Here is a 48,315-nt window from a genome sequence, read left to right as displayed (position 1 = left end):
AGTTAGTTTGTCTAGCATCTAAAAATAAAAATTGACGTTCACGTTGTTTGTTTCGTTCAGTTTTCAAAGAACTACTTCATCGCTCAGAAGCGACTTTATTAATATAACATTTAGTTATATTTTCGTCAACAACTTTTTTCAATAAGTTGTTTTTCGTTTGTTTCTTTTGTTACCTCTCGTGGCAACGAATATAAATATACCAGTTTGATTATTAAAATGCAATAGTTTTTCTAATAAAATTTTTAACTTAGTAAAAAAGTATAAAAATAGCATGTTTCTTCTATATAAATATAATTTCTACACGCATTATCTACCCTATCAAGATCCACTGCCTTCATGTCACTCATAGTAAAATAAAAAAAGCTTTGGAGAAATCTCCAAAGCTTAGTCTTGTTTATGACGCATAGCAGGGAATAATAGTACATCACGAATAGATGGTGCATTTGTTAATAACATAACTAAACGATCAATACCGATTCCTAATCCGCCCGTAGGAGGCATGCCGTACTCAAGAGCTTCGATATAATCATCATCCATCATGTGAGCTTCGTCATTACCTTGCTCGCGCTCTTTTAATTGAGCTTCAAAACGTTCTTTTTGATCGATTGGATCATTTAACTCAGTGAATGCATTTGCATGTTCACGTGCAACGATAAATAACTCGAAACGATCTGTGAATCGTGGATCTTCGTCATTCTTTTTCGCAAGTGGCGAAATTTCTACCGGATGACCGTAAATAAATGTTGGTTGGATTAATTTATCTTCTACTTTTTGTTCGAAGAACTCATTAATAATATGACCAACTTCCATTGTATCTTTAATTTCTACATTATGTTCTTTCGCAAGTTCACGCGCTTCTTCTACACTCATTGGATTCCAGAAATCTGCCCCAGAGTGTTGCTTAATTGCATCTACCATATGAAGACGTGTCCATTCTGGCTCTAGATTAATTTCATAATCACCATACTGGATTGTTGTTGTACCCAATACTTTTTTCGCGATATGAGCAACCATATTTTCTGTTAGTTTCATAATATCATTATAATCAGCATACGCTTCATATAATTCAATCATCGTAAACTCAGGGTTATGACGAGTTGATACACCCTCATTACGGAATACACGGCCGATCTCATAAACCTTTTCTAATCCACCCACAATAAGACGTTTTAAATGAAGTTCAATTGCGATACGCATATATAATTCCATATCTAACGCATTATGGTGTGTAGTGAAAGGACGAGCAGACGCTCCACCTGCAATCGCGTGCATCATAGGCGTTTCTACTTCAAGATAACCGTTGTCATCTAAATATCTTCTCATTTCGCGAATGATTTTACTACGGGTAACGAACGTTTCACGGCTTTCCATACTTGTAATTAAGTCCAAGTAACGTTGACGATAGCGTTGTTCAACATCTTTTAATCCGTGGTATTTATCCGGTAATGGACGAAGAGATTTCGTTAAAAGTGTAAATCCTGTTGCTTTTACTGAAAGTTCTCCAACGTTTGTTTTGAACACTTTACCTTCAATACCTACTAAGTCACCTAAATCTGCTGTCGTAAATAACTCATACTCTTCATCTCCAACAGTATCTTTACGAACATAAATTTGAACTTGCCCCTGTAAATCTTGAATGTGCGCAAATCCCGCTTTTCCTTTACCGCGTTTTGTCATAATACGACCAGCGATAGAAACCGTGATTTCTTTCTCTTCTAATTCTTCTTTAGAGAATTCTCCATATAGACTTACTAAGTCAGTTGTTGAATTTGTGCGTTCAAATCGTTTACCGAACGGATCGATTCCTTGCTCACGTAAATTATGTAGCTTTTCACGACGAACAAGCAATTGGTCGTTTAATTCTTCGTGGTTCATGTTATCCATGATATTAATATCACTCCAGCTCTATTAATTTTTACAATATATACAGTATAGCATTTTCTACTCAACTAGAAAAACTGCCAGCAACTAACTGGCAGTTCTTCTTTCTTTCACGTAATTATAGGAAGTGTATAGAAGAATGTCAATCTTCTACGCCCCCTTATTAACCAACGTAAATCGTTTGTTGTTTCGCTTCTACTTCTTCTACAAATGCACCTAATACATTCGCAAGGTCTTCACGTGTGTTGCAAGTATTGATACCATTACGCACACTCGCATTACCACGAACACCTTTTAAATACCAAGCTGCATGCTTTCTCATCTCTCTTACGGCAACATTTTCGTTCTTTAAATCGATAAGACGATCTAGATGCAACATGCATACATCAATTTTCTCACGCACTGTTGGTTCTGGCATTAACTCACCTGTCTCCAAATACTTTACCGTACGATAAATCATCCACGGATCCCCAAGAGCAGCGCGACCAATCATAACACCATCTACACCAATTTCATCAAGCATACGCTTTGCATCTTGCGGTGTTTCGACATCACCATTTCCGATAACCGGAATATTTACAGCCTGCTTTACTTGTTTAATAATATTCCAATCCGCTTTACCTTCATACATTTGCACTCGTGTACGCCCATGAACCGCTACCGCTTGTCCACCAGCACGCTCAACAGCTCTAGCATTTTCTATTGCAAAAATATGATCTTCATCCCAACCAATACGCATTTTAACTGTAACTGGTTTTTCAACAGCATCTACAACCGCCGCTACCATCTCATATATTTTATTTGGGTCTAAAAGCCACTTTGCTCCTGCATCACACTTAGTGATTTTCGGTACTGGGCAACCCATATTAATATCAATAATGTCTGCTGTCGTATATTTATCTACGTATTTCGCAGCATCTACAAGAGTCTCTTTCTCTCCACCAAAAATTTGTAAACTTAATGGCTTTTCTCTCTCATCGATATATAGCATATCTAATGTTCTTTTGTTATTAAGTAATATTGCCTTATCACTTACCATTTCGGCACAAACTAAACCTGCACCAAATTCTTTTACTGTCAAACGGAATGCAGAGTTACACACTCCCGCCATCGGTGCTAATACAACCGGATTTTTCATCTCAATATTTGCAATCTTTAACACTCGATTTACTCCTTCCTTCATAGTCACTTCGGCATCAGTTCATCTATCGAGACCTTTAATGCTTTAGCAACTTCTACTACAAAATCTTGGGAAGGCGATCGATTCCCTCTCTCAACTTCACCTAAAACAGATACAGATACCCCTAATTCTTTAGCAAAACCTTCTTGTGTATAGCCTTTTAGCTTTCGAAAAGCACGAATGCGTCTTCCCCATTTTTCTGCTTCCATACCGTTACTCCCTCTCGCCTTTTCATTTCTTCTACTTGCGAACATGAAATGTCTTGTTTTATATCTTGATTAATTTCTAACAACGGAACGATAACAAAAGCTCTTTCGAACATCCGCGGATGCGGAACAATAAGATTCTCTGCTTCAATATTTTCTTGATTATATAGTAAAATGTCAAGGTCGATAGTCCTCGGGCCCCACCTGATTTCCCTTTTTCTTCCTAAATCATTCTCTACCTTTTGCGTTATTTTCAATAATTCTTGCGGCGATAAATTGGTAGAAATTTTTATAACTAAATTTAAAAAGCAACTTTGGTCAGTATAGCCAACTGGTTCCGTTTCATATACAGACGAAACATCATCAACTTGGATATAAGGGTTTTTATTTAAAAACTGAATCGCTTCAGTTAAATACGTATAACGCTCTCCAATATTTGAACCTAATGCAATGTACGCTATATTATTCATGGACGCTCTCTCGTAATTTCCACAGCTACAGCACGATAATGCCCCGGTATTGGCGGATCTGGTTTAATTACCTTAATTGTACACCGTGAAATACTTTCATATTGTTTCAATATATCTGTAGCGATATTTTCAGCGATACTCTCCACAAGCTTATACGTTCTATCTTCAACAACTTTTCTACATAGTTCGAAAAGCTCCCCGTAATTGACAGAATGCTCTAAGTCATCACTTTCTCCTGCGCGTTTTAAATCCAACTCCACCGTTAAATCTACTTTAAATCTCTGACCTAATTTATTCTCTTCTGGGAATACACCATGATAACCGTAAAATTCCATATCATGGATATAAATTTTATCCAATTACTTTGCCCCCTTACCAATCATCGCATCCATCATCTTAGCCATACGCGCCATTTCTTTCACATCATGAACACGGATAAACTCACAGCCCTTTTCAATACCAAGACAAACTGTAGCGCCCGTCCCTTCAAGACGCTCCTCCACTGGCAAATCTAATACATGGCCAATAAAGGACTTTCTTGAAGTACCTAAGAGGACTGGATAACCCAGTACATTTAACTGTTCTAAATTACGCATCGCTTCTAAATTTTGTTCAGGCGTTTTCGCAAAACCGATACCTGGGTCTAAAATAATATTCTCATCTCGCACACCAGCATCTTTAGCAATTTTAATGCTTTCATACAAATCAGCAATCATATCAGCCATTAAGTTACGGTAGTTCATATTATCTCGGTTATGCATTAAGATAATGGGCACATCATAATAGGCTGCAACTTCAGCAATCTTCGGTTCCGCCTTCGCTCCCCAAATATCATTAATAATATGAGCACCAGCTTCAATCGCTTGTTTTGCAACTTCAGCTTTATACGTATCAATTGAAATAGGTAATTTCACTTCTTTCGAAACGGCCTGAATCATCGGAACAACCCGCTTTATTTCTTCTTCTACCGAAACTTTAGCAAAACCCGGGCGGGTAGATTCACCACCGATATCAATAATATGAGCGCCTTCATTTTTCATTTCTTTCGCGTGACACACTGCAGCATCTACCTCGTTGTAACTCCCGCCATCAGAAAACGAATCTGGCGTTACATTTAAAATCCCCATAATTAATGTCTTTTCATTTAAGTTCAATGTATATTCGCCGCAGCGTAAATCATAATCCCACTTCAAATTACACATCTCCTCTTCGCAATTCATTTCTGCTCCACAATTTCTCTCTCTGCACTTCATAAAGATCCATAAATCTTTTTGTAACTATTCCCACTTTGCCCGGGAAATCTTCCCCCTCTATACGATAAAGAGGAACAATTTCTTGAATAGAGTTCGTTACGAACACTTCATCCGCTGAAAGCAATTCATCTTTCGTAAAGAAACTTTCCTTTACTTCTATACCCTGCTCTTCAGCAACCTTTATAATAAATGCACGAGTGATACCGTTTAAAATCCCTGTTTCTAATGAAGGAGTATACAAAGTACCTCCTTTAACAAAAAAGAGATTCGAAACAATCCCCTCTGCAACATAACCTGTTTCAGTAAGGAAAATCCCTTCCTTATTCACACCATTTCCAATTTCGCGTTTCCCTAAAATATTATTTAAATAATGATGGGACTTCAAGCGAAACGCACCCTCTGGTGTATTTCGTACTTGTTTTAAAATAACCCCTTCTTTCTCCACTACATCCCCCGGAATTGCTAAAGGTTTTATAAAAACAATAACAGATGGTTCTTCATACACATTCGTTTGCAATCCTATTTCATCTATACCCGCCGATACATTAAAGCGTATATACGCATGCTTCAATCCATTCTTAGCGAGTAGATTCTCCAAAATACGTATTATGTCATCTTTCGTCATTGTCCATTTGATTTGCAATGTATCCAGCGCATCCATTAAACGTTCATAATGATCATCCAACAAGAAAGGATGACCATTATAAATACGAAACGTTTCAAAAACTCCAAGCCCATATAAATAACCATGATCATAAGGAGAAATTTCCGCTTCACTCGCTTCTACATACGCGCCATTTACGTAAATTAACATAACGTCACACTTGGGCTATATTTACGAATAAAATTATGCAACAACTCTTTCCCATGAGAAGTCATAATAGATTCTGGATGGAATTGTACGCCTTCAATCGGCAACGTTTTATGACGAAGCGCCATAATCTCTCCCTCTTCCGTCCAAGATGTGATCTCTAAGCATTCTGGTAACGTCTCTTTCTTAACGATAAGGGAATGATAACGCGTTGCAGTAAACGGATTAGGAATATCCGAGAAAATCGTCTTTCCATCATGATGCATAGGCGACGTTTTCCCATGCATTAATCGTTCTGCACGAACAACCTCTCCACCAAACACTTGCGCAATTGATTGGTGCCCAAGACAAACTCCAAAAATCGGAATCTTTCCAGCGAAGTATTGAATAACCTCCATACTAATACCCGCTTCATTAGGACTACATGGACCTGGCGAAATCATTAAAAAGTCTGGCTTCATATTCTCAATATCCGAAATAGTCACCTCATCATTACGCTTAACAACAAGCTCTTGTCCAAGTTCTCCTAGAAACTGCACTAAATTAAATGTAAAAGAATCATAATTATCAATCATCAATATCATTTCTCTCACCTAACCGTTTCTTCGCTACTTTCTTTCGCACGCCATAAAGCGATTGCCTTTTTTAACGACTCTTTATATTCATTTTTTGGATTCGAATCAATTACAATTCCCGCTCCAGCTTGTACATGTGCTTGCCCATCTTTAGCAAGCAGCGTTCTAATTACAATATTCAATTCCGTATCTCCGGAATAACCAATCCAACCAATTGAACCTGTATAAATCCCTCGGCGAACAGGCTCTAATTCTTCAATAATCTCCATCGTACGTATTTTCGGGGCACCAGTAATTGTCCCGCCAGGAAATACGGCCTTTACTAAATCGAACGCATCCTTACCTTCTTCCACTTCACCGCGCACATTAGAAACAATATGCATAACGTGCGAGTACTTTTCAATTACCATAAATTCATCTACTTCAACCGTTCCATATTTACAAATCCGGCCTAAATCGTTTCGTTCTAAATCCACAAGCATTACATGCTCTGCTCTTTCCTTTTCGTTCTCAATTAATTCCCTTGCTAATTCTTCATCCTCTTGTTCATTTGCACCGCGGGATCTTGTACCAGCAATTGGTCTTGTACTTACTTCTGGCCCTTGTTTTTTAATTAGCAATTCAGGCGAAGCACTAACAATTTGAAAATCCCCAAGCTCCAAGTAGCCCATATATGGAGATGGATTAATTTCACGAAGACTTGTATAAATTTCTAGCGGATGTGTTTGCAACGTCCTTTCTTGTCTTGTCGACAAGTTTACTTGAAACACATCACCATTTCCAATATATTCTTGAATACGTTCAACGGCCTTCATAAAGCCCTCTTCCGTAAAAGCAACTGCTTCATTTTTCTTTCCAGGGCATTCAAACGGCATAGTCAATTCAGGTGCTTCTTTCACCCAAAGATCCTTCCATGCATTTAATCGTCCTTCTGCCTTTTCATGTTCATCTACATAATGCGTAATAATCCATAACACTTGTTCTTTTTGATCGTACACAAACACGTCATCAAATAATAAAAAGAATATATCCGGTATATTCAGATCATCCTCTGCAAGAGAAGGAAGTTTTTCGATATAACGGATACAATCATAACTAAAGTAACCAATTGCACCACCTTGAAAAGGCGGGTACTCCGGATTATAGTCCGTTTTCCATTTCTCCATATATTCTTGCATTAAATCTAATGGATTCCCTCGCTTTATTGTTTCCTTACCACTTTCCCTTATATGTAACGCCTCATTCTTCCCTTGAATTACCGCCACTGGGTCCAGCCCCACAATGTTATAACGACCACCACGTCCACTTTCTAACAAAATATGTTGTGGCTTATTTTTGGAAAGAAATTTATATTGCTTAAAGAAATCTAACTGATATGGAATAGAAAGCGCTAAAGATTTTCTTCGTTGCATATCAACACCCCGTCTTCTTTTATCCCACCCTCTTAGACTAACCAGCTCCAACTACATGAGTTATGTATACAGAGAATGATTATACTCAAGGGCTAGTGAAAATAAATTAATTATACTACCTCTTATTTTACATGAAGTTTTCTAGTCATTCACTCTTTTCCTTTTTCCAATCCAAAAAGAAAAAGCATCCTCTTTCAAGGATGCTTTTTCAATCGCATTCAATTATGATTCAAATTGATAAAGTGGTGTACTTAAATAACGTTCACCGTTACTCGGAATAATAACAAGTACCTTTTTCCCTTTACCTAATTTCTTCGCAACTTCTGTCGCTGCATAGATGACCGCTCCTGAAGAGATACCTACTAAAATACCTTCTTCTCGAGCAACTCTTCTTGCATATTCGAATGCTTGCTCTGTTTTCACTTGGATAATTTCATCATATACCGCTACATCCAATGTCTCTGGAACAAATCCCGCTCCAATTCCTTGGATTTTATGTGGTCCTGGTTTCCCACCAGATAATACTGGCGAATCTGCAGGTTCTACCGCATAAATTTTAATATCTTTATACGCTTCCTTCAGCACTTCGCCAGCGCCTGTAATTGTTCCACCCGTACCAATACCCGCGATAAACGCATCTAATTGATCACCCATCTGTTCAACAATTTCTGGACCTGTTGTTAAACGGTGGATTTCTGGATTCGCTTGATTTTGGAACTGTTGTGGTATAAAGTACCCATGTTCTTTTGCTAATTCAGTTGCCTTACGAATTGCTCCACCCATTCCTTCAGGTCCTGGAGTCAATACTAATTCGGCACCGTAAGCGCGTAATAAATTACGACGCTCAATACTCATTGTTTCTGGCATTACTAAAATTGCCTTATATCCTTTAGCAGCCGCTACCATCGCTAAGCCAATACCTGTGTTACCACTTGTCGGCTCAATGATTGTATCGCCCTCTTTTAATAATCCTTTATTTTCAGCATCTTCAATCATAGCTAACGCGATACGATCTTTAACACTGCTCCCCGGATTCATAAATTCTAATTTTAAGTATACATCTGCGCTGTCTGATTCTACGATGCGGTTCAACTTAACGATCGGCGTTTTCCCGATTAATTCTGAAACTGATTGTGCCACTCGCATTCCTGCCACTCCTAACACCGAGTATTTTTATTGGTTTTATCTATATTTAGATTTTGTCAGAAAATTCTCTGTTTGTCAATCTATTTGGGCAGCCGATTCTCCGCCTAAACTTCTTTATTACAGACTCTCAATCAGGCTTGTAATATCTTCTTTAGCGAATTTATATCGTTCATTACAGAAGTGACAGTGAACTTCCGTCTCTTCTTCTTCTTCACGAATTTGCTCTAACTCTGTTTTACCTAAACTAATTAACACACTCTCAATACGTTCGCGTGAGCACGTGCAATTAAATTGAACATCCATAGTTTCTAATACTTTTACTTTATCTTCTCCAAGGACTGCATATAGTAGCTCTTCTGGAGAAAGACCTTGTTCGATCAACGTTGATACAGGAGGGGTTTTTTGCAAACGATCTTCAATGAATGAAATTGTTTCTTCCTGTGCGCCCGGCATAATTTGAAGGATAAATCCACCCGCCGCCAATACGCTGTCATCTCCATTTACAAGAACACCGACACCAACAGAAGAAGGCGTCTGCTCAGAAACTGCGAAATAATATGTGAAATCTTCCCCTAGTTCTCCTGAAACGATAGGAGATTGACCGATAAACGGCTCACGCATACCAATATCTTTAATTACTGTTACAAATCCTTCTGTACCTACCGCTTGATATACACGTAATTTCCCTTGTTCTGTCCCTTCAAAATCAACATGTGGATTCGTTACATAACCACGTACATCTCCATTTGCATGGGCATCTACTAAGATAGGACCAATCGGACCGTTACCCTCTACCTTAATCGTTAGCTTCTGCTCGCCTTTTAGCATAGCACCCATCATTGTACCCGCAGTTAAAGAACGACCAAGTGCCGCTGAAGCTGTTCTCCATGTATCGTGACGTTTTTGCGCCTCACTTACTGTGTTTGTCGTACGTACACTATACGCACGCACTTCTCCATCAAACGCTAACGCTTTTACTAAATAATCTTTCATACTTATTTATTCACCTTTCTCATGTTGTAAATTTGCATTACGTTCATATAACATATACAAACCTTTTAACGTTAAAAATGGATCTACAATATCAATTACATTTGATTCCTCTGAAATTAATTTTGCTAATCCACCCGTTGCAATAACTTTCGGTTCTTGTTTAGCTTCTTCTTTCATACGCTTAACAATACCTTCCACTTGTCCAACGTATCCATAAAGAATACCTGATTGCATCGCACTTACTGTATTCTTCCCGATAACACTACTCGGTTTTGTAATTTCAATACGAGGAAGTTTTGCTGCTCTACTATATAACGCTTCTGCCGAAATCATAATTCCCGGTGTAATAACGCCACCCATATAATGCTTCTCTTCGTTAATATAACAATATGTAGTAGCCGTACCAAAATCAACAATAATAAGCGGACTTCCATATAAGTGGATTCCTGCTACTGCATTTACAATTCGGTCCGCGCCTACTTCACGTGGATTTTCATATTTAATATTCAAGCCAGTTTTTATCCCAGGCCCTACTACAAGCGGTTTAATTTTAAAATACTTTTCACACATACGCTCTAAAGCGAACATAATTGGCGGCACGACTGAAGACACAATAATACCTTTCACATCTTCAAACGAAAGACCCTCATGCTCAAGCAACTGCTTTACAAGCATCCCATACTCATCTTCTGTTTTATGACGATCTGTTTCCATGCGCCAATGCTGACGAAGTTTCCCCTCTTCAAACACACCTAATACCGCATTTGTGTTCCCTACATCCAATACAAAAATCATATTCTCACCACTTATCTTATTTAATCTATATTTGTGCAGTATGTATAAAACTTATAAAAACATCATATCACACATACTTATATAATCAGTTTTTCTATACTCATCATTGTACAAAAAGATTGCTCTCTATTTCAATTTTTAATAATAGTTTTATTTAAATTCTTTTGCCACTTACATTCATTCCACAAATAAAAAAGGAGTGACTATTGTCACTCCTTCATCTCTTACTTATCTTCTACGTCTTCATCATCTTTCTTCATGTTGATGTTTACCTTCACATCATCTGAAGATGTTGGACGCTCTGGCAGTCTGCCGTAATCATATAAATGATTGATTTGCTCTGCATCTAATGTTTCTACTTCAAGTAACGTTTTCGCAATAATATCTAGCTTATCACGTTTTTCAGTAAGAATTTGTTTCGCACGAGCGTAACAGTCTTTCATAATAGTTTGCATTTCCACATCGATTTCATGTGCAATTGCATCACTGTAGTTTTGCTCTGAGTGGAAGTCTCTTCCTAAGAATACCTGACCACCTTGTGAGCTACCGAATTGCATCGGGCCAAGTTTATCACTCATACCGAATTCTGTAACCATACGTCTTGCAATGCCAGTCGCACGTTGGAAGTCGTTGTGAGCACCTGTACTTACTTCACCAAATACAATCTCCTCAGCTACTCGACCACCAAGTAAACCAGTGATTTTATCAAGTAACTCTGGTTTTGTCATGAAGTAACGATCTTCTTTCGGAAGCATTACTGCATATCCACCAGCTTGACCACGAGGGACAATTGTTACTTTATGAACGATATCCGCTTCATCAAGGACAACACCAATTACAGTATGGCCAGCTTCATGGAATGCAACGATATTACGTTCTTTTTCAGAGATAACACGACTTTTCTTAGCAGGACCTGCAATAACGCGATCCGTTGCTTCATCGATGTCGCTCATATCAATTTTCTTCTTATCTTGACGCGCAGCTACTAGAGCAGCTTCGTTTAATAAGTTTTCAAGATCGGCACCAGAGAATCCTGGTGTACGAGTTGCAATTGCTCTTAAGTTGACATTCTCATCAAGCGGTTTATTACGAGCGTGTACTTTAAGTACAGCTTCACGACCATTTACATCTGGACGATCTACTGTAATTTGACGGTCAAAACGACCTGGACGTAATAATGCTGGATCAAGAATATCAGGACGGTTTGTCGCAGCGATGATAATAATACCTTCGTTTGCACCGAATCCATCCATTTCAACAAGCAATTGGTTCAACGTTTGTTCACGCTCATCATGACCACCGCCAAGACCCGCACCACGTTGACGTCCTACTGCATCAATTTCATCAATGAAAATGATACAAGGAGCATTTTTCTTTGCATTTTCAAATAAATCACGTACACGGGATGCACCGACACCGACGAACATCTCTACGAAGTCAGAACCACTAATAGAGAAGAACGGAACGCCTGCTTCACCTGCAACAGCACGTGCTAGTAAAGTTTTACCTGTACCTGGAGGTCCCACTAATAGAACACCCTTCGGAATACGGGCACCAACTTCAGCGAACTTACGAGGGTCTTTCAAGAATTCAACTACCTCAACAAGCTCTTGTTTCTCTTCATCAGCTCCAGCAACATCTCTGAAACGAATTTTTTTCTTTTCATCATTGTATAGCTTCGCCTTACTTTTCCCGAAGTTCATAACACGGCTACCGCCGCCCTGAGCTTGATTTAATAAGAAGAAGAATAAAATGAAGATAATGACAAACGGAATGATAGAAGTAAAGAATGTTACCCAAGCACTTGTTTCTTCTGCTGGTTGATACTTAACCTCGGCCCCTTGCGCTTTATCATTAATTTTCTTTTGTAATTCCTCAGTATTTGGTGCATAAGTAACAAATTGTTCTCCTTGGTTAGAAGTATTGAATTGTCCTTTTACTTCAAATACACCATTTTTCGGTTGAAGCTGCACATTGCGCACTTCACCTTTTTCAAGTTTAGTAATGAATTTATCGTAGCTAACTGATGTCGTTTTTTGCGTCGAACCATTAAAATAGCTTACGATCCCAATTACTACTAAGAATATCAGTAAATAAAAGATGGTATTACGGAAGATACGATTCATTCCTAACCTCCTCTCACGGCATAAACACTATAGTAAATCGTAACATAGAAAAACTTTCCTATACAATTGTCACGCCTGTATTTAATTAATTTGAGTAAACACTTGGTTTTAATACTCCCACATACGGAAGATTACGGTATTGCTCTTTATAATCTAATCCATACCCTACAACGAATTCATGAGGGACAGTAAATCCAACATAATCCGCTTTCAGATCAACCTTACGACCTGTTGGTTTATCTAATAATGTAACAATTTTTACAGATTTCGCTTTACGATATTTAAACAGGTCTACTAAATAGCTTAGTGTAAGACCGCTATCAATAATATCTTCAACGATTAAAATATCGCGACCTTCTACAGAAGTATCAAGATCTTTTAAGATTTTTACTTCGCCTGTTGAAACAGTAGAGTGACCGTAGCTAGATACAGCCATAAAATCCATTTCAAGATATGTATCTGTTCTCTTTAATAAATCTGCCATAAATGGCATTGCACCCTTTAGTACACCAATTGCAAGCGGTACTGTATTTTTGTAATCCTCTGCAATAACTGCACCTAATTCAAGCACCTTTTCCTGTATTTGTTCTTCAGAAATTAATACTTTTTCGATATCTTGATTCATCATTTCATTATCCTCCCGGAAGACTCCTTGCTTTTGTAGTGAATAATAATATATTTATCCTTCTTTGCTACCTCTTTCGAAATAGCAAATGCAGATCGTTTCAACAAGGGTACCCAAATAATATTTTCACTTGCGTCACAAACGATCGGCCATTCTTCTCTTTTTTCTTTCGGTACTTTCGATTCGATAAAAATAGCTTTTATCTTTTTTGTACCATCCATACCTTGTATTGACATGCGATCTCCATTTTCCCTAGAACGAATACGAAGTGGATACGATATATCATTATACTTAGCAACAAACACTGTTTCATTCATGTTACTTGGTATATCCTCGCTCACCTCTGTTACAAATTTATCTCCGTTCGGTAATGTAATTGTCCCGGGTACTGATAAATCTTGCAAAAAAGGAGAAACAATTTCTTGTTTAAATCCAAAGCTACATTCTTCGTATGTACGAATAATTTTCAAGCCACCTGGAAAATCCAATGAACCTGAAGGTTGTATCCGCTTAAAAAATTCAATCACCTTGTCAATATGTATAGAAGAAAGCGAAGATGGAATCTTATATTCATAAAGATAGTTTAATATTAGTTGAATCCCTCTCCTTTGTAAAGGCATAGACATGGATTCAAAGGCAGGAATTGATAAGCTAATTTGTTTATCGCTTTTTTTTGTAATTACTTTATTCATTTTCTCAAAAGCTAATTCCTGCAAATAAGCCTCATCCTCTTGCATCTGCACGCTAAATTTTTGGAATTTCTCATGCATTTGTGGATTTTCCTCTTTCAAATAAGGAAGGACATATTTACGTAATCGATTCCTTGTATATACTTCCTTTTTATTACTCGGATCTATACGCGGAATAACTTTTAACTTATTACAGTAATCAACAATTTCTTCCTTAGTTACCCCAAGTAACGGCCTAATTAAATATCCATTATGAAAAGGACGCTTCACTGCAATTCCTGCGTACCCTTTCGGAGTACTCCCTCGTACAAGACGCATTAAAATCGTCTCTACTTGATCATCTCCATGGTGACCAAGAGCTACATATCCCGCATCATATTTCTTCATTATTGTTTCCAAAAATGCATATCTGCATTCTCTAGCAGCAACTTGTGCATTCATTCCATATTGCTGTTGATATTGCGACACATTAATCCTTATCGTCTCACAAATAACTCCCAGCTCTTTGCAAAGACCCTGCACAAACTGTAGGTCCTCATGAGATTCATTACCTCTAAACATATGATCCACATGTGCTACTACAATTTCGAGTTGCTTTTCTGCTCTTTTTTCTAACAAATAATATAGAAGAGCTAAAGAGTCAGGACCGCCAGAAACCCCTACAACAATTGTTGAATGTTTCTTTAATACATCATGCTGCTTTACAAAGTCATCTACTTTTCCAACAAATGTATCTTTCAACTTCGTAATCACCTTTCATTAAACAAGAACAGCAACGTTAGTTACCTTGTCTATAATGGTACAACTTTTACAAACATTGTGCAAAAAAAAGATATACAAAAATTACATTTTTATCTTACATTCCTCCTGTAGATTCAACAAAGTAATTACATTACCTTTTTAATCAAAAAAACCTAGGTAAATACCTAGGTTTTTTTGATTATTTTATTGCGCCTGCATTCCCACTATCGGAATCGTAGCCCACTTCGGCATATTTTTCTTTACTTTCGCCACAACAATAGTCATATCATCATTTATATAGCCATCACCAGACCTAATTACTTCTTCCATAATAATATCAGCTATTTCTTGTGGATCCTCTGTTTGTAGTTCTTTAATTTTACGCTTTATCCATAACTCGTGATTCTCCACATGTTGCGCTCCCTCAAAAATGCCATCACTCATCATAATAAGAATATCACCCGTTTTTAATTGCTCACCAACCACATCAACTTCAACATCTTCAATAATTCCTATCGGTAAATTACTTGCCTCAATTTTCAAAATATTATTGCCGCGTTTAACAAAACTCGGCGTCGATCCAACCTTTAAAAACTTCGCACTCGCATCCCGTAAATCTACCATAGCCAAGTCAAGCGTGGTATACATCTCCTCTGTCGTTCTTAAAGAAAGAATTGAATTGATGGACTTAATCGCTATTTCCTCATCAATACCTGATTGAAGTATCTTTTGTAATAATTTTACCGTTTCCCTACTTTCCATATGAGCCCTTTGCCCATTTCCCATACCATCACTAATCGCAAGTGCATATTTCCCAACACTTAAATCCATCATCGCGTAAGAATCGCCTGAAACAAACCCACCACCTTTTGCAGCCGTAGCCAATCCTGTATCAAGAGAATAGGTCTTCGCTGAACCAAATGATATTAAACTGTGACCATTTGGATAAGAGGATTTCTCTTCATGCTTAACAACGATATTTTCTTTTAAAATATCCGAGAGCATCGGCGCAACCAACTTCTCACATTCTCCATGCTCATTAGATGCAGCTGGAATCAACATTTCAATATCAATACTTCCTCTGTCTAAACAATAAATATCAACATGCTCCACTTCGACACCAAAATCACGAAACGCTTGTAAAATTTGTTCTTCCTGTACTTGATGATTTTCTCGCTCTCTTTGTATTTCCTGTGCGAAATCCTCCATAACTTTTGATACACCTAATAATTGTTCCGCTACTATTCTGCGATTTTCTTTCATTTGTTTTCGTAATTTTTGCCCCTCATAAAAGTGATCTAATTCACCGGCTACTAAATCTGTTACTTTCTTACCTCTCACACAATGCTTGTCCCATTCACGAACTAACTTCCGATTATGTTGCAGTGTTCCTTCTTCCGTTTCACTCATTATTTGTTTCATATAATCGTACGTTTTATCAAAATTAACTACCCAACATTGATCCTTCTTAAAGCACGTTTGACATGTTTTTGCAGTAATTGTACTTAAAAATAAATCCGCTTCTGTTTCTTTATCTTCCTCTTCCACGTACCCATATACAGAAAAACTATTAGACAAAGCAGCAAATACATTAGCAAATTGATTGATTTTGTTCGCTGTAACATCGCGCATTCTTCGTAAATATTGTTGTTGATCTTGTGAGTGTTCTTGTGTACCTGGCATAAATTTAGCAATACGATCCATAACAAGCTTCGGTGTTAATAAAAAGAAAACAATTGCCACACCAGATTCAATTAAGGTTGTTACAATACTCGTTTGCTTGTCTACATATAGCGTAATTAAACTTGTACCAATTAATAATCCTAAACTAACTCCTATACGCTTTCCTTCTTTCAATAATCCCCCAAGCAATCCTGAAAAGGCAAGGAGGCTAAGTTGAGACAAACTAGACACATTCGCTAAACTTAATATCAATCCAGTGACGACTCCCACCGTGGACCCTGTAGCCGCACCAGCAATAAATGCAAATACTAATACTAAATATCTAGTGAAAATATGTTGAATAGAAGCATCATAAACGAACCAATCTGTTGTACCCGTTAAAACAGATGCTAGTAATATAATTAAACAAACAATTTCTTCTGTTTCTAACGCTTGTTGTTTCCCTTTCCTTTCCACCAAGAGTGGAACACTTTGCAGAAATATCATCGTTAATACGAAACTAAGCCCCGCTTCGATCGTACTAACGAGCAAGTCATACATGGTGACGGTTTGTTGCGCAAAATATACAACAACTAAATGTGCGGTTAATGCGGAGATAAATACTTGGAATGGTACAAGTCCAACAGTTTTACGTGTAAATCGACTAAAGAAGATATTATAAATGAAGAACGTAAAAATAGATGCAAAAGTAAAAAATAAATTATCTATCGAAACTGAAAGTGCTCCTCCCATCAGAGCTAAAAATGCGAGCGGCATTTTATCTCGCTTCATAACATAAACAGCAGCAAAAAACGGCAATGCAAAAGGTAAGATGTTCGTTAATATATATGCTCGTCCTAAAAGAAAACCAATAACAACAATTATGAATCCCCATCTAAAGAAAACTTGTTCAAATTTCATTCGCAACTTACTTGTCCACTTCATTGTTCCAAGCTGACTTTCATTCATCGCCAATGTACTTGTATTCATAGTATTCCTTCCTGCTTTAGGCATATTTTTAACACCACCTGCATAGTTTAATTACTGTCATTATAAAAGATGATTATTGGGATTTTTGTCAAAACAACAGTTTTCACTTTTATAATCGTTCGACGTTTTATTCGAAATAAGTCTACATATATACACAGTATTTAATTTATCCTTTTATAGAAGGTTGAATATTCAGAAAATATAGGGTGATTTTGTAGAAGTGTTGTATGTCTTAATTTACTTAACAAAAAAAGATCATGCAATTTGCATGATCTTTTTAGATGACCCGTACGGGATTCGAACCCGTGTTACCGCCGTGAAAGGGCGGTGTCTTAACCACTTGACCAACGGGCCGTTAAATTAAATATAGCGGCGGAGGGGATCGAACCCCCGACCTCACGGGTATGAACCGTACGCTCTAGCCAGCTGAGCTACACCGCCATGTCGTCGTATTTAACGGACAATTAGTATCTTACATCAGATACAATTTAAAGTCAACACATCTTGAAAACTTTTTTAAAAATACATTCTCTCATATAAAAAAGTACCCTGAGTAATGACCCTGGGTACCTCTCTATATGCTAAACATTAAACGTTCTTATTATCCGCGACGCGCGCCACGGCCACCACGTTTAGATTCTGTGTTACGCTTTAAAGAAGTTAAACGATCTTCACTATCTTTTAAAAAGCGTGCCATCTTTTGCTCAAATGTTTCTTTTGGAGCTCGGTCGTTACCGCCACCGCGGTTATCTCTGTTGAAAGAACGATTATTACGTTGTGGACGTCCAGAACGTTGTTGATCACCACCACGTTGTTGGTATTCACCACGTGGACGATCTCCTTCTGTTTTTTCGCGTTCTTTCGCTTTTTTAATAGATAGACCAATTTTTCCATCTTTTTCAACATTAATAACTTTTACTTCTACTTGGTCGCCCACTTTTAAGTGATCGTTAATATCTTTCACATAATTATCAGCAACTTCACTAATATGAACAAGACCCGTTAAGCCTTCTGGCAGCTCCACAAAAGCGCCAAAATTTGTAATACCTGTTACTTTACCCTGTAACTTGCTGCCTACCTCGATTGACATAAAAAAAATGCTCCTCCTTAGTGGTTAAAAAGTCAAATTTTACTTTATTATATATAATCCTAAAATATAGTGTCAATAAGACATACTCTACTTAGAAACAGGAAAAATTATCTCCCCTTTTCCGGAGAAGAAATAATCCCTTCTAGCAATCTTTAAAACGTACTCTTCATCATTTAACTTTTGAACTTCGTCTTTTAGACTTTTTTCTTTTTTCGTTAATGAATCCAGTTCTTTTTTCATGTCCTTAACTTTTGCTTCTTTTGCTTTAATGGAACTGTTTTGTTGATAAAACGTTACACTAATACTCGCAATAATTGTAAAAGCAAAGACAAGAAAAACCGCTAAACGGCGATAAAGTCGCTTCCTGTTCTCATCCGTTTGTATTATATGTTCTTTAACAGGATTTGGACTCTGTTTTTCGATTGTTCTTTGTCTCAGTTCCCTCATTTCCGAGGTCCCCCTAACTTCTTTTTTATACGCTCCCATAATTGGAAGATATGTCCCTTCAACTTTGCTATATATTGCAGGAACCCTACATGCTTCGTTATAAAAAGTTTAACACGATTAGGGAGAAGTTTCCATATGAGTGAAGCAATAAATCGAACAGGCCAGAAAAAAACTTTCCAAATGAAAAGTAATATCCAAATCGCCATTTTCCATAACACATGTCCAATTGAAAGCAGTACACGAAATAAGAATAATATAAATGCAATAAATAGCTGCGCTATAATAATAACAGGTTTTATCATGAGTAGCTGTATAATTCGAACAAAAAATTGTATTGTTTGTACAAAAATATAGATGAGAAAATTTAACATCTTCATGTATACTGCTTTCAATAAACTTTGATATGCCGCAAAACCGCATAGTAATGCCAAAAATACATATATACGTAATTCAGCTTCATTCACGAGCAGTAATACATAAAAAACGAATAAGGCTTGGACAATCCAAAATAGTATATCATGTATAAATACAAGCCAACGTTTACGCTCTTGGCGTTTTAAGAATCGTTGATACGTATCTAAAGATGCACCAATCCAAGCACCCATTCCAATCATTGAAAGCATTGTATACAACTGAATTGTTAGGCTCATTTAAACAACTTACTAAAGAAACCTTTAGTTTTCTCCCCTTGATTCTCATCGATATACAGCATCTCATGAATTTTCCCTTTAATCGATACAACACCCTTTTCTACATCTAAATTCTTCATTTGTAAATTTTGACCACGAATTGTTAAAAAGCCCATTACAGTCTCAAGTAAAAACTCTTCGCTATCAAAACTCTCCACTTGCTTTACACCAGTAATATCGATTACACGCCTGCCACGCATAATAATATCATGCTCTACAGAAACATTTTGTTGATTAGAAGACGTAGGTGAGTAACCATTATTCACGAAAATCCCTCCATAGCTTTATACTAGCTAATAGTAATGTATGAAGGGGTGATCCATTTTAGAACAAGCCTTCTTCTGCTTTTACTTTTTCTTCGCGAACTATACTATACATGTTTGCTGCATCTTCTTTTTTAGTCGTTTCTTTCAATTCATTTACTTTCACAGTTACTATTTTTTGACCAAAACGAATTGTTAATTCATCATCTACCTTTACATCTGAACTCGCTTTTGCCACTTGACCATTAATGGATATTCTTCCTTGATCAGATACTTCTTTTGCTAATGTTCTTCTTTTAATTAAACGTGACACTTTCAAAAACTTATCTAAACGCATATCAAGTCCCCCTATTAACGCTCTGTTTGTTTGGCCTCTTCCCATAAAACATCTAACTGTTCTAATGATAAATCTTGCATTTCTTTATTCATTTCTGCTACTTTTGCTTCCATGTATAAAAAACGACCGGTAAATTTCTCATTAGTTGAACGCAACGCTTCTTCTGGATCTATTTTATAATGACGAGCTATATTAACAAATGCAAATATTAAATCACCAAATTCACCTAGCATCTTTTCCTCATCCATGTTTACAACTTCTTGCTGGAATTCTTGCCATTCTTCTAAGGCTTTCTCTATCATCGGCTGCACGTCAACCCAATCAAATCCAACCTTTCCAGCTTTCTTCTGAATTTCATAAGCACGCATTAGCTGCGGTAAGCTTTTTGGAATACCCGTTAAAACAGATTCTTTCACGAATCCCTTTTCTTGTTTTTTAATCTCTTCCCAATTCGCGATTACTTCATCAGCATTATTTACATCCGTATTCCCAAACACATGTGGGTGACGACGAACCATTTTCTCAGATAAAGTTCGAATAATATCATCTATGGAGAACCAACCTTCATCCTCTCCAATTTGGGCATGAAGCATAACTTGTAATAATATATCACCCAGTTCTTCTACTAAATGATCATCATCCTCTTCATCAATGGCTTCTAGCACTTCATATGCCTCTTCAATTAAGTATTTCTTTAAAGATTGATGAGTTTGCTTTTTATCCCACGGGCAACCATTCGGTCCACGAAGATCAGCAATAATTGCTCTAAGCACATCAAACTGCTGATACAAGGATTCACGTTCCTTAACTGGCGGTACATATACACTCGTTAAATTATTTAATTCCGTTTCATGATCTAACATGTATAATGGCACTTTTTTTACTTGCTCAAATGAAGTTCCGGCAGCTGTTACGATATACACTTCGTAATCATCTGGCAACATCTCCATTAACGGCAGTTTCACATCTGAAGCAACAAACGCATCATACACTTGACAAAAGATTAAATGTTGACGTAATTCTAATTGTCCTCTTTCAAATGATGTAGCATCAATTAATTGAAATCCTTCAATCGGATCAATTTTTAGACTCGCAAACATCGGATCAAGGAAACTTTGTCCACCTTCAAGTCGCACTTCAATATTTGCTACCTCTCCTTTTTCCAAAAGTAGCTGAACTGTTCTTTCTGCTACAAGCGGATGACCAGGAACTGCATAAATAATTTCTGTACCTTTAGCTTGTTCTAACAACGTATTCGCGATTGTTTCATATACGATTTCAAATGTATCATGCGCTTCGTATACATCGTCGAAAGCTGTATATTTTATGCCTTCTTTCTCCAATTCTTCTATAACTGGGTGTTCCTTCGTTCTAACAAACATATGGTCCGCTTCTTTTATCTTTCGATATACACCCATCGTTAACTGATCTAACTCACCAGCACCTAATCCTAAAATAGTAATGATTCCACTCACAACCAGTCACCTCTATCCACTCTTCTTCAATGAACCTTCTTTTTTCTCTTGTTTCATAACGGTTCCTAATTCTTCTTTTGTAAATACACGTAATTTTAAAATCAAAAACATATATGCTAATCCGCCGATGGCTACACCTAACAGCGCTTCAAGCGTCGCAATTCCTCTATGTCCTGTATCAATTACTAATCCAGACATTCGCAACACACGCATAAAGATTAATAATACAAATCCCATACCAATACCACTAATAACTACACCTAACATATTCCGCTTATCAATAAGCGGCTCTGATACAGCTCGCATAAGTAACACACTATTTAGCAAGGCAATTACAATAAGCGCAACTAAAGTTGCAATTGCAGCTCCCTTCACACCAAAATAAGGCATTAATATATAGTTTAAAGCTAGCTTCAAACAACCTCCAAATAAAACGAATATTGCTGGTTTTAATATTTGTCCCAACCCTTGCAAAATAGAAGCAGTTGTAATTGACAATGAGCTAAATAAAATAGATAAAGATAAAATCGATAACACATCTGACCCATCACTATTCTCAAATAACATAATATTTGTAGGCTGAATAATACAAGTTAATCCGATGGCTGCTGCAAATCCAATAACAAATGTTATTTTCATTGCTAACTTTACCTTTTCTTGAATAAAGGAAAGATCTCCTCTTTCTTTCGCCGCTGTAATAATAGGAATAAGTGACAATGAGAAAGAAGTTGTCACAACGGTACCTAATTGCATAAGCGGGATACTTCTATCATAAACACCTTTTAGTACCTTTGCATTTTCAACTTGCTCTCCCGCGCGAATAAGCAAGGTATAAAAAGAAATAGAATCCGCCATTTGTATAAAAATAAGGACTAAATTACTAACACAAATCGCTAATCCCTGCCAAAAAAGGATTCTAATAATCCTTTTTTTATCTCCAACTCTCTTCCAACTTTTAAAGAAAATAGACCGGAAATCATGACGCATATAAAGTAAAAGTACGATAATCCCAATAAGCCCACCTGCAATTGAGCCTAGCATAGCACCCGCACCAACTGTATATAAATCAAATCCATGAGCAATAAGGAATAGTGATAAAAATACAATAATAGAAACACGAATCGTTTGTTCAATTACTTGCGAAACAGCCGTCGGCATCATATTATTGAATCCTTGAAAATATCCTCTCGCTACAGATAAAAATGGCATTAGTAGGAATGAAAACGAAATAACACGTAATAATTTATCTAAATGTATATCGCCCATAGCCGATGCAATTGTTTCGGCACCGAAGAACAGTATGAAAAACCCCACAAATCCGATTCCCAATAAAAACCAAAAAGATACACAAATAATTTCTTTCGCTTCTTTTTGTTTTCCTTGTTCTAATCTTTCTGCGACCATTTTTGAAATAATAATAGGAAACCCATAAGTAGCTAAAATTAAACAAAATCCATAAAACGGATAAATTTGTTGGTAAATATAAAAACCAATATCACCCGCTATATTTTGATATGGAATACGGTAAAAAGCGCTTAATACTTTCGTAACAAAACTTGCGATTGTTAATATAATAGCCCCACGCCAAAAGGCTTGATACTTCTTCGCTTCCATACAAGAAAACTCCTTTTTCTATTCTCGCCCCTCGTATTATATCACAAAGAAAAACTGGCTCTCCTTCATATTCCTTACATCCACTGACTTCTTTCAACAACAAAAATATTCAATGAAAAAAGGTAGCAAAGAGCTACCTTCGTTCAATATACTTATATCTCCAAATAGTTAATTTCTCAAATAGAAATATCATAATTAGGAAAGATTGCTACTTATAGAAATTACACTTCACTACTGCTCCATTTGTTTCGCTAAAAAGCTTGCAGCTGTATTTACTGACTTATGCTCTACTTCACTTATAATAGCCTCTTTAGAGAAGATAACAACAGCTCCAATTGGATCCCCATTCGCAACAATTGGGCCAATTGTATAAGAAGTAACCTTTTCTGTTACTCCATCAATAATTGAAATTTCGCTTTCATCTGTCATAATTACAGACTTACGCTCTTCCATTGTCTTCTCAATTAAATCGCCAACACTTTTATTTAAGTATTCTTTTTTAGATATGCCTGCTACTGCGATAATAGAATCACGATCACATACAAGCACATTATGTCCTAAGCTATCGTATAAAGCTTCCGTATATTCTTTTGCAAAATTACCCAGTTCACTAATTGGAGAATATTTTTTCAAAATCACTTCTCCATCGCGATCAACAAATATTTCTAGTGGGTCTCCTTCTCGAATACGTAAAGTTCTACGAATTTCCTTCGGGATTACTACCCTGCCTAAATCATCAATTCGACGTACGATTCCAGTTGCTTTCATTCTAATGCTGCCTCACTTTCTACTGATGATCAAAAGTAGTGAATTTACCTGTTCATGTAAAAATCACCAACTGTTAAACATAGTATTTTACACATTAGTTCTTCTATGCACGTCGAATTGTATTTTTTATCTTAAATTAGGCATTTATTACTTCTTTTTTTACATCTGGTAAGCCTTTTAATAAATTTTCAGCAATTGTTAACCATTTCGATGTCTCTAATCCATTCGTTTTCATCACAATTTTCAATTGTGATCCTTCCATACCAAGACCAATCATACGACCAAAACTATTCCCTAGCATAAATAATTTTCCACCATCGATATTTTGGCTTGCTTGTTCAGAAAACAGGAACGTTACTTCAAATTTATTTTGCTTAATTAACTCAATTTGTTCTTTCATTGCTAACACTTTAATATTTGCGATTTGTAATAAATAACCAACTTCTTGTGGGTAATCACCAAATCTATCTATCATCTCTTCCTGCAGCTCTTCAATATCCTCAATTGCAGAAACACCTCTAAATTGTTTATACATCATAATTTTTTGCTTACTATCTGAAATATACGCATCCGGTAAATATGCATCTACTTCTAAATCAATTTCAACATTAACTGTATTTTCAACTCCGTCTGTTCCCCTGCGCTGTTCAATTGCATCTTTTAGCATTTGAGAATATAGATCAAATCCGACAGAATCAATAAATCCATGTTGTTCTGCCCCTAACAAATTACCCGCACCACGAATTGATAAGTCTCTCATCGCAATTTTGAAACCAGATCCAAGCTCTGTAAACTCTTTAATTGCCTGCAGACGTCTCTCTGCAACTTCCGATAACACTTTATCGCGTTTGTATGCAAAGTATGCATACGCGACGCGATTAGAACGTCCAACACGACCACGAAGCTGATACAACTGTGATAATCCCATACGATCTGCATCAAATACAATTAATGTATTTACATTCGGAATATCTACACCCGTCTCAATAATTGTTGTACTTACAAGAACATCATGCTGCCCCTCTAAAAACGATAGCATAACAGACTCTAATTCACTTTCATTCATTTTCCCGTGTGCGTATGTTACACGAGCGTCTGGAACTAACATCGAAATTTCATCTGCTTTTCTTTCAATATCCTCCACACGGTTATATAAGAAGTAAATTTGACCTCCTCTTGCAAGCTCTCGCTCTATCGCTTCTCGCATTAATGCTGGATTATACTCCACTACATATGTTTGTACTGGGAACCTATTCTCTGGCGGTGTCTCAATTACAGATAAATCACGCACACCAAGCATAGACATATGAAGTGTACGCGGAATCGGAGTTGCCGTTAACGTTAAAACGTCAACATTTGCTTTCAATTGTTTAATTTTTTCTTTATGCGTAACACCGAATCTTTGTTCCTCATCAATAATAAGAAGTCCTAAATCTTTATAGGTAACATCTTTAGATAAAATACGATGTGTTCCGATTACAATATCTACCGTTCCATCTTTTAAACCCTTAATCGTTTCATTTTGTTGTTTCCGCGTACGGAATCTACTTAGTAACCCTATATTAATCGGGTAATCTTGAAAACGCTCTCGAATTGTTTCATAGTGTTGTTGTGCAAGAATGGTTGTCGGTACTAAAATCGCAACTTGTTTTTCATCCATAATTGCTTTAAATGCCGCACGAATGGCTACCTCAGTCTTTCCATACCCTACGTCACCACAAAGAAGCCTATCCATCGGACGTCCACGTTCCATATCTTTCTTAATTTCGTCAATAGAACGTAATTGATCCTCTGTCTCTTGATATGGGAAAGAAGATTCGAATTCTTGTTGTTCTGCCGTATCTGGTGTATATGCATAACCTTTTGAAGCTTCGCGCTCGGCATACAATTTAATTAGGTCATCTGCAATGTCTTGTACAGATTTTTCAACTTTCGTTTTAACCTTCTTCCAATCATTCCCACCTAATTTATAAACTTTCGGATCCTTACCTTCAGATCCTACATATTTTTGCACTTGATCAATTTGTTCAATCGGAACATATAACTTATCATTACCTTGATATTTAATATTTAAATAATCTTTATGAACACCCTTAATCTCTAATGTCTCAATACCTAAAAATTTACCTATACCATGATTTACATGAACTACATAGTCTCCAACTTTTAATTCCGAATAACTTTTAATACGTTCAGCGTTAGATAACTTTTGCTTACGTTGTGATTTTTTAACCTTCTTATGAAAAAGCTCCTTTTCAGTAATAACAACAAGCTTTTGCATCGGCATTTCAAACCCTGCATGTAAATCACCAACAGCAATTTGTAACCTTCCAGGCAATAAAATATCTGTAGCCTCTACAATGTCTGCATCAATATCATAATCACTTAAAATATGTTGTAGTTTTTTTACACGTTCATCATCTGTTCCGAGCACAACGGTCGTAGAATGCCCTTCATTCCATCTATCAATTTCAGTTTTTAACAACTGCATCTGTCCGTGGAAATCTTGCATTGTTTTACATGTCACATTCACAATATTTTGTGGATGTGTATGTGCTATATGGCGCAAGAATAACGTTAAATATACAAAACTTCTTTTTTTATGATGAAGAAACTCCTCAAACGAATGGGAGAAAGATAAGTCCTGAATAATTGTCCCCTCACCAAGAAGTGATATATACCATTCCGCTTCTTCTGTTTCGAGATGTGATGCCGTTTCTTGAATACGGGAAATTTCATCTAAAATCACAACGCCATCTTCTGGTAAATAATCTATCAGACTAGCAGGTTCTTTATAGAAAATAGATAAATATTTAAACATTTGTTCTATACTTTGCCCGTTTTTCAACATCTCAATTTCATGACTTACCGTCTCAAGTACTGTAGTCTTTAATTTATCATCGGAGAGCTTTTGCATCGTCTTAGTCAAACCTTCTTCAAGATGCTTAATTCCCGATTTCAATTCTTCCTGTGAAAATAAAAACTCTGTTGCTGGACCGAACTTAACACTTTCCTTTTTATCTTGAGAGCGCTGTTCATCCACATCAAACAATCGAATAGAATCGACTTCTGTATCGAAGAATTCAATACGAAATGGTAATTCTTCCGTTAATGGGTAAATATCTAATATTCCTCCGCGTAAACTGAACTCTCCTGGAGCTTCTACCATTGACTTACGCTCGTAGCCAATATGATGTAAAGTATGCAAAAGTCCATCTAAATCAATCTCTTGCCCTAGATTGATTTCAATTTGCCTTTGCTTCCATAATTCTTTTATCGGTAAAAATCTACGTAGTCCTGCAACTGGCGCTACAATAATCCCATTCTCTCCCGCTGCTAAGCGATTTAACACTTCAATACGCTGCGCCTTCAATTCTGGACTTGCAACACCAATTTCCGATGCTATCAATTCATTTACGGGATATAACCACACATCTTTTTCACCAAGTAAAGCCACTAAATCTTCATGTACTTTTTGCGCTTGATATAAATTGTGCGTCACAATTAGTTGCGATTTTTTTGTTTTTTTATATAAAGCTGCCATTAATAATGAACGAGAAGATGTAGCCATACCCGATATAAGTTGCTCTTTCAACCCATCTTCTAACCCATTAATAACCGATTGTATCTCTTCATTTTTATAAAACTGCTCTAATAAACCTATCATTATCAAAACTCCTCTCAACATAAAGAGCAAGTTACTATATTTTATGCAAATATTTTGGAAAAAGAAAACAGAAAAATGCTTTGGACATGCCAAAGCGATAACATTTTATTGCAGAAATTTTTCATATTCATAATACTCAGGATAAGATGCGAGCGTTTCTTGACACGATTCACAAATTGTTTTTATATATATATTTCCATTCTCATGAAAATGAATCATATCCACCACTTCTTGCTCTGTTAGTTGAAGCAAAACGTCGCTATATACTTTTTCTACGGTAACGGAGCCTACATTACTCTCGCAATGTCTGCAGTAATAATACCCTTCCATACTAGCCTCCTAAATATCCAGTTACTACTAGTATGGGTTAAAGCAAAATAAAATATTCCAGATTATACGCTTAACTATTAAAAGTATTCATAATTTGGAGAAAAGGTTTATTTAACCACTCTTCACATGCATCTGCTGTCTTTTCAATGGATTGATTAACACCAGGAAGTTCTTCAGACGTAAAACGCCCTAATACATAATCCACTACTTTCATCCCATTTTTCGGACGATCGATTCCCATGCGGATACGTTGAAATTCTTGTGTTCCTAAATGTGAAATTGTTGATTTCACACCATTATGTCCACCTGCACTTCCTTTCATGCGAAGGCGTAATTTACCTACAGGAATATCTAAATCATCATACATGACGATGAAGTCCTCGACATCAATTTTATAATAATCCATAAGTGGACGGATACTTTCCCCAGATAAATTCATATATGTAAGTGGCTTTAATAAGATTACCTTTTCCCCATTAACAAAGCCTGCACCAAATAACCCTTTGAATTTTTGTTCATTCAAAGAAATATTCCAACGCTTGGCAAGTTCATCAATCGCCATAAACCCAATATTATGCCTTGTTAATTCATATTCTCTACCTGGGTTCCCAAGTCCTACTATTAATTTCATTCTTGTACCACTACTTTCTTTTTTCGATACGAAAAGACGTAACCAATCTTGGTTACGTCTCATTCTATCCAATTAATTGAATAATACACTTACCGATTCTTCTTCGTATACACGAATGATTGCTTCTCCGATTAATGGAGCCACTGAAAGTTCATGTACTTTATCAATTTTCTTTTCTTCTGGTAATACGATAGAGTTCGTTACAACTAACTCTTTAATATTCGAATTTTGAATACGCTCAATTGCTGGACCAGATAATACTGGATGTGTACAGCAAGCATATACTTCAGAAGCACCGTTCTCAACAAGAGCGTTTGCCGCTAATGTAATTGTACCAGCTGTATCAATGATGTCATCAATTAAAATTGCTGTTTTGCCTTCAATATTACCGATAATGTTCATTACTTCCGATACATTCGGACGAGGACGACGCTTATCAATAATAGCGATTGGCGCTTTTAGACGGTCTGCCATTTTTCTAGCACGAGTTACACCACCGTGATCAGGAGATACGATTACGATATCTTTAAGACCTTTTGTTTCAAAGTAATCTGAAAGAATCGGTACACCCATTAAATGGTCGATTGGGATATCAAAGAATCCTTGAATTTGTGGAGCATGTAAATCTAGAGTGATTACACGAGTTGCACCTGCTGTTTCAAGCAAGTTTGCTACAAGTTTAGATGTAATTGGTTCACGAGAACGCGCTTTACGGTCTTGACGCGCATAACCATAGTAAGGAATAACAATATTAATTGTTTTTGCAGATGCACGTTTTAATGCATCAATCATAATAAGTAATTCCATGATATGTTCGTTTACTGGGAAGCTTGTAGATTGAATAATGAATACATCGCAACCACGAATACTTTCTTCAATGTTAATTTGAACTTCTCCATCACTAAAACGATCAACAGAACATTTTCCTAGTCCTACTCCAATATGCTTTGCGATTTGCTCAGCAAGTTCCTTATTAGAGTTTAAAGAGAATACTTTCAAATTAGAATTTAGATATTGAGTCGACATCTAGATTAACCCTCCACATTATGATTTTTTCTTATTCAGCAATTGATCAACATAGTCTTCTTTGTTAACTTGACGTGCACGTGCTACTGATAATGCTTTTGATGGAACATTCTCTGTAATTGTAGAGCCTGCTGCCACATAAGCACCATCTTCAACTGTTACAGGAGCAACAAGATTTGAATTACATCCAATAAATACCCCGTTACCAATCACAGTTTTAAATTTATTCTTTCCGTCGTAGTTCACCGTAATTGAACCGCAACCAAGATTCACGTCTTCTCCAATTTGTGCATCCCCGATATAACTTAAGTGTGAAGCTTTACTTCTATTACCAAAAACAGTTTTTTTGATTTCTACGAAGTTTCCAACGCGCACTTCATCTCCAATAACTGAATCTGGGCGAATATGTGCAAATGGACCAACTGATACTTCCGTACCAAGTTTGCTGTCATGTACAGTAGATTGACGAATTACCGTACGCTCTCCAATTTCACTATCGCGAATTACTGTATGTGGTCCAATTTCACAATCAGAACCAATTACAGTGTTACCCTCAATAATTGTTCCTGGGTGAAGAACTGTATCGCTGCCAATAATTGCATCAGCAGAAATGTATGTGTTACTTGGATCAATAATTGTAACACCATTTACCATGTTCTTTCGGTTAATACGGTTTTTCATAATAATTTCCGCTTGCGATAGAGCGACTCTGTCGTTAACACCTAACGTTTCATCGAAGTGCTCTGTTTGATAAGCTGATACAATATGACCTTCATTTTTTAAAATTTCAATAACATCCGGAAGGTAATATTCACCCTGTACATTATCATTTGAAACTTTAGAAAGTGAAGCAAATAGAGCTTTATTATCAAAACAATACGTACCTGTATTGATTTCTTTAATAGCTAATTCTTTTTCATTTGCATCCTTATGCTCAACAATCTTTTCAACATGACCATTCTCATTACGAACGATACGGCCATATCCAGCAGGCTCTTCTATGTACGCTGTTAGTACCGTTGCCATTGCTCCCGCTTCTTCGTGTTGCTGAAGCAATGCTTCCATCGTTTCAGCAGTTATTAGAGGTGTATCACCACAAATAACTAAAGTTGTTCCTTCTTCATTTGCAAGTACATTTGCAGCTTGATCGACAGCATGTGCTGTACCAAGTTGTTCTGCTTGTAATGCAAACTCACTTACGTTTCCTAGCTGTTCTTGTACCATTTCAGCACCATGTCCAACGACTGTTACAAGTTTCTGCATCCCTAATTGAGATACTTGATCGACCACATGTTGTACCATTGGTTTTCCACATACAGGATGTAGCACTTTGTATAGCTTGGACTTCATACGTGTGCCTTTACCTGCAGCTAGAATCACTGCAAATCTGTTTGACATATAGACCCTCCATCGCAACCTATTTATCCATTAACGATATTATCCTAAATCATCATATATTTCAAGAAACACATTATAACTATTAAATTTTACCATAATTCTTATACGATGTTTTACTCTTTAGTATCTTTTTTAAGAAATAAGCTATACTATTTTAAATGATTTTGAAAAAATTAGAAGTTTTTTACCCTTATTTTTCAAAATATGAATTTTTATAATTAGAAACAAGTATTATTCCAAAAAAAAACAAACTCCTGTAAATGCTTACAGGAGTTTGCTACAAAATTATAAGACTTTCTTTCGAAAGCCCTTTTCATTCGAATTTTACGAAGCGCCTGCTTCTTCAAACTCAACCTCTTCTAACTCGCCTAAACGATGATACTCTGTTAAAACCGCATCTTGAATTTTAGAGCGTGTACCAGAATTAATCGGATGTGCAATGTCACGGAATTCTCCATCTGGAGTACGTTTACTTGGCATTGCTACAAATAATCCATTATTACCATCAATTACACGAATATCATGAACAACAAATTCATGGTCTAGAGTAATAGAGGCAATTGCTCTCATGCGGCCTTCTGTGTTTACGCGGCGTAATCTTACGTCAGTCACTTCCATCTTGTGTTCACCACCCTTTTCTAAATAAGCGATATATTTGTATAAATTCCACAAAATTTCTATTTTCCCTTTAATTTTTTAAAAATTTTTAAGATAAAAATTTTTATTGTAGTTGAATATAGAGATTAGTAGAGGTTATCGCTTACAAAGGGTTACTTAACTAGGGCGATTACTTCGATTTCAACAGAAACATCTTTCGGTAATTTTGCTACTTGTACACAAGAACGCGCTGGTTTATGAGTAGAGAAATAAGAACCGTATACTTCATTAACCGCATTAAAATCATCCATATCCTTTAAGAATACTGTTGTTTTTACCACTGTATCAAATGAAGCGCCAGCTTCTGCTAATACTGCTTGTAAATTTTCAAATACTTGCTCTGTTTGTACTGTTACATCCCCCGTTACGAGTTCTCCACTTGCCGTTAACGGGATTTGTCCCGAACTATAGAACATATTATTTACAATAATCCCTTGTGAATATGGTCCGATTGCTTGTGGTGCTTTGCTTGTTTGAACAACTTTCATACTTTTCACCCTTTTATTATTTATTTTTACTCTTTAAAAATAGTGCACGAAAAACAGTTTGTCCACCTATTTTATAATTTATAAATAGAATAAAAAAAGATAAAGCTATCTGCTTTACCCTTTTTACTCAGCCTCTACAATTCCTTCATTAAATGGCGCAAGCGAATAATTCCCCTTCTCCACTTGAATCGCTTTTTCTTTCACATCAACTTCTGACAGACGAATTAATGATACAAAGTTATTAATAAGTCTTTCTTCGATATCCGTAGATTCTACTAATACGCCAATTCCAACAACGTTAGCTTTAAACTCTTCTAGCATGCTCATCATACCTTGAATGGTTCCGCCAGCTTTCATAAAATCATCAATAATTAAAACATTAGATCCTTCTGGAAGGCTACGCTTTGCTAAAGTCATCGTTTGGATTCGCTTAGAGGAACCTGATACATAGTTAATACTAACAGTGGGTCCTTCTGTTACCTTATTATCTTTTCTAGCAATTACCACCGGTACATCTAAGTAATTGGCCACTGCATAAGCAAGTGGAATTCCTTTCGTCGCTACGGTCATAACTGCATCAATTGGTTGTCTAGCAAAAACGGAAGCAAATAAACGCCCCGCACCATTAATCTGGCGAGGATTACTTAAAAGATCCGTCATATATAAGTAACCGCCAGGCAAAATGCGATCTGGATTTTCAAATAAGCTACAAAGCTCATTAATAATCAGATTTGCCTCTTCTTCACTTATATAGGGAATATATTTCACTCCTCCTGCTGCTCCTGGTATCGTTTGCAATGTGCCGACCCCTTGTTGTTCAAACGTTTGCTTAATAATAACTAAATCTTCACTAATGGATGATTTAGCCGATTGATACCTTTCAGCAAAAAAAGTGAGAGAAACTAGCTGACGAGGATTTTGTAGCAAGTAATAAGTCATATCGACCAATCTTGTACTTCGTCTAATTTTCATACTCTCACCTCAAATCACGAATATTCTAAACAAATCATAACGTATTATACGTCTTTATTCAAGCGTTTCTCGCTCTCCTAATAAACGTACCGCATATACTTGTTCGCAAAATCCTTTTAATCCGTTATATATACGATGCATTCGCGAATCATGGTGTACAAGACCAAATACAGTTGGGCCACTTCCACTCATTAATACAGCATCCGCACCGAATCGTTTCATCTGCGCCTTAATACGCGCAACTTCAGGATGCATCGCAAATGTCACATCTTCTAAAACGTTACCAACAGTATCACAAATTCCTTTATAGTCCCCGCCATTAATGACTTCAACCATTTTATCTACATTTGGATGTGTAACACAATTCAATTTTAAATTTCCATATACGTCAGCAGTCGATACACCAATGTGAGGCTTTGCTAAAATAACCCAACAAGAAGGTGGAGTCTTTATGTGTTCAATTTTTTCTCCTCTTCCAGTGGCGATCGCAGTTCCGCCGTATACACAAAACGATACATCTGACCCAATTTCTGCGCCAAGCTCTGCTAACTCATCGATTGTAATCCCTAAATTCCATAACTTATTAAGGCCACGTAATGTCGCTGCTGCATCACTACTTCCACCTGCTAATCCAGCGGCTACTGGAATCGTTTTTTCAATAGTAATAGATACACCTTTTTTCACATTAAACTTCTCTTTTAATAATTTCGCTGCTTGATAAGCTAAGTTGCGTTGGTCGTCTGGGACATACCGATTATGGGACAAAATTTCAATACGGTCTTCTGCTAATTCCGTTAGCTCTAAACGATCTGCTAAATCAATTGTTGTCATAATCATTTTCACTTCATGATATCCGTCTTGTCTTTTTCCCAGTACATCTAACGACAGATTAATCTTTGCTGGCGCTTTCACTAGTAGCTTCAATCTATTCACCCACTCTATGTACTCAATCTTTTATCGTTTATTTTACCATAAATTTATAGTAAGACGATGACACTTCCCTAATTATAACGAAAAGCATTCAGAATGAAACTACTTATATCAAATGATGGCACCTTTTAGCGTGCAAAAAGCCGAGGAATCTCTCCTCGGCTACCGTAGCATAGAAAGTATCTTACAACTACTGGTTTCGTTTCATTAATTGCTGTTCCGCAATTTCTATAGCACGTTTCACCATATTACCAGCATCTTTCGCACGAATTCCGCCCCATCCTTCTTTCTGAACAACATCATAAAAGCCAAGCTCTTTTGCAAGCTCTTCTTTAAATTGATTTGACATGACTCCTCTTCGTCTACTCAATGCAGAGTCCCTCCTTATTTTGCTACGGTATAATTAGTATGCAAAATAATATAGCTTTTCATTTGTGGGAATATATGTAACAAATAACACATTAATTATAAAATGCTTCATTATGGGGTTCATCGTAAAATGTTAACTCTACTGTCTCTGTTAAAACATCTGCATAACTATACGATACACGTTGCAACGCGTCTTCTTGTTGGTCTAATTGTACAACAAAGACCGAACGATACGTTTCTGCAAGTACACCCGATTGCTCCACAGTTTTTCTTCTTCCACTATTCGCCTTTAACATCAGTCGCTGTCCAAGATGGTGATCTAATTCGTTTTTAATATCATCTAAACGTTTTGACATATCCCTTGCTACACCTCGCTGTAATTTAGATTGAACACTTAAAACACGATATATCTATCCCAATTATTAACCGCAATTTACAGACAATATCCTTATAAAAACATCATGCGTTTGAATAGATAGAAGAAATACTATATTGTACAAGTATCATTGTATAGTCTGCACGTTCTTGAAACTTTTTATCCAAACCCATTTACATCATTTCCACATAAAAAAGCAAGATACGTATGTACCTTGCTCATTCATCATAAAGTTGAAAGGGTAATCCAGTTCGTAAAATCCCTCTCGTTTCAATTCCGCCTAGTCCTTTTTCACCAGTAATTGTATTACGCACAACATCCCATACATTGACTCTTTCCATAAATGAAGTGAAACTAACTTTGCCAACTACATATACAGGATCTAGAGCATGAATATTAATTCTAGATGGCGAACTAGCAAAATTAGCACCTGCTCGAATCAGCGCCTCAAAGTGTGATTGACAAGCTCCAGCAAAAATAACGAGTTGATCTAACGATGGATATTTTTTTCGCACTTCTCGAACAGCCTGTACAAAATGTCTAGAATGTCTATATGCTGCTAAATCTCCCATAACTCCTTTTGACTTTGTATATGCATCATGTCCTGTAATGACTAAAATATCTGGACGAAAATGATCGATTAAGTCTACTACCTTTTCATGCATCTCCGTTTCCTTACAATGAATACCTTGTACAGGAACGCCTATTTTATTATATAAATCTAAACACTTGCGCAAATATAAAGGATCTCCATCTATATGCAATACACGCCCTGGCATCTGAAAATAATTCACTTCACTTGTATATCCACCTGTTGAAGTGTGTTCATGTCTTTGTTTCATTAATACATAATCTTGTTGAAATAAACGGTACGTACGCTCCATTGTTTCTTTTTCACGCTTCACTCTTTTTTTATGTTCTCTTTGATCTATACTAATTAAATCTTCAAGCGGCGCATCCGCCACAAGTCTAATTTCTTCCCCAAACAATATCGCGATCTCGCCTTTTATTTCTATAATACGAAAAAGAATATCCCTATTATGAGAATATCGTTCCACTAATTCTCCAACATGTAAAGCCATTCTCCTACCTCCAAACTCGTTAGGCCATCTTACCTGCTTTTAAAGTATGAATTTAGGAAAGGAAAGGTGACAAAAGGGACAGCTCAAGTTGAACTGTCCCTTTCATATTCTTATGACAATTTATGAAGAACTAATGCATTACTTAATGTTGCAAATTCTTCGATAGATAGCGTTTCGCCTCTTCGCCTCGGATCAATTCCTACTTCTGTTAAAATTCGATCCAACAACTCTTTATCTTTCGGGAAACCATTTAAATTATTTGATAAATTATTCATTAACGTTTTACGACGCTGTGCGAAACTCGCTCGTACTACTTCAAAGAAGAAAGTTTCATCTTTCACTTCTACAACTGGTTTAGGACGCTTTAGAAGACGGATAATCGCAGAATCAACATTTGGTTGTGGTACAAACACTGTACGCGGTACAGTCATAACTGTTTCCACCTCTGTATAATACTGAATCGCAATTGATAAAGAACCATATTCTTTCGTTCCAGGTTTAGCAGCTAAACGATCTCCAACTTCTTTTTGCATCATAACAACAAATCCACGAACGGGTAATTTTTCTTCAAGCAATTTAAATAAGATTGGCGTTGTAATGTAGTATGGTAAGTTAGCTACTACCATTACATCTTGTCCTTCTTCGAATTGCTCACTAAACACTTCATGTACATCTGCTTTTAGTACATCTTTATTTATAACTGTAACGTTGCTATATGGAGCTAACGTCTCGTCTAAAATTGGTAATAATCTCTGATCAATTTCAAAAGCCACTACTTTTTTAGCGCGCTTTGCCAATTGCTCTGTTAATGCACCGATACCTGGTCCAATTTCAATTGCGCCACTTTCTGAACCGATTTCTGCGTGATCAACGATACGATTTAATACATTTGTATCAATTAAAAAATTTTGCCCTAAACTTTTTTTGAATGAAAATCCATACTTTTCAACAATGTCTTTTGTACGATTTGGTGTTGCGATATCCTTCATTTTTTTTCCTCCTGTATTACTTGCTTATAAGCTTCTGCAAATGATTCCTTTGAAACTTGAAACACTTGTAAACGTTTATGTAACTGTTTTGCATTTGTATAACCAATCTTTAATAGCTTACCCATTCTTTCTCTGCGACTCTTTGCCATTTCTCCGCCCACTAAGCCCGCATCGACTAGATCACTCCAACTAATTTCACTTGTGTAAGCTTCCATTTCTTCATGTATATTCTCTAAAGCACGGCGAATCGACTCATTAGAAGCATGTTCGATACCAACACCTTTTTTCCTTTTAGCAAGTGCTTCTTCCTTCGGTAAAAAAGCATGCTTACATCCAGGAACCTTGTCAGAAATAATTTTTCGAATACGCTCTCCAGGATAATCCGGATCTGTGAAAATAATAACGCCTCGTTTTTGCTGCGCTAATTTAACTTGCTCAATAACATGATCACCGATTGCTGAACCGTTCGTTTCGATTGTATCCGCATCAACAGCACGTTTAATCGCAACTGTATCATCTTTACCTTCTACAACGATAATCTCTTTAATTTTCATGCTTGCCTCCACACTCGTTTCGTCTCTACTTAGTAAAACAAAAAAATGACGACTTTTCCATTATTATTTTCCCAATCGGGCATTTTAAAAAGTAGAAGAGAAAAATCTTTGTTCACTATTCTTATTGTAACACTTCTATCTCCATCCTAATTTATCCGCAATATTTCTACACTTATGTTATGAGTAAATAATAGGCTCTTAGCATTTCTACTATCCCTCTTCTAAAAAATAAAAAAGAATGGGGCTCCCCCACTCTTTTTTATTCGACACCAAATAAAGCTTTTGCATTCTTTGTTGTTATTTGTGCTACCTCGTCATAAGAAATTCCTTTTAAATTCGCAATTTCTTCTGCTACTAGTTTTACATAACTAGGTTCATTTCGTTTCCCTCGAAATGGATGTGGTGTTAAATATGGACAATCTGTCTCTATCAATAATTTTTCTAATGGAATCTCCATAGCAACTTCTTTCGGTTTTTTCGCATTTTTAAATGTAACAGGCCCACCTAATGAAATTAAAAAGTTCATATCAACACATCGCTGTGCTACTTCTACACTACCGCTAAAGCAATGCATAATGCCTCCCACTTCAGCTGCATTCTCCTCCTCTAGGATATCAACAATATCTTGAGTTGCATCGCGGTTATGTATAATAATCGGTAATTTTACCTTTTTAGCTAATGCAATTTGTTTACGGAATACTTCCTTCTGTATTTCTTTTGGAGACTTATCCCAGTGATAATCTAGTCCCATTTCTCCAAGAGCAACTACTTTAGGGTGAGCAGCTAATTCTTCTAACCAAGCTAAATGTTCCTCTGTCATGTCGATTGCATCAACGGGATGCCATCCAACTGCAGCGTAAATAAAATCATAGGCTTCAGCTAGTTCAATCGCTTTTTTTATTGTTACTTCATCGAATCCCACAACAACTGTATATGTAACTCCCGCTTCTTTCATCCTTGCAATAACTTCTTGTAAATCTTCTTCAAACTGCTCTGCATTTAAATGTGAATGTGTATCAAACAACATAATAAATAACTCCTTTTATATTGAAATCAATTCTATCCTAGAAAAAAATTAAGCCTTTTCTAACTTAACGATAACAATACTACAATTTTAATGCAAAAAAAGGGAATTTAAAAAGAAAAAAGATGCTTCACACATGTTACACGTGAAACATCTCTTTTCTTGTCTCAATTACTTGATCTTTGTACCATTCGGTAAATTTTGGTCGATTGTTGCTAATGACAATACGCCATTTTCTTCACCTGCTAAAATCATACCTTGTGATAATTCACCACGTAATTTTACAGGTTTTAAGTTTGTTACACAAATTACCTTTTTACCTTTTAGATCTTCTGGTGAGTAGAATTTTGCAATTCCCGAAACAACTTGACGCTTTTCTGTTCCTAAATCAAGCTGAATTTTTAACAACTTATCTGCTTTTTTCACAGGTTCAGCTGATATTACTTCAGCTACTCGTAATTCTACTTTAAAGAAATCATCAATTGTAATTTCTTCTGCTTTCGGTTCTTCTTCTTTTTTCTCTTCTACTTTAGGAGCAGAGGCTTGCATTTGTTCTTTAATATACTCTACCTCTACTTCCATTTCCAAACGAGGGAAAATCGGGTTTCCTTTTTCTACTTTTGTTCCAGCTGGAATACAGCCAATTGTAGATAGGCTTTCCCAAGATTTATGTGCCTCTCCAGTAAGTCCAAGTTGAGCAAACATCTTGCTTGGTGCTACTGTTAAGAATGGCATAAGCATAATACCTGTTTGACGAAGTACTTCTGCTAAATGAGCCATTACAGAAGCTAACTTTTCACGATCATTCTCATCTTTCGCTAATACCCACGGCTGTGTTTCATCAATATATTTATTCGTACGGCTAACTAACTGCCAAATAGAACTTAGTGCTACAGAGAACTCCATATTCTCCATTGCCTCTTCTACTTTTTTCAATGTATCCTTCGCAAATGTAACTAGCGTTTCATCGAACTCAGTTACATTCGCTTTAAATGCAGGGATTTCCCCATTAAAGTATTTATCAATCATAGCTACTGTACGATTTAATAAGTTTCCTAAGTCATTCGCTAAATCAAAGTTAATTCGTTCAACAAATCCCTCTGGTGTGAATACGCCATCAGATCCAAATGGAACTTCGCGAAGTAAGTAGTAACGTAATGCATCTAATCCGTAACGATCAATTAGTGTAACTGGATCTACTACGTTTCCTTTTGACTTACTCATTTTTCCATCCTTCATTAAAATCCAGCCATGAGCAAAGACTTTCTTCGGAAGTGGTAAATCTAACGCCATTAAAATAATTGGCCAATAAATTGTATGGAAACGAACGATTTCTTTTCCAACTAAATGAACATCTGCTGGCCAGAATTTTTTATATTTCTCTTCATTTTCTGTTCCATATCCTAATGCAGTAATGTAATTAGACAAAGCATCTACCCATACATAAATAACGTGTTTTGGGTTCCCTGGAACACGAACTCCCCAGTCAAATGAAGTACGAGACACAGCCAAATCTTCTAATCCTGGCTTAATAAAATTATTAATCATTTCATTTTTACGAGACTCCGGTTGAATGAAATGAGGGTTCTCTTCGTAGAACTTTAATAGTCGGTCTACATATTTACCCATTCTAAAGAAATAAGACTCTTCGCGAACAAGCTCTACATCATGACCACTATCTGGGCTTTTTCCACCAACTACTTTGTCGCCCTCCATAATTGGATCTACTAATTGATGCGCTGTATAGAATGTTTCATCTTGTACAGAATACCAACCTTCATATTCATCAAGATAAATATCACCTTGATCTACTAGCTGCTTGAAGATTTTCTCAACGACATCTTTATGACGATCTTCAGTTGTACGAATAAAATCATCATAAGAAATATCCATCTTCTCCCAAAGTTCTTTAATCCCTGATACAATGTTGTCCACATATGCTTGTGGTGTAACATTTAGTTCTTCTGCTTTCTTTTGGATCTTCTGTCCATGCTCATCAGTTCCTGTTAAATAATGAACATTGTATCCTTGCATACGCTTATATCGTGCCATCGCATCTCCTGCTACTGTCGTATAAGCATGTCCAATGTGTAACTTTCCACTTGGATAATAAATTGGGGTAGTAATATAAAAGGACTTATTTTCCTCTGTCATTGTTTTGGACCTCCCGGATGACCTCATATGTATTTATAAACAGTATATCAAAAACTCACATATAAAAACGAGTTAATGCTCGATATCTTTATCATCTATTACTCATATTTTTAAAAATTATACAACCCTTCCCTTAAATATATATATTTTTCAGAAAATAAAACGAAATAATTATAGTAATTACCCACATTCTATTATATATAAGAAGTAAGAAATCTATAAATCTTTTTAAAAAATATAGAATTTAAGAATTGACGGAAATGTAAATGATTGGTATCATATGTCCATAGGGTATTTTGTCGAAAAATGACGAATCAAAAAAATAGACTCGTAACTTATAAACTATTTATTTAGGAGGAAAAGAATTATGAAATCTACTGGTATCGTTCGTAAAGTTGATGAATTAGGTCGTGTGGTAATTCCAATCGAATTACGCCGTACTTTAGGTATTGCAGAAAAGGATGCTCTTGAAATCTACGTTGATGACGAAAAAATCATCTTAAAAAAATATAAACCAAACATGACTTGCCAAGTAACTGGTGAAGTATCTGATGGTAACCTATCTTTAGCTGAAGGAAAAATTATCTTAAGCAAAGAAGGCGCTGAGCAAATCTTAAACGAACTTCATGATTATATCGAAACAGCAAAATAAGCTTCTCAATTATGAGAAGCTTATTTTTTATCGACATGATAGATTTGATATACATCCCTTTTCGACAAATCTCGATCTTTAGCGACTGTTTTAATCGCTTCTTTTGAATTCATGCCTTTTTCATTTATATAATGTTCAATATGATCATATACTGAAACAGATTCCCACCATTGTTCTTCTGGAGCAGGTTCTTCCGTTGAACCAGCTACTAAAATACAAAACTCACCACGGACTTCATTTTGCTTCGTCCACTCAATCGCTTCCTCAATTGTTCCACGAATAAATTCTTCAAATTTTTTCGTTAGCTCGCGACATAATACGATTTCCCTATTCCCTAAAACTTCTTGCATTGAGATTAAAGTATCATCTAGACGATGAGGTGCTTCATAAAACATCATTGTAGTTTGTACGTAACGAATCTTCTCTAATTCCATTCTTCTTTCCTTTTTATTTCTTTGCAAAAATCCATAGAAATAAAACTGCTTTGTTTCAAGTCCTGATGCGATTAATGCTGTAAGAGCCGCATTCGCTCCAGGAAGCGGGATAACATGATATTGTTCTTCTACAGCTTCTACAACAATATCGTAACCAGGGTCAGAAATACACGGCATACCGGCATCGCTCACAATGGCTACAGTCTTACCATCTTCTAACTTATCTAAAATTTTTCGTCCACTTACTTCTTTGTTATGCTCGTGATAACTCATAACTGGTGTTTCAATTTCAAAATAATTACAAAGCTTCTTCGTTTGTCTTGTATCTTCAGCAGCAATAATATCTGCCTCTTTTAAAATTCGGATTGCACGAAATGTCATATCCTCTAAATTTCCGATTGGAGTTGGTACTAAATATAAAACTCCCTTTTCATTTTGCTGAAAGCTTTTTTGCTGCCACATAGCGTTCTCCTTTTTGCATGTATTCTTCTTTTTGTTTCCTCGTTAACTGCTTAAAATGATATTCAGCTTGCATAGCCGTCCGTTTATCCTCATGATCCTCTACATATTTTAAAACAACCGGAAGTCTAGCACGTGTATATCTAGCACCTTTTCCATTATTATGAGTCTGAATCCGCTTTTCTATATGATTTGTATATCCAGCATAATAACTTCCATCAGAACACTCTACCACATAAAAACAATGCTTATTCGTCTCCATATAAAATTGAACGAATCTCCTCTGTATATTCGTTATTCTCTTCATATACAAAAAGAGGTGGCAAGATTTTTAAATCTGCATTTCCATCCTTAATTCCTTCAATTAACAATGTATTCGCTTCTTTACCAGCCTTAGGATAAACAAATCGCACACGTTTCGGTTCAATTTTGTATTTACGCATCAATGTAACGATATCGAGAAAACGACCTGGACGATGTACAAATGCAACTTTCCCACCCTGTTTTACCAACTGGCTACTTGCATATACAACATCTTCTAATGTACACATAATTTCGTGACGAGCTATCGCTAAATGTTCATTCATGTTTTTCTCAGAAGTTTGCGGTGTTTGAAAATAAGGAGGATTACACGTTACAACATCATATTGATGGCGTCCAAGTTTCTCCGGCATATCTTTCAAATCTCCATGGATTAAATGAATTCTTTCTTCTAAATTATTGTATTGAATGCTTCTTATTCCCATATCATATAAGCGCTCTTGAATCTCTACACCTGTAATTGTCCCCTTTGTCCTTGTACTCAATAAAAGAGGTACAACCGCATTCCCCGTACACAAATCAAGTAAATTACCTTTTTGAATTGGTACCCAAGCAAAATCTGCAAGTAACACAGCATCTAAAGAGAAATTAAATACTGATGGACTTTGTATAATCTTCATATCTTGTGCTAATAAGTAATCTAAACGTTCATCTTCGTATAAATTCATATATTGCTCCCTTTCTTACACTTACCCTACCCTATTTCATCCTCTATTAATATAAAAATAAATTTCATTCTACTCTCATGTATAAAAAATTACCTTTCCAATTATATTGGAAAGGTAATCTCACTTTTTATTTAAAAATGACAGACAGAATAAACAATCTCCCTCTTTACGTACACTTCCATAATGTAGATTGCAAATATGAAAACCTTCCTGATACAGTCTCGCTAAGTTATCGTAGCCCTCACCGATATCTGTTTTTGGCTTCATTTCTTTGCGTTTTTGAGTTTTTTGTTTTTCCTTATTCTGCACTTCTTCAAAACGATGTCGCAAATTTTCATTTTCCATTTTTATATGTTGGTTTTCTTCCAATAATTCTGCAAGATGTTGTTTTAATTCTCCCAACTGTTTGTATAAATGTCCAATTTGCTCTTCCATACTAGAAACCGATGCAAAAATATCCTTTTTCTCCACAAGCACCCACCTCATTAATCTGTGGTTTGACTCGAAACGACCCCTTTTTTAATTAATTCATCTAACGTATATTCTACTATCCGTTCCTTGTCTACTAGTTCCACTTGAATTAATCTTTCTAAAATATTTAATCCGATAACACGGCCAATACCATGCGGGGTTTGTATACGTTGATCTAAATCAGGAAGTTGTTCCTTTGCTGCCTCATATTCATCATTCTCATATTTTAAGCAACACATTAAGCGACCACATAAACCAGAGATTTTTGCAGGATTTAATGATAAATTTTGATCCTTTGCCATTTTAATGGATACAGGTTCAAAATCTCCTAAAAAAGTAGAACAACAAAGCATACGACCACATGGACCAATACCACCAAGCATTTTTGCTTCGTCACGAACACCGATCTGTCTTAGCTCGATTCTTGTCCTAAAAATTGCTGCTAGGTCTTTTACCAGTTCACGGAAATCAATCCGCCCATCTGCAGTAAAGTAGAAAATAATCTTATTACGATCAAACGTATACTCTACATCTACAAGCTTCATATCAAGATTATGTTCTCCTACCTTTTGTTGACAAACTTGATATGCTTCTTTCGCAGCATGCCTATTCTCTTCAACAATGGTACGATCATTTTCATTTGCAATACGAATAACCTTTTTAAGCGGTAATACAACGTCGTTTTCATCAACTTGCTTTTTGGTAATAACTACTTTCCCGTACTCAATACCCCTTACCGTTTCTACAATTACAAACTCATTTTCTGAGATATCGAACTGATTTGGATCAAAGTAATATACCTTCCCGGCCTTCTTAAAGCGAACACCTACTACATCATACAAAACGGTCATCCCTCCTGCAACCGCAACACTAACTGTTCGAACACAAGCTGCGCATTTACATTAGCGTTGATTCTATTTTTTGCCTCTAATATATGAAAGAGAGCTGATACAATGCGCTTCTGAGCATAAGAAAAGGATTCAAACATCTCTTTCTGCTCATGAAAAACAAGACGATCTTCTTCTCCAAGTTGAACATATAATAAATCCTTATAAATAAGGAGTAACATATCTAAGCCTTGCTGTAATTGTTCTTTCTCTCCAAAGTGCTTCCCCCATTTTTCTTGTACAAAAAAAATAGAGGCCTTATCTTTTTCGAGCGCTTCACATAATTTTATCACTAAAGCTCTCGCTTGTGCAAACCATTCATCATTACACATTAATAAAGCTTCTTCAAAACTATTTGTAAGCTGTGCAGCCAGTGTAGATAAAGAAACTGTAATACCTTCTTCCTCTAATCTCTTAATTAAGGATTCTGTAGGTAACGGCCTAAATGTAACAACTTGACAACGAGATAAGATTGTATTTAAAATCTGATGACTTTGTTCAGTAAGTAAAATGGCTGTTGTATCACTACTTGGTTCTTCTAAAAACTTTAAGAGTGTATTTGCTGCATTTGCTGTCATACGATCTGCATGCTCAATAATATATACTTTTTTATTTGCTTCTAATCCTGTTTTTGAAAACTCTTCTTGTAAATCTTGAATTTGCTGTTTTTTAATAGATAATCCATCTGGTTTTACAATATGTAAGTTTGGGTGGTTACCTGAATCAATTCGGCGACAATTCGTACATACATGACAAGGCTCTACACCATTTCTTTGTGAACAGAGAAAACTTTTTGCCATTTGAATTGCTGTTGCGAACTTCCCAGTCCCTTTTCCTCCCTCTAACAAGTAAGCGTGGGATATACGCTCTTTTGCAATGCTATTCATCAACATTTTGACACCGATGGGCTGTATAACAGAAAACTGCTCCCACGTCTTTATCATAATGCATACCTCACTTATTTCATTCTTTCCTTCTATTATAACAATTTATCTTCTACAATCTGAATAACTTCTTCTATAAGTTTTTCCATTGGTTGATCAGCATCCACTACTACAATACGATCAGAGAAGCGCTCTACAACTTGTAAATACCCTTCACGCACGCGTTTATGGAAAGCGATGTCTTCCATATCTAGTCGATTTACTTCGCGTCCTGCATCTTTTTCAATTCGTGCTAACCCAACCTCTGGCTCAATGTCTAAATAAATTGTTAAACTAGGCATACAATCTTCCGTTGCGAAACGATTAATTTCAAATACTTTATCCATACCTAAGCCTCTTGCATATCCTTGATACGCTAAAGAGCTATCTATAAAACGATCACATAGTACAAGATAGTTTTCCTCAAGTGCTGGCATAACTTTTTCCACTAAATGTTGTCTACGTGCAGCAGCATACAAAAGTGCCTCTGTACGTGCTTCCATCATCGTATATTCTTGTTTATGTAAAATTGTTCTAATATCTTCAGAAATTGCAATACCACCCGGTTCCCTGGTCGCCATTACCTTTTGTTCTTTTTGCTCAAAATATGGCAATAAACTTTTAATTAACGTTGTTTTACCCGAACCTTCTGGCCCTTCAATTGTCACAAATAATCCCTTCATCCTAAAACCTACTTTCTATATCATACACGTTCATATATTTCGTACTACCTTGAAAACGAGCACCTGTTTTCTCTAAATGAGTAATTTGCTTTGTATGTTCCTGAGTAATTCTCTCTCCATACATGATCAATGGAATTCCAGGTGGATACGGAATCACCATTTCTGCAGCTATCATACCAACCGCTTCTTCTATAGATGCTAACTTCGTCTCGTATCTCTCTAATTGTTTATACGTATACGGTAAAGGAGAAATTTCTCCTTTATAAGTATAACGAATTGATGCTGTCTTGTCTTTTACCTTATATTGCTGCAAAGCTACTCGAATTATCTCTATAGCTTTTATATACTCCCCATTTACTTGTAACGGTAATATAAATAGGACGTTATATGGATCTGCCATTTCCGTATATATACCAACCTTTTCAAATACGGACTGTAATTCATACCCTGATAACTGACAACGAGTTTGCACCGTAACCTTTAATTCATCTTGCAACGGATATTGTAAAATAGCTATTTGCGGGATTGATCGCAATTCTTCTTTAAATCGGCGTAAAAACTCAACAATATCATCATGACCTTTTTCCTTTATAACCGCTATTGCAAAACGGGCTATATCAAGGGATGCCATAATTGGATACGATGGGCTACTAGATTGTAGCATATTTAAATAGGAGGACACTTTTTCTTTACTCACCAAATGGCTATTTATATGTAAATAAGATCCCATTGTCATTGCGGGTAATGTTTTATGTGCGGAATGAACCACAATATCCGCACCATAAGCTAATGCTGACTTTGGGAATGGATCCCCTATGCAAAAATGTGCCCCATGTGCTTCATCTACTAGAACAGGAATTTTATGTTCATGTGCGTAAGCGATACTTGCCTCTAAATCAATCCCCATACCATAGTAATTAGGGTGTGTTAAAATAAGTGCTTTAGCATTCGGATACTTTGTAATTGCCTCCTTGATAGCTTCATCATGAACACCTACTGGTACGTTATGTACTTTATCAATCCATGGATTTAAAAAGACCGGGTTAGCCCCTGCTAATTTCAAAGCGTTAATGATTGATTTATGACAATTTCTTTGCACGAGGACAATATCATGTTCGCCGCAGCAAGACAAAATCATCGCTAAATTTCCAACTGTTGAACCATTAATTAAAAAATAACTTTTTTGCACGCCATATACTTCAGCTAATAATCGCTGTGCTTCATCTATACATTCAAACGGACTATGTAAATCATCTAATCCTGTTAACTCTGTTACATCCATCGATAATATGTCTTTAAACCCTCCTGTAGCTTCCTCAGGGAAGTTTAAACCATTCTTATGACCTGGAACATGAAAAGATAGTGGTCGTCTTTCTTTAAATTCCATTAAAGCCTCATATAAAGGCATACGATTTTGATTCATCTATATCTCTTCCTTATTATTCATTCTATATCTATTATACAGAACAAAAAAAATAATAGGCATATGCCTATTTAAAAATATGATACTTCTAATTTTCGAAGTTGTTTTAAATAATATATATACTTCGGATCATTTGTCTCCGTATTCACCATATCTTTTTCACATTCATAACAAATCAAATTATTATAAACATATATACCTTCTTTTCTTTCTGTCTCACAAACAATGCAAACTTCGCTTTGCGATTTCATAACCTTCCCTCCCTATTTAAATGGACATATTTTATACTTCTATTCCTTAACAATTTACAGAAAAATATACATCAATCTCTTATATAATATGATTAACTCTTGGGCAACGTGTTTGTATTATCATTACTTCTTTTACGTACTGTTTAACAATACAAAAAAACACAAGTCAAAAGACTTGTGTTTTTAGTTGCTTGGCGACGTCCTACTCTCACAGGGACAAGGTCCCAACTACCATCGGCGCTAGAGAGCTTAACTTCC

The 48,315-nt window shown here is 36.2% G+C and carries 50 protein-coding genes and 2 tRNA genes; 1 reads left to right on the top strand and 51 read right to left on the bottom strand.

Annotation, left to right across the window (positions count from 1 at the left end; translation table 11 throughout):
• Positions 1 to 384: 384 nt before the first annotated feature.
• The 42 genes from lysS to metG all read right to left on the bottom strand — a co-directional run bounded on the left by lysS (position 385) and on the right by metG (position 40,885).
• The gene (gene lysS, locus JDS80_RS24945) at positions 385 to 1,884 is read right to left on the bottom strand and encodes a lysine--tRNA ligase (protein ID WP_071771810.1); all 1,500 of its coding nucleotides are present in this window, start codon (positions 1,882 to 1,884) and stop codon (positions 385 to 387) included.
• 160 nt (positions 1,885 to 2,044) lie between these two features.
• Positions 2,045 to 3,043: a tRNA dihydrouridine synthase DusB gene (gene dusB / locus JDS80_RS24940; RefSeq protein WP_000912239.1), complete on the bottom strand. Its 999-nt coding sequence runs from the start codon at positions 3,041 to 3,043 to the stop codon at positions 2,045 to 2,047.
• Between the two features lie 23 nt (positions 3,044 to 3,066).
• On the bottom strand, positions 3,067 to 3,270 hold the full coding sequence (locus JDS80_RS24935; RefSeq protein WP_000387027.1) for a helix-turn-helix domain-containing protein: 204 nt from the start codon (positions 3,268 to 3,270) through the stop codon (positions 3,067 to 3,069).
• On the bottom strand, positions 3,222 to 3,737 hold the full coding sequence (gene folK / locus JDS80_RS24930) for a 2-amino-4-hydroxy-6-hydroxymethyldihydropteridine diphosphokinase (RefSeq protein ID WP_097832974.1): 516 nt from the start codon (positions 3,735 to 3,737) through the stop codon (positions 3,222 to 3,224). Before folK ends, JDS80_RS24935 begins: the two co-directional genes overlap by 49 nt.
• A complete protein-coding gene (folB, locus tag JDS80_RS24925) occupies positions 3,734 to 4,096 on the bottom strand; it encodes a dihydroneopterin aldolase (protein ID WP_000358063.1) in 363 nt (120 codons plus the stop codon). The genes folK and folB overlap by 4 nt, the downstream gene beginning before the upstream one ends.
• Positions 4,097 to 4,957: a dihydropteroate synthase gene (gene folP / locus JDS80_RS24920; RefSeq protein WP_199640207.1), complete on the bottom strand. Its 861-nt coding sequence runs from the start codon at positions 4,955 to 4,957 to the stop codon at positions 4,097 to 4,099.
• Positions 4,932 to 5,804, bottom strand: coding sequence for an aminodeoxychorismate lyase (pabC, locus tag JDS80_RS24915; protein ID WP_199640206.1), 873 nt, complete (start codon positions 5,802 to 5,804; stop codon positions 4,932 to 4,934). Before pabC ends, folP begins: the two co-directional genes overlap by 26 nt.
• On the bottom strand, positions 5,798 to 6,385 hold the full coding sequence (gene pabA / locus JDS80_RS24910; RefSeq protein WP_000602299.1) for an aminodeoxychorismate/anthranilate synthase component II: 588 nt from the start codon (positions 6,383 to 6,385) through the stop codon (positions 5,798 to 5,800). Before pabA ends, pabC begins: the two co-directional genes overlap by 7 nt.
• A 5-nt stretch (positions 6,386 to 6,390) precedes the next feature.
• Positions 6,391 to 7,788, bottom strand: a complete 1,398-nt coding sequence (locus JDS80_RS24905) for an anthranilate synthase component I family protein (RefSeq protein ID WP_199640205.1) — start codon at positions 7,786 to 7,788, stop codon at positions 6,391 to 6,393.
• Positions 7,789 to 8,010: 222 nt separating this feature from the next.
• Positions 8,011 to 8,934 (bottom strand): cysteine synthase A, encoded by a 924-nt coding sequence (gene cysK / locus JDS80_RS24900; RefSeq protein WP_071745166.1) that lies wholly within the window; start codon positions 8,932 to 8,934, stop codon positions 8,011 to 8,013.
• A gap of 117 nt (positions 8,935 to 9,051) precedes the next feature.
• Positions 9,052 to 9,927: a redox-regulated molecular chaperone HslO gene (hslO, locus tag JDS80_RS24895; RefSeq protein WP_199640204.1), complete on the bottom strand. Its 876-nt coding sequence runs from the start codon at positions 9,925 to 9,927 to the stop codon at positions 9,052 to 9,054.
• A 6-nt stretch (positions 9,928 to 9,933) separates the two neighbouring features.
• Positions 9,934 to 10,722 (bottom strand): type III pantothenate kinase, encoded by a 789-nt coding sequence (locus JDS80_RS24890; RefSeq protein ID WP_002144522.1) that lies wholly within the window; start codon positions 10,720 to 10,722, stop codon positions 9,934 to 9,936.
• A 224-nt stretch (positions 10,723 to 10,946) separates the two neighbouring features.
• Complete coding sequence (gene ftsH / locus JDS80_RS24885) at positions 10,947 to 12,848, bottom strand: ATP-dependent zinc metalloprotease FtsH (RefSeq protein WP_071745164.1); 1,902 nt, start codon at positions 12,846 to 12,848, stop codon at positions 10,947 to 10,949.
• Between the two features lie 85 nt (positions 12,849 to 12,933).
• A complete protein-coding gene (gene hpt / locus JDS80_RS24880) occupies positions 12,934 to 13,476 on the bottom strand; it encodes a hypoxanthine phosphoribosyltransferase (protein ID WP_000981839.1) in 543 nt (180 codons plus the stop codon).
• Positions 13,473 to 14,903, bottom strand: a complete 1,431-nt coding sequence (gene tilS / locus JDS80_RS24875; protein ID WP_199640203.1) for a tRNA lysidine(34) synthetase TilS — start codon at positions 14,901 to 14,903, stop codon at positions 13,473 to 13,475. Before tilS ends, hpt begins: the two co-directional genes overlap by 4 nt.
• Positions 14,904 to 15,107: 204 nt before the next feature.
• The gene (spoIIE, locus tag JDS80_RS24870; RefSeq protein ID WP_071745162.1) at positions 15,108 to 17,579 is read right to left on the bottom strand and encodes a stage II sporulation protein E; all 2,472 of its coding nucleotides are present in this window, start codon (positions 17,577 to 17,579) and stop codon (positions 15,108 to 15,110) included.
• Between the two features lie 258 nt (positions 17,580 to 17,837).
• A tRNA-Glu gene (locus tag JDS80_RS24865) sits at positions 17,838 to 17,909 on the bottom strand.
• Positions 17,910 to 17,922: 13 nt separating this feature from the next.
• A tRNA-Met gene (locus JDS80_RS24860) sits at positions 17,923 to 17,996 on the bottom strand.
• 160 nt (positions 17,997 to 18,156) lie between these two features.
• The gene (locus JDS80_RS24855; RefSeq protein ID WP_000021449.1) at positions 18,157 to 18,645 is read right to left on the bottom strand and encodes a S1 domain-containing RNA-binding protein; all 489 of its coding nucleotides are present in this window, start codon (positions 18,643 to 18,645) and stop codon (positions 18,157 to 18,159) included.
• A gap of 87 nt (positions 18,646 to 18,732) precedes the next feature.
• The gene (divIC, locus tag JDS80_RS24850) at positions 18,733 to 19,092 is read right to left on the bottom strand and encodes a cell division protein DivIC (protein ID WP_001208735.1); all 360 of its coding nucleotides are present in this window, start codon (positions 19,090 to 19,092) and stop codon (positions 18,733 to 18,735) included.
• Positions 19,089 to 19,742, bottom strand: coding sequence for a spore cortex biosynthesis protein YabQ (gene yabQ, locus JDS80_RS24845; protein ID WP_071745161.1), 654 nt, complete (start codon positions 19,740 to 19,742; stop codon positions 19,089 to 19,091). The genes divIC and yabQ overlap by 4 nt, the downstream gene beginning before the upstream one ends.
• Positions 19,739 to 20,047, bottom strand: a complete 309-nt coding sequence (gene yabP, locus JDS80_RS24840) for a sporulation protein YabP (RefSeq protein ID WP_071745160.1) — start codon at positions 20,045 to 20,047, stop codon at positions 19,739 to 19,741. The genes yabQ and yabP overlap by 4 nt, the downstream gene beginning before the upstream one ends.
• Before the next feature lie 58 nt (positions 20,048 to 20,105).
• Positions 20,106 to 20,381 carry an RNA-binding S4 domain-containing protein gene (locus tag JDS80_RS24835; protein ID WP_001234880.1) on the bottom strand — a complete coding sequence of 92 codons (276 nt, stop codon included), beginning with the start codon at positions 20,379 to 20,381 and terminating at the stop codon, positions 20,106 to 20,108.
• 14 nt (positions 20,382 to 20,395) lie between these two features.
• Positions 20,396 to 21,856, bottom strand: a complete 1,461-nt coding sequence (gene yabN, locus JDS80_RS24830; protein WP_199640202.1) for a bifunctional methyltransferase/pyrophosphohydrolase YabN — start codon at positions 21,854 to 21,856, stop codon at positions 20,396 to 20,398.
• 12 nt (positions 21,857 to 21,868) lie between these two features.
• Positions 21,869 to 23,470, bottom strand: coding sequence for a putative polysaccharide biosynthesis protein (locus JDS80_RS24825; protein WP_199640201.1), 1,602 nt, complete (start codon positions 23,468 to 23,470; stop codon positions 21,869 to 21,871).
• A 231-nt stretch (positions 23,471 to 23,701) separates the two neighbouring features.
• Complete coding sequence (spoVT, locus tag JDS80_RS24820; protein WP_071745157.1) at positions 23,702 to 24,238, bottom strand: stage V sporulation protein T; 537 nt, start codon at positions 24,236 to 24,238, stop codon at positions 23,702 to 23,704.
• A 136-nt stretch (positions 24,239 to 24,374) separates the two neighbouring features.
• Positions 24,375 to 27,905, bottom strand: a complete 3,531-nt coding sequence (mfd, locus tag JDS80_RS24815) for a transcription-repair coupling factor (RefSeq protein ID WP_199640200.1) — start codon at positions 27,903 to 27,905, stop codon at positions 24,375 to 24,377.
• A 105-nt stretch (positions 27,906 to 28,010) separates the two neighbouring features.
• Positions 28,011 to 28,235, bottom strand: coding sequence for an anti-sigma-F factor Fin (locus JDS80_RS24810; protein WP_000399437.1), 225 nt, complete (start codon positions 28,233 to 28,235; stop codon positions 28,011 to 28,013).
• 70 nt (positions 28,236 to 28,305) lie between these two features.
• On the bottom strand, positions 28,306 to 28,866 hold the full coding sequence (pth, locus tag JDS80_RS24805; protein ID WP_000767700.1) for an aminoacyl-tRNA hydrolase: 561 nt from the start codon (positions 28,864 to 28,866) through the stop codon (positions 28,306 to 28,308).
• 72 nt (positions 28,867 to 28,938) lie between these two features.
• Positions 28,939 to 29,892: a ribose-phosphate diphosphokinase gene (locus tag JDS80_RS24800; protein ID WP_000107420.1), complete on the bottom strand. Its 954-nt coding sequence runs from the start codon at positions 29,890 to 29,892 to the stop codon at positions 28,939 to 28,941.
• 18 nt (positions 29,893 to 29,910) lie between these two features.
• Positions 29,911 to 31,290, bottom strand: coding sequence for a bifunctional UDP-N-acetylglucosamine diphosphorylase/glucosamine-1-phosphate N-acetyltransferase GlmU (glmU, locus tag JDS80_RS24795; protein WP_000071044.1), 1,380 nt, complete (start codon positions 31,288 to 31,290; stop codon positions 29,911 to 29,913).
• A 324-nt stretch (positions 31,291 to 31,614) separates the two neighbouring features.
• A complete protein-coding gene (spoVG, locus tag JDS80_RS24790) occupies positions 31,615 to 31,908 on the bottom strand; it encodes a septation regulator SpoVG (protein ID WP_000454041.1) in 294 nt (97 codons plus the stop codon).
• A gap of 152 nt (positions 31,909 to 32,060) precedes the next feature.
• Entirely contained in the window at positions 32,061 to 32,435 is a 375-nt protein-coding gene (locus tag JDS80_RS24785; protein WP_000869819.1) for a RidA family protein, read from the bottom strand.
• A 123-nt stretch (positions 32,436 to 32,558) separates the two neighbouring features.
• Positions 32,559 to 33,407 (bottom strand): pur operon repressor, encoded by an 849-nt coding sequence (gene purR, locus JDS80_RS24780; protein WP_071745153.1) that lies wholly within the window; start codon positions 33,405 to 33,407, stop codon positions 32,559 to 32,561.
• Between the two features lie 54 nt (positions 33,408 to 33,461).
• Positions 33,462 to 34,331, bottom strand: a complete 870-nt coding sequence (gene ispE / locus JDS80_RS24775; RefSeq protein WP_000772102.1) for a 4-(cytidine 5'-diphospho)-2-C-methyl-D-erythritol kinase — start codon at positions 34,329 to 34,331, stop codon at positions 33,462 to 33,464.
• 196 nt (positions 34,332 to 34,527) lie between these two features.
• Entirely contained in the window at positions 34,528 to 34,707 is a 180-nt protein-coding gene (gene sspF / locus JDS80_RS24770; protein WP_002094215.1) for an acid-soluble spore protein SspF, read from the bottom strand.
• Between the two features lie 91 nt (positions 34,708 to 34,798).
• Entirely contained in the window at positions 34,799 to 35,062 is a 264-nt protein-coding gene (gene veg / locus JDS80_RS24765) for a biofilm formation stimulator Veg (RefSeq protein WP_000044339.1), read from the bottom strand.
• Positions 35,063 to 35,300: 238 nt separating this feature from the next.
• Entirely contained in the window at positions 35,301 to 36,164 is an 864-nt protein-coding gene (yabG, locus tag JDS80_RS24760) for a sporulation peptidase YabG (RefSeq protein WP_071771801.1), read from the bottom strand.
• Between the two features lie 110 nt (positions 36,165 to 36,274).
• Positions 36,275 to 37,153 (bottom strand): 16S rRNA (adenine(1518)-N(6)/adenine(1519)-N(6))-dimethyltransferase RsmA, encoded by an 879-nt coding sequence (gene rsmA / locus JDS80_RS24755; protein ID WP_199640199.1) that lies wholly within the window; start codon positions 37,151 to 37,153, stop codon positions 36,275 to 36,277.
• Positions 37,150 to 37,707 carry a ribonuclease M5 gene (rnmV, locus tag JDS80_RS24750; RefSeq protein ID WP_071745150.1) on the bottom strand — a complete coding sequence of 186 codons (558 nt, stop codon included), beginning with the start codon at positions 37,705 to 37,707 and terminating at the stop codon, positions 37,150 to 37,152. The genes rsmA and rnmV overlap by 4 nt, the downstream gene beginning before the upstream one ends.
• Before the next feature lie 259 nt (positions 37,708 to 37,966).
• Positions 37,967 to 38,734 (bottom strand): TatD family hydrolase, encoded by a 768-nt coding sequence (locus JDS80_RS24745; protein ID WP_071771800.1) that lies wholly within the window; start codon positions 38,732 to 38,734, stop codon positions 37,967 to 37,969.
• Between the two features lie 168 nt (positions 38,735 to 38,902).
• Positions 38,903 to 40,885, bottom strand: a complete 1,983-nt coding sequence (gene metG / locus JDS80_RS24740) for a methionine--tRNA ligase (protein ID WP_199640198.1) — start codon at positions 40,883 to 40,885, stop codon at positions 38,903 to 38,905.
• 367 nt (positions 40,886 to 41,252) lie between these two features.
• Between metG and JDS80_RS24735 the strand changes: the two genes are divergently transcribed.
• Positions 41,253 to 41,537 carry an AbrB/MazE/SpoVT family DNA-binding domain-containing protein gene (locus tag JDS80_RS24735; protein ID WP_071745147.1) on the top strand — a complete coding sequence of 95 codons (285 nt, stop codon included), beginning with the start codon at positions 41,253 to 41,255 and terminating at the stop codon, positions 41,535 to 41,537.
• A gap of 20 nt (positions 41,538 to 41,557) precedes the next feature.
• Here JDS80_RS24735 and rsmI read toward each other — a convergent pair whose 3' ends face one another.
• From rsmI to JDS80_RS24690, 9 genes are all read right to left on the bottom strand, one after another.
• Positions 41,558 to 42,433 (bottom strand): 16S rRNA (cytidine(1402)-2'-O)-methyltransferase, encoded by an 876-nt coding sequence (gene rsmI / locus JDS80_RS24730; protein WP_199640197.1) that lies wholly within the window; start codon positions 42,431 to 42,433, stop codon positions 41,558 to 41,560.
• Positions 42,402 to 42,692 (bottom strand): GIY-YIG nuclease family protein, encoded by a 291-nt coding sequence (locus JDS80_RS24725; protein WP_016131051.1) that lies wholly within the window; start codon positions 42,690 to 42,692, stop codon positions 42,402 to 42,404. The genes rsmI and JDS80_RS24725 overlap by 32 nt, the downstream gene beginning before the upstream one ends.
• Complete coding sequence (locus tag JDS80_RS24720) at positions 42,679 to 43,419, bottom strand: tRNA1(Val) (adenine(37)-N6)-methyltransferase (protein WP_071745145.1); 741 nt, start codon at positions 43,417 to 43,419, stop codon at positions 42,679 to 42,681. Before JDS80_RS24720 ends, JDS80_RS24725 begins: the two co-directional genes overlap by 14 nt.
• A 120-nt stretch (positions 43,420 to 43,539) precedes the next feature.
• Positions 43,540 to 43,890, bottom strand: a complete 351-nt coding sequence (gene yabA / locus JDS80_RS24715) for a DNA replication initiation control protein YabA (protein ID WP_000412059.1) — start codon at positions 43,888 to 43,890, stop codon at positions 43,540 to 43,542.
• Positions 43,891 to 43,904: 14 nt separating this feature from the next.
• Positions 43,905 to 44,732: a PSP1 domain-containing protein gene (locus tag JDS80_RS24710; protein ID WP_199640196.1), complete on the bottom strand. Its 828-nt coding sequence runs from the start codon at positions 44,730 to 44,732 to the stop codon at positions 43,905 to 43,907.
• A gap of 5 nt (positions 44,733 to 44,737) precedes the next feature.
• Entirely contained in the window at positions 44,738 to 45,721 is a 984-nt protein-coding gene (holB, locus tag JDS80_RS24705; RefSeq protein WP_199640195.1) for a DNA polymerase III subunit delta', read from the bottom strand.
• Between the two features lie 35 nt (positions 45,722 to 45,756).
• On the bottom strand, positions 45,757 to 46,383 hold the full coding sequence (gene tmk / locus JDS80_RS24700; RefSeq protein WP_000677223.1) for a dTMP kinase: 627 nt from the start codon (positions 46,381 to 46,383) through the stop codon (positions 45,757 to 45,759).
• Position 46,384: 1 nt separating this feature from the next.
• Positions 46,385 to 47,806, bottom strand: coding sequence for an aminotransferase class I/II-fold pyridoxal phosphate-dependent enzyme (locus JDS80_RS24695; RefSeq protein ID WP_199640194.1), 1,422 nt, complete (start codon positions 47,804 to 47,806; stop codon positions 46,385 to 46,387).
• Positions 47,807 to 47,877: 71 nt separating this feature from the next.
• On the bottom strand, positions 47,878 to 48,057 hold the full coding sequence (locus tag JDS80_RS24690) for a sigma factor G inhibitor Gin (RefSeq protein WP_000842053.1): 180 nt from the start codon (positions 48,055 to 48,057) through the stop codon (positions 47,878 to 47,880).
• Positions 48,058 to 48,315: the final 258 nt, after the last annotated feature.

Source organism: Bacillus cereus group sp. N8, assembly GCF_016483685.1.
GTDB lineage: Bacteria > Bacillota > Bacilli > Bacillales > Bacillaceae_G > Bacillus_A > Bacillus_A proteolyticus.
This window is presented reverse-complemented; position numbering and strand designations above follow the sequence as displayed.

Coding starts and splice junctions, on each gene's coding strand:
- lysS (WP_071771810.1), bottom strand. CDS start 1,884: ATGGATAACATGAACCACGAAGAATTAAACGACCAATTGCTTGTTCGT.
- JDS80_RS24935 (WP_000387027.1), bottom strand. CDS start 3,270: ATGGAAGCAGAAAAATGGGGAAGACGCATTCGTGCTTTTCGAAAGCTA.
- folK (WP_097832974.1), bottom strand. CDS start 3,737: ATGAATAATATAGCGTACATTGCATTAGGTTCAAATATTGGAGAGCGT.
- folP (WP_199640207.1), bottom strand. CDS start 4,957: ATGAATTGCGAAGAGGAGATGTGTAATTTGAAGTGGGATTATGATTTA.
- pabC (WP_199640206.1), bottom strand. CDS start 5,804: ATGTTAATTTACGTAAATGGCGCGTATGTAGAAGCGAGTGAAGCGGAA.
- pabA (WP_000602299.1), bottom strand. CDS start 6,385: ATGATATTGATGATTGATAATTATGATTCTTTTACATTTAATTTAGTG.
- JDS80_RS24905 (WP_199640205.1), bottom strand. CDS start 7,788: ATGCAACGAAGAAAATCTTTAGCGCTTTCTATTCCATATCAGTTAGAT.
- cysK (WP_071745166.1), bottom strand. CDS start 8,934: ATGCGAGTGGCACAATCAGTTTCAGAATTAATCGGGAAAACGCCGATC.
- hslO (WP_199640204.1), bottom strand. CDS start 9,927: ATGAAAGATTATTTAGTAAAAGCGTTAGCGTTTGATGGAGAAGTGCGT.
- JDS80_RS24890 (WP_002144522.1), bottom strand. CDS start 10,722: ATGATTTTTGTATTGGATGTAGGGAACACAAATGCGGTATTAGGTGTG.
- ftsH (WP_071745164.1), bottom strand. CDS start 12,848: ATGAATCGTATCTTCCGTAATACCATCTTTTATTTACTGATATTCTTA.
- hpt (WP_000981839.1), bottom strand. CDS start 13,476: ATGATGAATCAAGATATCGAAAAAGTATTAATTTCTGAAGAACAAATA.
- spoIIE (WP_071745162.1), bottom strand. CDS start 17,579: ATGCCTAAAGCAGGAAGGAATACTATGAATACAAGTACATTGGCGATG.
- JDS80_RS24855 (WP_000021449.1), bottom strand. CDS start 18,645: ATGTCAATCGAGGTAGGCAGCAAGTTACAGGGTAAAGTAACAGGTATT.
- divIC (WP_001208735.1), bottom strand. CDS start 19,092: ATGAGGGAACTGAGACAAAGAACAATCGAAAAACAGAGTCCAAATCCT.
- yabQ (WP_071745161.1), bottom strand. CDS start 19,742: ATGAGCCTAACAATTCAGTTGTATACAATGCTTTCAATGATTGGAATG.
- JDS80_RS24835 (WP_001234880.1), bottom strand. CDS start 20,381: ATGCGTTTAGATAAGTTTTTGAAAGTGTCACGTTTAATTAAAAGAAGA.
- JDS80_RS24825 (WP_199640201.1), bottom strand. CDS start 23,470: ATGGAAGCGAAGAAGTATCAAGCCTTTTGGCGTGGGGCTATTATATTA.
- spoVT (WP_071745157.1), bottom strand. CDS start 24,238: ATGAAAGCAACTGGAATCGTACGTCGAATTGATGATTTAGGCAGGGTA.
- mfd (WP_199640200.1), bottom strand. CDS start 27,905: ATGATAGGTTTATTAGAGCAGTTTTATAAAAATGAAGAGATACAATCG.
- JDS80_RS24810 (WP_000399437.1), bottom strand. CDS start 28,235: ATGGAAGGGTATTATTACTGCAGACATTGCGAGAGTAATGTAGGCTCC.
- pth (WP_000767700.1), bottom strand. CDS start 28,866: ATGAAATTAATAGTAGGACTTGGGAACCCAGGTAGAGAATATGAATTA.
- JDS80_RS24800 (WP_000107420.1), bottom strand. CDS start 29,892: ATGTCGACTCAATATCTAAATTCTAATTTGAAAGTATTCTCTTTAAAC.
- glmU (WP_000071044.1), bottom strand. CDS start 31,290: ATGTCAAACAGATTTGCAGTGATTCTAGCTGCAGGTAAAGGCACACGT.
- spoVG (WP_000454041.1), bottom strand. CDS start 31,908: ATGGAAGTGACTGACGTAAGATTACGCCGCGTAAACACAGAAGGCCGC.
- JDS80_RS24785 (WP_000869819.1), bottom strand. CDS start 32,435: ATGAAAGTTGTTCAAACAAGCAAAGCACCACAAGCAATCGGACCATAT.
- purR (WP_071745153.1), bottom strand. CDS start 33,407: ATGAAAATTAGACGAAGTACAAGATTGGTCGATATGACTTATTACTTG.
- veg (WP_000044339.1), bottom strand. CDS start 35,062: ATGTCAAAACGTTTAGATGATATTAAAAACGAATTAGATCACCATCTT.
- yabG (WP_071771801.1), bottom strand. CDS start 36,164: ATGGCTTTACATGTTGGAGAATTAGTGGAACGATATTCTCATAATAGG.
- rsmA (WP_199640199.1), bottom strand. CDS start 37,153: ATGAAGGATATCGCAACACCAAATCGTACAAAAGACATTGTTGAAAAG.
- rnmV (WP_071745150.1), bottom strand. CDS start 37,707: ATGAAAATTAAAGAGATTATCGTTGTAGAAGGTAAAGATGATACAGTT.
- JDS80_RS24745 (WP_071771800.1), bottom strand. CDS start 38,734: ATGTTGTTTGATACACATTCACATTTAAATGCAGAGCAGTTTGAAGAA.
- metG (WP_199640198.1), bottom strand. CDS start 40,885: ATGACAGAGGAAAATAAGTCCTTTTATATTACTACCCCAATTTATTAT.
- JDS80_RS24735 (WP_071745147.1), top strand. CDS start 41,253: ATGAAATCTACTGGTATCGTTCGTAAAGTTGATGAATTAGGTCGTGTG.
- rsmI (WP_199640197.1), bottom strand. CDS start 42,433: ATGTGGCAGCAAAAAAGCTTTCAGCAAAATGAAAAGGGAGTTTTATAT.
- JDS80_RS24725 (WP_016131051.1), bottom strand. CDS start 42,692: ATGGAGACGAATAAGCATTGTTTTTATGTGGTAGAGTGTTCTGATGGA.
- JDS80_RS24720 (WP_071745145.1), bottom strand. CDS start 43,419: ATGAATTTATACGAAGATGAACGTTTAGATTACTTATTAGCACAAGAT.
- holB (WP_199640195.1), bottom strand. CDS start 45,721: ATGATAAAGACGTGGGAGCAGTTTTCTGTTATACAGCCCATCGGTGTC.
- tmk (WP_000677223.1), bottom strand. CDS start 46,383: ATGAAGGGATTATTTGTGACAATTGAAGGGCCAGAAGGTTCGGGTAAA.
- JDS80_RS24695 (WP_199640194.1), bottom strand. CDS start 47,806: ATGAATCAAAATCGTATGCCTTTATATGAGGCTTTAATGGAATTTAAA.
- JDS80_RS24690 (WP_000842053.1), bottom strand. CDS start 48,057: ATGAAATCGCAAAGCGAAGTTTGCATTGTTTGTGAGACAGAAAGAAAA.